This window comes from Rhodococcus sp. 05-340-2, from assembly GCF_002258915.1.
In the GTDB taxonomy this organism is placed as follows: domain Bacteria; phylum Actinomycetota; class Actinomycetes; order Mycobacteriales; family Mycobacteriaceae; genus Rhodococcoides.
In genome coordinates, this window is record NZ_NOYU01000036.1 from 170,309 (window position 1) to 227,979 (window position 57,671).

Consider the following 57,671-nt stretch of genomic DNA (forward strand, 5'->3'; position numbering starts at 1 on the left):
GGACGAAGGGGAGAGCCGGCGGTGCGTTCCTGACCTCGGTGACACCGGGTTCGTCGTCGCCGGAAAGCGCGCAGTCCCTCTGTCAGAGCCGGCGACTGCTGCGAAGCCTCAACACCGTCAAGGGCGTCCCGCAGATGCTGCACGAACAGGGATTTCGAGACGGCACCAAGGTCATCTCGGCGCGCATCGCCGAGCCGAGCCGAGAGGCGGCGCAGGTGCTGGGTGACGGACCGGTGGTATCGCTGCTGCGGCTGCGCTTCGCCGACGGCGACACGCTGTCGCTGGAGCAGATGTACCTCAGCGACAGCATCTGCGGCCGAGTTCTGGAGACCCCGTTGGACTCGGTGTACGAGGCTCTGCGTACCCGGCTCGGCGTATCGGTCTGTATGGCAGACGAATCCATCGAATTGGCGACGATCAGTGCGCCCGCGGGCTCGCTGCTCCGGCAACCCGAGGGAACGCCCATCCTGAAGCTCGAACGCATCGGATACGACCAGTCCGAACGGCCCGTCGAGTATTCGGTGGACCTGTTCCGAGCCGACCGAACGCGATTGAGTGTGCGCACCTCGTCGCTGGTGAGTGCGTCGGTCACCGAGGCGTCGACGTAAAGAGCAGGCCCGGAGACCGTGGTCCCCGGGCCTGGACACGGATGGCTACTCGGTGCAGCAGTGCCCAGTGGATTTCGGCGTCTCGGGTGCCAGATCCAGCATCGGATTGCCGTCGAAGAACCCCGTGGGCTTGAGGTGCAGGCTCACATGGCTGACCGGCATGACCGGCCAATCCTCGGGGCGCACCACATGGTGTGCGGCGATCGTGGGCCAGATGACCAGGTCGGCGTTCTCGAGGGAACGGTCACCGCTCGTGTACTTCACCAGCCCGTCGGGTCCCGGATTCTGGGCCACGTACTCACCGGCCGCATAGCGCTCCCGTTCTGCGTACGGCGTCGCCCACAGGTGCTTGGTGGCGAACCCGCCTCGGCGAGCCTGCTGCGAACCCGGCTGTGCCAGAGGCAAAGCGACCGCACCGGACGGCTCGATCTTGTACCCGATGTGCCCACCGAGCTTGTTCTTCTTGTCCGCGTTGGCAATCAACCAGGAACGAGCCCGGAGTGGATCGGCGACGCGCTGCGCCTCCGACTCGGTGACGAGGTGGCGCTTGGTCTGACGCCACGCGTTCCCGTGCGGGTTCTCGGGGCCTGTGGGCACTGCCTCGGCTTCGAGTTCGTACAAGTTGTTGCGTTCGCCGTCGACCTTCATGTCCAAACGAACACTGAAGAAGTGCTGGTGATGAGGCCCGTAGAGACCGGGTGCCACGAGGGTCCCGAACTCGGGGACCTGGCCCGGCTCGATGGCACCGGTGGAGATGATGCCGGTCAGTTTGATCTCGAACTCGATGGACCCGTCGAGATACAGATGCCAATAGAAGCCGTAGTCGTAGTTGCCCACGGTGGCGAAAAACGAGACCACGAGACGACGGTTGCGTCGGACCTGGCCCACGTTGTCGCGAAAGTCGGTGTGCTTCCAACCGATGCTGTAGTCCTCCTCGTGCATGCAGATCGCATTCGGAAGTTCGATCGGCTGACCGTCCTGATCGTTGACGTACGCGCCGAAGTAGTGAATCTCCCCGAGGCAATCACAGCCCAGCTGAAGCGAATTGGCGAGAACACCCAAACCGTACTCGCCCTCGTCGAACACGTTCTTGTTCCACTGACTGTCACCGGGATCGCCGTACGGCACGTACATTTCCGACAGCGACGCCCGATGGATGATCGGCCGCAGAGTTCCGCGATCGACGTAACCGACGTCGTGCAGCACCAACCCCTCACGGGGTGTGAAGCCGACGCGCAAGCGCCAGTTGGCCCACTCGACGTAGTGGCCGTCCACCGTGAACGACGGACCGTCGGGTTGAGTGATGTCGATCTTCTTCATCGGTGCGCGTTGGTGGGAGAACTCCGGGACATTCCCGGGGCGTTCGTAGAATCCGGGTAGGTAGTTGCCGGGAGTCTGTGGGATGGGAACCACTCCGGTGTCTGCGACGTCGACCACCTCCATCGTGTCCATATCGACTGTGACGACCAGATTCTCGACGGGTCGCGCATATCCGTTCTCCTGCGCTTCGCTGCGTACGAACGTCAGGGGCCGGGCGAGGCGTCGACCACCGGGGTTGTCCCCATCCATGGTGTGGCCGCTGGCCCACTTGTCTACCATCGCCAGCGAGAAGTCGGTGACACCACGCTTGACCATCGCTTCCTGCCACCGTTGATCGGCCTTGATGACGTCCTCGCAGCGAAGGAACTCTTCCAATGTGATGGGTGGCTGGGCGTCGTCGATCTCGGTGTAACTGATCAGGGCGTCGTGGGTGAGCGAGACAACGGCCTCGAACGTGGCATGGGCGTCACGGTCACGCAGGACGATGAAGGCACGCCGGTCCGTATCCGATTGCTGCAGTTCAGTTTTCGTCGGTTCCTGTAGCTCGACGTAGACGAAGCGGGCAGCGGGGGTCAGGTTCTGCTCGCGACTCACGATGGCCGAGGCCCTCGAAATCTCCTGCGGGGTCAGCGGTTCGAGGGGGTGAACTACAACGGGCGCAAAGGTGTCGGTCATCGAGGCTCCTGCAGTCGGTGATGGAGAAGTTCCGGCGGAATGGCGCGCGTGCGAACGAAAACCACGACGGCGGCGAGCGTGAGTTCGACCGCCGCGAGAATCGAGGCCGCCGAGGCACCGCTGACAGCGTCGGTCACGACAGGCTGATGGTGTCCTGCCGGACCGGAGGCATGCGCAAGCAGCATGACGGCACTCGATGCCGCCATCACTACCCACGCGCGATTGTTCGTCGACCGCCACAGATCGGCGGCGCACACAACGCACACCACCGCCATAGCGGTCACCAACATGCCCGACGCGCCGCCGACGCCCATTCTCAGATGCAGAACGGCCGATATCACCGCGAGTGCCGATGCACAACGGTTGATCAACACAGTTCGCCACTTCCTGCCGTCGCTGTCCGTTACGACGCTAGGGGTAGACCATTACTGGTATTCGCAGGTCGCGTGAGGAACGTGTAACTCACCGAACGGATCAGACCAGCTCGATGACCTCCAAAGCACCGTCGGCATGCGAACTCCGCAGTCGCTTCTTGTCGTATTTGCCGACACTGGTTTTCGGGACCTCGTCGATGAAGGTCCACCGCTCCGGCAGTTGCCAATGCGCCACGCGGGTGTCGAGGAATTCTTTCAGTTCCTCGGCCGTCACCGACGCACCCTCGCGAACGACGACAGCCACCAAGGGGCGCTCGTCCCACTTCGGATCGGGCACACCGATCACCGCGGCCTCCCGCACGGCCGGATGTCCCATCACCTGATTCTCGAGTTCCACCGAGGAGATCCATTCGCCACCGGACTTGATGATGTCCTTGGAGCGATCGGTCAGTCGCAGGTAGCCGCCCTCGGAGATCGTTCCCACGTCACCGGTGCGCAGCCAGCCGTCGTCGAACTTGTCGTCGGCATCGGCGCGGTAGTAGCTGCCGGTGATCCACGGGCCACGCACTTCGAGTTCACCGACGGTCGCACCGTCCCACGGCAACACTGTCCCGGCGTCGTCGACGAGTCGCGCCCGGACTCCGGCGACGAATCGTCCTTGCGTGCAACGCAAATCGAACTCGTCCTCCGGGGACAGGCCGGCATCGGGCTTGCCGGACGTGCCGAGAGGCGAGGTCTCGGTCATGCCCCACGCCTGCGAGATGTGCACCCCGTACTTCTCGTGGAACGCCCGCATCAAACTCGGTGGACACGCGGCTCCGCCGACCACAACGTCACGCAGACTCGACAGATCGGCCGGGTGCTCGTCCAGGTGAGCGAGCAGGGCCTGCCAGATGGTCGGAACGGCCGCCGCGGCCGTCGGACGCCGTGTCGACATCATCTCCGCCAACGGAGCCGGCTGCAGAAACCTGTCGGGCATGATCAGCGACGCACCGACCATCAGCGCTGCATAGGGCAATCCCCACGACATCGCGTGGAACATCGGCACGATGGCCAAGACCTTGTCGGACTGCGCAATTGCCATCGCATCTGTCATGCAGGCCTGCATCGAATGCAGGTAGATGGAGCGATGTGAATACACGACCCCCTTGGGGTCGCCGGTGGTGCCAGAGGTGTAACACATTGCGGCAGCTGATCGTTCGTCGAGCTCGGGCCAGTCGAACTCCTCTGGCTTGCCTGCGAGCAGGTCCTCGTAACCCAGCACCTCGATACCGTTGGGTGCAGTGACCTGCGCCGGGTCGACGCCGACGACGACGAGATGCCGCACGGTCTCGAATGTCGGCAGCAGGGGTGTCAGCAGGGGGAGCAGACTCGCGTCGGCGATGATCACCTGGTCCTCGGCGTGATTGACGATGTAGGTGAGCTGCTCGGGGAAGAGTCGAATGTTCAGCGTGTGCAGCACCGCGCCCATCGCAGGAATCGCCATGTAGGCCTCCATGTGCGGGGCGTTGTTCCACATGAACGTTCCGACGCGCTGATCGTCGTCGATGCCGATCGACCGCAGACCGTGTGCCAGTTGCGCTGCCCGCCTGCCCAATTCCCCGAAGGTCACTGTGGTCGGACCGGTGTCCGACCAGGTGGTGATCTCGGCTGAGGAGTGAATGGACGTCCCGAATCGAACCAGCTGGCCGATGGACAGTGGGGTGTCCTGCATGGTGCTCTTCATCGATCTCGCTCCTGAAGTCTCGGCATGCACGTCGTTGTGCTGCGCGTCACACCATGCACGATACGGACTTACTCGGACGCGTGGTCTCGGGTACCTCGGATTCGGCCGTCGACCTCGCGAACCATGTCCTGATAGATCTGCGACGCGGGATCGACGACCGCGAAGTGGCCCCCTGGTCCTTCGACCGAGACGACCGAATCCGAGCCCGCCGACGCGGCGGTGTAGTACGCCCGACTGATCTCGAGCAGGTTGGGATCGTCCGATACCGCGCACACCACCAGCTGCGGAACGCCGAGCGGAAGCCTCGAGATCGGCGACGATGCCTCGTACGTCTCCTGCGCACCGGCGAATCGCGCACCGATCGCATTCGACACCGCACCCTCGCCGAGCCAGCGCTCATCGCCGACCCGCAGATCGAGCACGCCGGCCAGGCCGACCGCGAGGGCAGGAACGACCGGTGTTCCAACGGAATCGGCCGCGGCTCGCAGTGCGAGTTGACCGCCCGCCGAATGGCCGAACAGAACTACCCGGGACAGATCCAGATCGCCGGGTGCCGTCTCCAACGCTGCGATCGCGGACGCGACATCGCCGGTCATCACATCCCACCCGTGTTCGTCGGGGCGACGATATTCGACGTTCCACGTGGCGTAGCCCCGCGCGGTCAGATCGACGGCCATCGCGTCCATCAGGTCGAATTCCCACCGCGACCGCCAATATCCACCGTGGATCAGCACGGCAACGGGAAACGGACCGTCGCCCTCGGGTAACCGCTGCTCGACGCGTTGCTCGGGGTGATCCCCGTACGACAGGATCGTTCCGGGGTAAAAGCGGTGGAAGTACACGCTGTCGATCGCGAATCGCAGACCGTCGAGTCCGCGGCCGCGAATGTGAGTACGGATGCCCGGTGATCTGTCCGGTGTGCACTGGCCCAGATCGACCCGAACGACACCTCCGTACGACGCCGTGTCGATCGGGATCCCGTCACCGGGAACGACGATCGCCTCGTCGGAACCGGTTGCGGTGTCGACGATTCCGCCCGTCAATCCTCGGGCCGACAGCGCCCTGGCGACCAATTCCTGCGCCGTCGCGAGGTCGGCGAACACGCCGGGAGCGGCAACGATGTCGAGGTGCGTCGAGGGGTGCGTCATGGGTTCACGCTACCCAGAACGGCGTCGACCGAGCCCGAGACGGGGTGTCCGGGCTCGGTCGAAGGACGATGTCAGTTGTCGACGGCCTCGTTCAGTTCGCGCAGACGGGGGAGTGCACGGTTGGTGAGCAGGTCCTCGCGGGTCTCGGCGGAGACGGCCATGCTGTCCTTCCACAGTGAGCGGCCTGCCATCGCGCCGCGCGCGCCGTTGGCGACCGCGATGCGTACCTGCTCGATGAACGTCTCGTGGTCGACGCCCGCCGACAGCACTGCCCACGGAACACCCTGTGCCGCTTCGGTAACGGCGGCACATGCCTCGGCGGAACCGGGGTAGGGGAGCTTGAGCACCTTGGCGCCGCATTCGACCGAGATGCGGGTGGAGTCGGCGATGATCTTGCCGAAGCCGGCCTTGTAGTCCTCGTCCGACTCGCCCTCGAGCTTGTAGGTCAGGATTTCGACGATGAGCAGCAGTCCCTCGGCGGAGCATGCCTTCACGAGGTCGCGGATCTCCTCGGCGACACGGGAATCGACGCCCTGCTGTTCGGGGCGCATGTAGAACAGCATCTTGGCGACATCGCCGCCCAGATCGCGGACGACGCGCGGGGTGACGCCGTCGACGAAGCGGGTGTAGCGCAAGCCGTCGGTCTCCTCGAAGCCCGAGGCATCCATGCCGACCACCAACGCGGTGTTGCGCGAGAGCACGCCCTCGTCGACGATCTTCGGCAGTGCGACCTCCGGGTCCAGCAGGATTGCCGGCGCGTGATTGCCGAGGTAGCGAACCAGATCGGCCTTGGCGTCGGCGAGCTGCTCGACAGTGATCGAGCCGGGTCCGTCGGTGGCATCCGTCATGACTGCCTTCATGCCGTTGCGCTGATCTCCGGCGACGATGAGCATGTTGCCGTCGGCGGTGGAGATGGCAGCCATTCCGCGACGTTCGAGGGTGGTGAGTTCGTTCATTGTTTTCTCCTGGTGGTGGTGATTGGGACCGTGAGCAAGTGAGACAACGTTGTCTCACTGCAGAAATGTGGGCTCAGATTTCTATGAGCGTCAGTAGGCGCGCAGCGAACAGTGCTGCGCCGTAGGCGGTGTCCTGGGCGCGAGTCGAGACCGAGACTTCGGGGAGCACCTGCGACCGGGCATCCCGAACGCTGGCCATGCCCGCCCAGCCGCCCGTGAGCAGCGTGGTCCGAGCGGGGGCAACCTCGGCGTCGAGGGCAGCGATGAGGCGGGCGATCTCGTCGTTTCCGTGCAACAGGATCGAACGGAACAGCTCCGCCGCGTTCACCCCGTCCGTACGGACGGTGATGGACAGCATGCCGTCGTCGTTGCGGGCCCCGGCGATCTCTATCCCGCCGTCGGTGGACGGTCCGCCTGCAGGCAATGCGCACACTCGCTGATCGAGCAGGTCACGCCCGGCGCGGTCGGTGATGTCGCACAACTGCAACGCCCGTCGCATCAACAGTCCGGTCTTGACCCCGGCAACGAGTACGTGTTGGCCCGGAACCACATGCCGCACCGAATTGATCAGATGATCGGCCAGACGGCTTCGAGCCGCGGGAGTCAGGGGAGCATCGAGCACTCGCAGAAGAACCTCGGCGGTGCCCATCGACACGTGATACCGGTCGTTGGGGATTGCCCCACCCGATACGGCGGAGACGAGGTGGTCGTGACCGGCCACGGTCAACCGTGCCCCCACGATGGCGTCGGGAAGGGCGGGTCCGGTTGCGGCCCCCAGATCGGTACCGGCGTCGACGAGAGGCGGGAGGAACTCGGCCCCGACGCCCAAGTGCGTCAACATCTCCGTCCACGGCTCGCCGGTGTCCTGATCGAGCAGTCCCGTCCTGGAACTCAACGAGTAGTCGGCCACCGCACGACCGCCGAGGGACAGTACAACGAACTCGGGCAGATTGAACCATCGCAGTCCGGCCAGGTTCAGTCCGTTGTCGCGGAGGTGCGCGATTTTGACGACCGAGACCTGCACGCCGACGGGGAGCCCGGTCGTGCCGGCGAACCGGTCACGGAGATCCTGGGGCAGTGAGTCGACCTGCTGCTGCCCTCGAGGATCGAACCACGCGAATGCCGGGGCTCGGACAACGTTGTCTTCATCGAGAAGAAAGCCCGTCTCACCCATTCCGGACACGGCGATCGCATCGATGCGCGACGCGGGATCGCCGGTCACCTCCGGCAGTCGACGCGCGACGGCGTCGAGCAGATTCGCGATGGTCGCGAGCAGGTCCTCGGCCTCGAGGTCGGTGGTTCCGCCCGGGCCGTGATGCCACGGCGTCGGACTCTGCTCGATGAGCAGTTCGGTTCCGGCCTCGTCGATCACGAGCACCTTGATGCCGGTGCTACCGAGGTCGAGTCCCGCAACGAGTCTGGGATTCACGGGGATGTTCTCATTTCTGTGCAGGTAACGGGAGTGCATGTGAGAGTCGTTCGACCAGGGTGGTCGGCGCAATCTGTTGCTCGACTTCGAGATAGGGATCGTCGAAGCGCTGCACCAGGCGATCGAACGCGAGGGTGCCGATCCGGTATGGATCCTGGTCGATGCAGGTCACCGAGGGGCTGACAGCATCGGCGAGCGAGAAGTTGCCGAACGAGACCATGGCAACGTCGGTGCGATCGATCTCGTGCAGCACCGATACCACGGCCGTCGCATGCCGCGCGTTGGCGACGAAGAAGGCAGTCGGCGGATTGCGCAGAGCCAGAAGCTTCTTCACCACCGGCCGTACCGAGTCCGCGGCATGGGACACCGGGGGAGCGAGAGCGGCCTCGGGCTTCTGGCCGAGGTTCGCGAGAACATCGAAGTACGCCTCACGGCGCAACTGTGCGGTCTGCAGTCGATCGTCGAACCCGAGCAACGCAATTCGGGTGTGGCCGCCCTCGACCAGTTTCTCGACGGCCTGTTTGGCAGCACCGTAATCGTCGACGATGACCGAATCGAATCCCGCGATCGAGCGGTCGATGGTCACCGTGGGAAGTGTTCGGCGACGCGGCACGAGGAAATCGCTGTGGTCGCCGACCGGCGCCAGGATGATGCCGCGGACGTGTTGACCGGCCAGCAACGCCAGCTGATCACGTTCGCGCTGGGCGTCGAACCCGGTGCTGCCGACGATGACAGCCAGTCCGTGTTCGAGAGCGCGATCCTCGACGGCACTGACCAAGGATGCGAAGAACACGTCGTCGATGGAATCGACGATGATCCCGATGGTGTTGCCGGATCCCGATTTCAGCGAGCGTGCAGCGGAATTGGGGACGTAGTTGAGCGTCTGCACCGCGGCCTCGACGCGTTCGCGCAGCTCGGGCAAGACCGTGTCCACGCCGTTGACGACACGGGAGACGGTCTTGAAGCTGACGCCTGCCAATGCGGCTACGTCTTTGATGCTTGCGCGCTCGGTCACGTGAACTCTCGATCGGAGGAATTGTGTTCGCTGTAGCAAAGGTGCGAGACAACGTTGTCTTGTATGATTCACGTCATGCCTCATGTCTGTCAAGACGTTTCAGGGATCGATCGGGATCAACTGCCGGTTCTCGTCGTCGCGGGTGCTGCAGGAAGTGGAAAGACCACCCTCGGACGCGAGCTGGCGCGCCGCTTCGGCACGGCATTGCTCGACCTCGACACACTCACCAATCCACTACTCGACGAACTGGATTCGCTGTTGGACGGCCCACACTGGAACAGTGCGGGGCCGCATGCAGAACGCATTCGTGCCGGCCGGTATGCAGTACTGCTCGCTGCGGCGAGGGACCTCGTGGAGATCGGTCAGCGCCCCGTTCTGGTCGCGCCTTTCACCCGCGAATTGACCGCGGGCACGGAATGGGAACGACTGGTCTCGCAGGTGGCTCCCGCAGCAACGATGGTCGTCCACGTCGACGGCTCGCCGGAGTTGCTGGCGCGTCGACGGGCGGCCCGCGGGGCAGAGCGCGACGCCCATCGGCCGACGGATTCCCTGGTGGAGAAGCCGCGTGTTCCGCATCTGCGGATCGATGCCGAATTGTCGACACCACTGCAGGTCGATCTGGTTGCGCATGCGCTCCAGGATCAGTCGCAGCGGTGATCGCTTCCAGGCGTGCAGGATTGCCGTTCGATCAGCTCGACCCCGAGGATGTTGCGGCGCTTGTAGCGCTTGCTCGGATTCTCGATCCGCCCCAGTAGTCGCTCGATGGCCAAACGGCCGAGCCGAGCGGGATTCTGATCGATCACCGTCACCGGGGGCATCACTGCATCGGCCAGCGGGAAGTCGCCGAATCCGACGAACGCCAGATGCAGCAATTCCATCTGCTGCAGAACCGGCACACATGCCATGGCCACGCGGGCATTGGACAGAAACAGCGCAGTCGGTGGATCGTCGAGCGCGGTCAGCGCGGTCAGGGCGCTGCGGGCATCGTCGCGGCCCATGACGCCGAGCGCAACGAGAGAAGCGTCGAACTCGATTCCTCGGGCTTGCAACGACTCTCGATACCCCTCGAGTCGATTCCGGCTGGTGGGAATATTGGCACTGTCGCCGATGACCGCGATCCGAGTGTGTCCCAGTCGAAGCAGATGATCGGTGGCCAACACCGCCCCGCCGTGATCGTCGTCGACGAAACTGTCGGCCTTGAGGCCGTCGGGTCCGCGATCGACGAAGACCGTCGGCGTCTTGTCGATCCAGCGCTCCAGATAGCCGTGATCGGAACCCGTCGGCGCAATGATCAAGCCGCTCAACTGTCTACGCAGCAACGACTCGACCAGAGCCTGTTCCTGGTCACCGTCGTGCCCCAGACTCGTGACCAGCACGGCCATGTCGTCTTCGCGGGCACGTTCCTCGATGGCGCGGGCGATGGAGGAGAAGAACGGATCGTCGATATCGGGTACGGCCACACCGATTGCCGCCGCTTGACCGTTGCGAAACGACGTCGCCATCGTGTTCGGAACGTAGTTCAGTGACTCGAGGGCATCGGAGACGCGAGCGCGCGTGTCGGGGTCGACGTGCGGATCGTTGTTGTACACCCGTGAGACGGTCTTGGCGCTGACTCCGGCCAGTGCCGCGACATCCTGCATGGTGGTCATGATCTACCCCCGTCTGCTCGTCGTCCGCTCGTCATCGACTCGTGTAGCCGCCGTCCACCGGCAGTGACACCCCGGTCACCATGGAAGCATCATCGCTCAACAGGAAGGCAATCGGCGCGGCAATCTCGTCCTCGGTGGCCCAGCGACCCAGTGGCATCTGTGCCAGGAACGGCTCCTCGATCTCCGGACGGCCCCAGTAGAACGCGGACATCTCCGTCATCACGACGGTCGGATTGACTCCATTGACCCGGATTCCGTGGCGACCGAGTTCGAGGGCCGAAACCCGAGTGATGTTGTCCAGGGCTGCTTTCGAGGAGCCGTACGAGATGTGACCCGTCAGGGCGACGAGACTGGCCTGGCTCGACACGTTCACGATTGCCCCCGCACCGGCGGCGATCATCGCGGGGACGGTGTATTTGATGACGAGGAGAGCGCCGCGCGCGTTGATGGCGATGACCTTGTCGAAGATGGAGATGTCGGTGTCCTGTGGCGTGGCGATCTCGCCGCCGAAGCCGGCGCAGTTCACCACTCCGTAGAGCTCGAGCCCCTCGACGGCCTCGCGCACGCTGTCCTCGGAGGTCAGGTCGAACGCCAGAGGTTGCGCGCCGGTCTCGTCGGCGAGCTTGTCCAGTGCGTCCACCGACTGACCGGCTGCGACGACGTCGGCACCGTCGGCCACCAGCCTTCTCACCGTGGCCGAGCCGATACCGCCGCTGGCACCGGTCACCAAGATCTTCCGGCCGTCGAACTTCGCCATGTGCGTCAACCTTCACTGTTTCCGAATCGGTCATGTCATCGATGTCATACGCCGCAGGTGCGTGCTGGATGTCATCGGTGTCATGGACGGTACCTCAGCGCCGTTCCATCGGGTCGAAAATCGTCTAGATCGCAAATATTGCCAGTTCAGAGACGGTACCGCTCGGTCCGATAGCGGGGTGACGGTGCGGCTCCATCCGTGTGCAGGAGTTGTGTCATGTCACCGGTGACATGAATTTTCACGAAACACGTGACAATGCGGGTTGCGTGGGTCACACTCGTTTACACAACGAGCCCCGCAGGGAGCTCGACCTGCCTCGCAGACCACGATCACCGACCGTGCTGCACGGGCACCGGTGGGGTATCCATCCCGCATCCGACGGTTTTCGATTCGACCAAGGAGTATCCATGGCCAGCGTTGCACCTGTTGCGACACCGATCCTCGAGGCGAGGGGATTGTCGAGGAGCTTCGGAAACGTGCGCGCCCTCGACGACGCCGATTTCGACATCTACCCCGGCGAGGTCGTCGCCCTCATCGGCGACAACGGCGCAGGCAAGTCGACGTTGGTCAAGGCGCTCTCGGGCAGTCTCGCGGTCGACACCGGCGAGATCCTGTTCGACGGCACCGCGGTCGATCTCGACAGTCCCACCGTGGCAGCCGAACTGGGTATCGAGACGGTGTTCCAGGATCTCGCTCTCGCGCCGCACCTGAACGCGCAGCAGAACATGTTTCTCGGACGCGAACTGCCGGCCAAAGGATTGCTCGGCCATCTCGGTTTCCTCGACGTCTCCACGATGCGCAAGCAGTCGCAGGACGCGTTGAACGAACTCGGAGCAACCGTGCGCAGCCTCACCGTTCCCGTCGGAGCCATGTCGGGTGGCCAGCAGCAGGCCATTGCGATCGCTCGCGCGGTCGCCTGGGCCAAAGGCGTTGTGTTCCTGGACGAACCGACCGCGGCGCTCGGCGTGGTGCAGACCCGAAACGTTCTCGACACCATTCGCCGCGTGGCGGACAGGGGAGTGGCAGTGGTGTTCATCAGTCACTCGATGCCGCACGTGATCGAGGTCGCCGACCGCGTTCAGGTACTGCGGATGGGCAAACGCGTCGCCACTCTCGACGCCAAGAACACGACCATGGAAGAACTCGTCGGCGCGATGACCGGCGCAACCACCGGAGCCACACGATGACCAACCAGACCATCAGCCCCTCCCTCGAGCCGATGCCGCCCGGCGACACACCGTCTCGGCACTCCTTCGATCTCGTCGAAGCGCTCGGTAAGTTGGCCCGGGTTCAGGTGTTCCAGATCGTGCTCGTGTTGGCTGCGATCTGCCTCGTGTTCTCGATCATGGCTCCCGGCAGCTTCCCCGAGTGGGGCAACATCCGCCAGATCATCCAGAACGTATCCATCCTGGCCGTTCTCGGGATCGGCATGACGTTCGTCATCGTCACCAGTGGCATCGATCTCTCGGTCGGCTCCGTTCTCGTTTTCTCCGGAGTCGTCTCGGCCAAGACCATGGCCGCGATCGGCGGCGACGGATGGGGAGTTGCCGCTGTCGGAATCGTGGTGGCACTGGGGTGTGGACTCTGCTGGGGATTGCTCAACGGTTTCCTGATCGGTAAGGCCAACGTGCCTCCGCTGATCGTGACTCTCGGGACCCTGGGCGGAGCTCTCGGGCTCTCGCAGGTCATCACCGGGGGCGTCGACATCCGCGACGTACCACCGGTTCTGGTCGATACCATCGGTTACGGAAACTTCCCGGCCACCACCATTCCCCTGATTTCGAGCATCGCGTTGGTGCTCGTGGTTATCTTCGGAATCGTGCTGCATCGCACCAAGTTCGGCCTCTACACCTTTGCCGTCGGCTCCAAGGAGCAGTCTGCTCGACGCGTCGGCATCAAGGTGGACATGCACCTGGTCAAGGTCTACGCACTCTCCGGCACCCTCGCCGGACTGGCGGGCATCCTGTCTCTGTCGCAGTACGGCACCACCGCCATCGCCGGACAGTCGCAGACCAACCTCAATGTCATTGCGGCAGTGGTCATCGGTGGAACGAGCCTCTTCGGCGGCATCGGAACCATGTTCGGCACCGTCGTCGGACTGTTCATCCCTGCCGTGCTGCAGAACGGCTTCGTCATCGTCGGAGTCCAGCCGTTCTGGCAGCAGGTCGCCGTCGGTGCTGTCCTCATCGCAGCGGTCTACTTCGATCAGCGTCGACGCGACGCAGCGAGCCGAGGTCAATCGCCCAGCTCCCTCAAGAAACTCTGGTCCCGAAGTCCCTAACCTCGGCCGGTCTCGAAACTCCCTCTATCGCACACCCCTTACAAGAAAGTCGACCATGATCACATCACGCACCGCCGTCGTTGCACTGAGTGTCGCTTCGGTCTCCGCCATGTTCCTGGCGGGTTGTTCGTCCGACTCCGGAAGCGGTGGCGGCAGCGGCAACATCGCCTTCATCCAGGGCGTCAGTGGCGACGAGTTCTACATCAGCATGCAGTGCGGAATCGAAGCTGCGGCGAAGGATGCAGGCGTCACCGTCGACACCCAGGGCCCGGTCAAGTTCGATCCCACTCTGCAGAAGCCGATTGTGGATTCGGTTGTCGCATCGCGGCCGTCGGCGATCCTCATCGCGCCCACCGACGTGGCCGCCATGCAGGCACCCCTCGAGGCGGCTTCCAGAGCAGGTATCAAGGTCGTCCTCGTCGACACCACCCTGGAAGATCCGTCCATCGCGGTCTCCTCGATCTCGTCCGACAACAAGGGCGGCGGGGCAGAAGCGTTCAACGCGATCGAGCGGCTCAACCCGGCCGGCGGCAAGGTGCTCGTCATCTCCACCGATCCCGGGATCTCCACTGCCGACGCCCGAGTGGAGGGCTTCGAGGAAGCCGTCGATGCCAACCCTGCCTTCGACTACCTCGGCGTGCAGTACAGCCACAACGACCCGGCCGAAGCTGCTCGTCTGGTCTCGGCCGCCCTCGCCAAAGACCCCGACATCACCGGCATCTTCGCGGCGAACACGTTCGCAGCCGAGGGCACCGCAACCGGAGTTCGGCAGGCGGGCAAGCAGGATCAGGTCAAGATCATCGGCTTCGACGCAGGCCCCGCACAGGTGAAGCAGCTTCGTGAGGGAACAGTGCAGGCTCTGATCGCGCAGCAGCCCGACACCATCGGCACCGACGGCGTCGCGCAGGCCATGGCCGCCATCAACGACCAGCCGGTCACCGCCGAGATCTCGACCGGCTTCCATGTCATCACCGCCGACAACATCGACGGCGAGGGCGCGCAGTACGTCTACAAGTCGTCCTGCTGATTCCTGACGTGTAACCCCTTCAGCTGCGGTGGTGCTCCTGGTGGCAGAACATGCCCGGGAGCGCCACCGCTCACCACGTTCGTCCGACCCCGAGGACCTGTCATGACCGAGCTTCGCCGCGCGACGTTGGAACACCTGCCCGCGACCGTCGCGAAGCCGGAGTACGACTTGGACGAACTGCACTGCGGTGTGGTGCATTTCGGAGTCGGCGCTTTTCATCGCGCACATCAGGCGGTGTACTTCGATCGGCTGCTCGCGGCCGGACATCTCGACTGGGCACTGTGCGGAGTGGGAGTGTTGTCGGGAGACAGGAAGATCGGCGACGTCCTCGACTCCCAGGATCATCTGTACACCCTGGTCACGGTGGATCCCGACGGTCGACGCGACGCTCGGGTGATCGGATCGGTCGCGGATTTCGTCTTCGCACCGGACGATCCGCAGGGCGTGATCGATGTGCTCAGCTCACCCGCCACGATGATCGTGTCACTGACGATCACCGAGGCGGGCTACGGCATCGACGACGTCACCGGTGCATTCGAGCCCACCGATCCCGCGGTACTCGACGACCTCCGGGACCTCTCGATACCGTCGAGTGTCTTCGGCTTTCTGACCGTTGCGCTCGCCACCCGCCGGTACCACGGAATTCCGCCGTTCACCGTGATGTCGTGCGACAACATCGTCCACAACGGGTCGGTGACCCGAACGGCATTGACCTCCTTCGCCCGTCGGCACGACGCCGACCTGGCGGACTGGATCGACGCAACGGTGGCATTTCCCAACTCGATGGTCGACCGCATCACCCCTGCTACGACGGCCGCCGTCATCGAGGACGTGCGCAGCGACTTCGGAATCGACGATGGCTGGCCGGTGCGGTCGGAATCGTTCTCGCAGTGGGTGGTCGAAGACACCTTCTCGTTCGGGCGACCTCCCTTCGGCGAGGTCGGAGTGCAACTCGTCGCCGACGTCGCGCCGTACGAACACATGAAACTGCGGCTGCTCAACGGATCTCACCAAGCACTGAGCTATCTCGGTATCCTCGCCGGATACAGCCACGTGCACGAGGTGATGGCCAGCCCCGACCTGTACGAGTTCGTCGCGTCGTACATGCGGGCCGAGGCTGCCCCGACGCTCGCCCCGGTCGACGGAATCGACATCGACACCTATATCGAGCAACTGCTGCACCGTTTTTCGAGCCTCGCCGTGCGAGACACGCTCGAACGTCAGATCGTCGACGCGTCCGCGCGCATTCCGAAGTTCGTGCTGCCGGTGATCCGCGACCGGCTCGCACAGGACCGATCGGTCGACCACGGAGCGCTGGTGCTCGCCGCGTGGTGCGGAGTGCACGAGCGCGGGGACATTCCGATGGTCGACGCGAATGCCGAACACCTGCAGCGATTGTCGTGGGAGGACCACGATAATCCCGGCGCATTCCTGGCGAATCCTGCTGTCTTCGGCGATCTGTCGACAAGTCCGCGGCTGCGCGGGGCGTACCAACGGGCCAAGCGCTCGCTTCAGGACAGCGGTGCCCGCGGAGCAGTTCGGCGCGTGCTGGAACAGTCGGTCGGAGTGGGTCAGCCCTTGTAGTACACCACCTGGTGGCTCGTGGCCAGCAACGTCCCGGCTTCGGTCCACAGTTCGGCCGTCTGATCGAAGTAACCCTGATGGAAGCGGCGGGCTCGTGCTGTGCCGAGGATGTACCCGTCGGAGTGTTGCTCGAGATCGTCGGGCGTCGCGAAGTAGTGGGTCGTCAGCGAGATGGTGCCGGCCGGCACGTAGCGACCGAGGCGCTGAAAGATTCTGGGGTAGAACACATCGCTGAGCGAGGTCAGCGCAGCGAAGTCCACCGGGCGCGGGGGCGTGTCGCGGATCCACAGCGTCTCGGTCGAGTCCGGTGATTCCTGGTCGTTCAGAGCGCCTGCAACGAACCGCATCTCGTAGTTCTGCGCCCAGGCGATCGCGTCGGGAAAGCTGCCTCGGGGCGTCTCGGCGGGGGAGGGGACGGCCGGTGCCACGGCCTCGGTGTTGTCCCACGTCTCACGCCTGGTTCCGAACACCGCTGTGGCCGTGGTGGCGACGGCACCGCCCTGGACGAGTTCGAGGTACCAGTGCTGATTGCTGCGGTTGGTGCGCACGGCGCGCGCCGAGATCTCGAAGTCGCCCTCGGCCACCGGGCCGGCGAAGTTGACCGTCAGCGAGACCGGCGATCCGAGGCATTCCGGATGCCGTTCGATGGCTCGGATGAACGTCGCAGCAGTGATGCCGCCGAACGGGCCGACCATGTTGTTGTACGGCGCTGATGTCCTGCCTCGATACGTGCCGTCGCCGACGGTCTCGAGCGCGACTGCTGTGTCGAACGGATGCATTGTTCTCCCGTAGGTCTCGATCGGCGTTCGTGCCGATTCAAACTATCCGGCCCACTCGGGTGGTACACAGGGTGGCTCCCTCAAGGAATGATTCGCTGTCGACGCAAGTCGGCGACTATCTCGGCGAACATTGCCTCGGTGTCGACGAAAAGGTGAAAACCCAGTCGACGCGCCTTGGAACCGTCCGCTATGACGTCGTAGTCCCACGCGAACACGAAATCGCCGAAGGCCCAGGACGATACGTCGGAATACGGGATTTTCCGCAGCCCGTTCTCGGCGACGATCGAATCCCACAGCGGTTCCTTGTCTGCCATGACGTCGGCCAAGGACATCGGTAGGGGACTTGCGGTGTCGAGGTCGAAAAGACCCGCGATGCGCGGCCACATGTCGCTCCAGCGAAACAGATCGCCGTTGGTGATGTTGAACGCCTGGTTGGCGCAGCTCGGCGTGGTGGCCGCCCAGACTGTCGCCTCGGCGAGCAACGATGCATCCGTCATCTCGAGCAGTGCGTCGAAGGCACCGGGCTTGCCCGGAAACCGCATGGGGACGCCCAGTTTCTTGCACATGGTGGCGTACACGGCGATGACGGTGGCCAGATTCATCGGGTTCCCCAGTGCGACACCGCACACCACCGACGGCCGGATCGCCGACCACGTCCACCGCTTACCGAGTTGCCGCGTCTCGAGAAACTGCTGTTGATCGACGTTGAACTCGGGCGGCATGTGGGGCGGATCGGATTCTCGCGCTGGGGTTTTGAAGGGGCCCAGGTGCGCGCCGTACACCTTGTAGCCCTGCATCAGGCTCACGTGCTCGAGGTCCGGTGAGCTCTCCTCGATGGCCGTGACCACGTTGACGAGCATCGCGAGATTGGGGGCGACGAGTTCGGCCCAGCTCGGTCTCTCCTGGTAAGCGGCGTAGAAGATGTGTGTGACGTCCGTCAGGTGCGAGAGCTGGCGTCGAGTCTCGTCGGCGTCGAGCAGATCCACCGCGATGTGCCGGACGCGTCCGGCGTCGGTACCACCGCGGCGTGACAGCCCGACGATGTCCCACTCACCGGATCGTTGCAGGTGGGCGATCAAGTTGCTGCCGATCGCTCCGTTGGCTCCCACTACTACTGCGACGCGTGTCATGACCTACTCCTATCTGGATATCGCGATATTGCGATGCCATCAGTAGACCACATATCGTGATATCGCGATATCGGAGTAGGCTTGGAGGGTGGCTGACGAACTGGACCCCGGAGAGCTCGCGGCAGTGTTCGGTGCGCTGGGTAACCCCGCGAGATTGGCGATCATGCGGTGGCTCAAGGACCCGAGCGACTTTCCGCCGCAGCTCGAACCGGCCGAGGATGTGGGAGTGTGTCTCAAGCACATTCAGTCGAGGGCGGGTGTCTCCCAATCCACGGCCTCGCAGTACATGGCGGTACTTCAACGTGCCCACCTGGTGACGAGTACAAAAATCGGGCCCTGGGTTCACTACAAACGCAACGACGAATTCCTCGACCGATTGGCAGAGACGATCAGGACCGAATTGTGAAGTTGTCGATGGCCTGATCGATCGAGCTGCTGTCCTGGTGCACCGCTCGTGCTCGGTCCCGCAGGGCGCGCCGGTCGGTTGCACGTGCGATTGCGCTCAGGTCGATGCGCTGCAACAGCTTCTTCGTCACCGGTCGTTTGCTGTCCCAGAATGCCAGTGCAGCAATGAGATCGGTGGCCTCCTGGCCGGTCAACAGTGCCTGGGCGACGGCGCATGCCGCTGGGTCCTCGAACGGCAGGAGATAGGTGGCGTCGTCGAACACCGCAGGTCTGCCGTCGTAGGGGCCGACCATCCTGAACTGCGGAACCTTGTGGAATCCGGAGATCGCGATCTTGTAAGGCGCAAACGTGTACGGCCCGACTCCGAAGATGCAGAACCGGGCGCGACTTCGGTAGATCGACGACTTTCGGCCATCGAGAGCGCCCGCGTTGTCGGTCAGGTACTTCCACAGCTTCGGCGCGCTGTCCGCCAACTGCGCGGTGTCGTCGCCGGTATGCGACTGCGGAACGATCATCCAGCGCGACACCACCTTCAGCCTGTCACGGTAGACGTCGGTGCATTTGAACAGCGGGAACAAGTAGTCGACTTCGATGTCGACGCTGGTTCCCAGTTTGGTTCGTGGGCCGTCGTTCTCGGCCAGTTCCATGACAGCAGACGCGTCGTGCTTGATGCCCTGACGCCACATCAGTGGACTGATGCCATCGAACTGTTTGCTTCGCTCGTATGCGTCGACGTCCGCGACCAGTTGTCCGTCGACCACTCCGATTCTGGTGCTGGGACGCAGTGAATCCATACTCGGATACATCTGCGCGGTGTGGTCGGTTGGACCGGTTCCGAGTTCGACCACGAACCAACAGGCATCAACTCCGGCGTCGAACCACTTCTTGGCGTCGATGGGTCGCAGAGTCGGACCGGTGATCGGGAGGCCGTGCCGAGCGCAGTGCAACAGGATGTTTCGTGCTACCTGGGTCTTGCAGATCATCGCAACGGTGACCGGGTGATCTGCGAACTCGGCCAGCAACTTGATCCAGATGAACTCCGCGATATCGAAATTGGAGCTTCCGGTGATCGCATCGATTCCGCGGGCGTTGTCGGTGTTCGCACGAGCCGGTCGGTTGCTGGAGCCCAGAACCGAGAGCTGAGCGTTGGTCACCCACGGTGGGTTGCCGATCACGAGAGTCGGGCCCGGCTCGGATGTCCATGCGATGTCGCGTGCCAGGTCGAAATCGAAGATCGAGGCAGTGATCACTCTGCCGAATACCGATGCGGCCACGGCGTACTCGGGTTGCACCTCGATCCCGACACGCTCTGCGTCGGGGTGACTCTTGGCCAGTACCGACAGGAAGTTCCCGACACCGCAGGTGGGTTCGAGGACGCGAGTCCACTGTCGTCGAGGCAGGGTGTTCACCAACGCACGTGCCAACTCGATCGGGGTCTGGAAGTCCCCGAACTCGTTGTTGGGCATCGATGCCTCCGGCAGTGGTGCGGACAAGTGCCTTCCGTGGCGCGGGAGCGGAGCGACCCGGAGCCACGGCCCCACACCACTGCCGGAGGCACTAATGTGGACTTCGATGAAGCTTTCGCGTGCGGCCCTACTGCTGTCAACTCTGGTGTTCATCGGTGCTCTGATCTGGGTCGCCGTCACTGCGAGGGATCAAGTGCCCGCGCACTTCGACGCGTCCGGTCAGGTCGATCGCATGGACTCGAAACAGTCCTTCCTGCTCACGATGGGCGGCATCGGATTCGCGATGATCGGATTGTTCGCGAGCATCGGTCGGTGGTTCCCCAAAGTTCCGGCGTCCATGGTGAATCTGCCGAGTCGGACGATGCACGAGTACTGGACTGCCCCCGAGAATCGACCTGAGCTGAACCGGAAGATGGCCGAGGACTTCGGGTGGATCGGCGCGGCAACGGCATTGCTCTTCGCCTGCATCACCGGCGTTGCGGGCGCAACGACAGGCGACTCGGTCAGCATCTGGGTTCTCGCCGTCCCGACGGCTCTGTACCTGCTGGCCATTCTGGGATACGTGGTGTTCGTCGTCAAAGGTGGTCGGTACCGCATTCCGAAGGACTGACTCAGGGGAGTGGTTGCAGCATCGCCAGTTTCGAGCCCGACTGCACCAGATAGCCGCCATCGGCGGCATTTCCGCTCGTGACACGCAGTCGGCCCATGCTCAGTGCGCAGTGAGTCCGTCGAGGAGTAGTTCACCGACGAAAGTCGCGTTGTCCTGCGGGCTGTTCTGTCGACGGGTGAAACAGCGCATCAGCAGCGTGTTGGTGATCCCTGCCGCGAGATCGACTGGACTGGAGCTCTTTCGGAAGATGCCGGTGTCCTGCCCTCGTGCGATGACCGGTGCGATGATCGACGGCAGGTTGAGCTTCTCCTTGATGGAGATCAGTCCCTCCGGCTCGCCGTAGGTGTCGTGTGCGACAGCGACGAGGAGGGCGTCCATGAATTCGAGCTCGTCCGCGGCGAGTTGCGCGCACCGCAACATGTGATTCTGCAGAATCGTGAGCTCGTCGAGGCCGAGCAGGTGGTCGTCGGCCACCGACTCACGAAGGCGATCGACCCGGCTCTGCAGTGCTGCAACGATGACGGACGGCTTGGTAGGAAACAGTGTCTTGCACGCGGTTCTCGGCACTCCGGCGATGTCGGCGACGTCGTCCATCCGCGTCATGAAGTAGCCACGCTTTCCGAACTCGTCGCGCGCAGCGGTGACGATCGCAGCACGCGGATCGCGAGGAAGTGGCCGTTCTTCCACCGCTGCGCCGATTTCTCCCACGACATCATCGAGGTGCTGATGATGACCCGACGTGTCGACGACGGCCCCGATGAAGGCGAGGACCGCGTCGGACATCACATCGGCCGATACGGAAGCGGCGTCCACCTGACTGCGGATGCGAAAGCCGTCGACGACGGCATTGACCGTCACAGCGAACGATCGAGCCGTGAAGGGACGGCGAAAGGCTCCACCGTCGGGATCGAACAGTGCCTCGAATGCGTCCAGTACGGCGTCGTCTCGAACGCGGTAGCTCCCGGCGAGTGCTGCGGAAGCAGCTCCGCGGAAAACATGATCGAGAAGAGTGGCGGTGGTGCTCTTCCGGTCGACGATTGCCGGAAAGTAGTGCGCGACGAGCGCTGACACCGCCGTTCGAATCGATGCGCCACTGTTCGTCATCTGGTTGCGAACGGTGCCGTGAACGTCGGTGGGTAGAGGAGTTCGGGACAGATGCTCGACGACCGTGGCGAGGAAGTCGGACTTGGTGTCGAACTTGCGGAAGAACGTCGCTGTTGACGAGTCGGCCTCGTGGACGACGTCCTCGATACGTAATCCGCGTTCGAGAATCCTCTGTGGATGCGCGATCAACAATGCGACACCCGCTTCGACGAAGAGGGCAGCGGTCGCGTCGAGCTCGGTCATAGGAGCGGACTTTACCGAGGTGGGGCCGACCGTGAGGGTGCAGGTGACAGCATTCACTCTCGGGTGAGAGCAACCTCGGTCATTCCTCGGAGTGACGCAGCGGAGTGAGTGCGGTGTCATTGGCCGTGTTCGCGCCACCGGGACAGCGGCGGTGCCCGAAATCAAGGATCTCCATGACAGTGCTCGATATCCGCGTCGGAGACGCACCCGACCCACGACTCAGCGCTCGTGAAATCGAGGTACTCACCGCCTGGCTCATCTCTGATTCCAAAGCGGAGGCATCGCGCTCGCTCTATCTCTCGATGGGAACCGTCAACACACACCTGACTCGCATCCGAGCGAAGTACACGGCAGTGGGACGAACGGCACCGACCAAAGCGACGTTGCTGGTGCGTGCACTGCAGGACGGGTTCATCGACATCGACGATCTGTGAGCAGCTACCGCACCTCGACGCGACTGGACCGCACCTTCCTGACCACGAACCAGCTGATCAGCGCGACGACGATGCCGATGACGACATATTGGAACACCGAGGCGTAGTTCTCCACGTAGTGCCAGTTCTCTCCGAGGAAGTAGCCGGCGAGCACGAAGATGGAGTTCCAGATCAGGCTGCCGAGGGTGGTGTACAGGGTGAATTGCAGAACCGGCATCCGGGATACACCGGCCGGGATCGAGATGCCCGATCGGACCATCGGAATCATGCGGCCGAAGAACACGGCAGACCGGCCGTGGCGAGTGAACCAGTCCTCGGCCTTCGTCAGATCCTCCGTCCCGACGAACGGCATCTTCTCGACGATGGCATACATCCGATCGCGGCCGAGCTTGACGCCGAGCCAGTACAGGACGAGTGCCCCGATCACCGAACCTGCCGTCGTCCAGAACAACGCACTCAGCAATGTCATGCCGCCTTGGGAGGCGGTGAACCCGGCGAGAGGCAGAATGATCTCGCTGGGAAGGGGCGGGAAGAAGTTCTCCGCTGCGACGGCGATTCCCGCACCTGGGCCGCCGATGGCTTCCATCAGACTCACTGCCCATCCGGCGATCCCTCCGAGGTCGCTGTCGGCTGCGGCAAGGGAGGAGAGGTCGCTCATGACAACGACTGTACGAAACCGATGGGCCGAAAATCTGCTCACCAGGCGAAATGCCCGGAAATTGAGACATATGGAACACTCGGGAGTGTGAACCGAGTCTCCCGGATAGTCCCTGCTGTTGCCGCCACCACACTGCTGCTCAGTGCCTGCGGGTCCTCGGACTCGGCCGATCCAGCACCCACCACCACGAGCAATTCGTCCGCGCCGGCCTCGACATCAGCGAGTTCGAGCTCTGCAACGGTCTACGACCTACCCGGAACCGGAGTGTTCCCCGAGGGCATCACCGCCGCGGACGACACCTTCTATGTGACGTCGACATCCGACGGCGCGGTGTTCCGCGGAACCGTCGGATCCCCGGACGTCTCGGTGTTCCTGCCCGGCGGCGCGGACGGACGCACCGGTGCCGCCGGAATCGACGTGACCGACGACGACGATCGTCCCGACTACCTGGTGATCGCAGGTGGGGCCACCGGCAAGGTGTGGGTGTACGACGCCGATTCCGGTGATCTGGTTGCCACGTTCACCAACGGGCTCGGTGCCGACGCGACCTTCCTCAACGACGTCGCGATTGCCGACAACGGCGATGCCTACGTCACGGACTCGCGTAGCCCGGCGTTGTTCCGCATTCCCGTCGAGCAGATGACGGCCGGAACGCAGGACGCTCCGTTGGAGACATTCGTGAGCTTCGACGGCACACCGTTCGCGTACGGAGAGGGATTCAACGCCAACGGCATCGTCGAGAACGACGACGAATCTGCGTTGATCGTCGTGCAGTCCAGTACCGGCAACCTGTATCGCATCGACAAGACTTCCAAGGAGGTCACACAGGTCGACCTCGGCGGAGCAACGCTCACGAACGGCGACGGGATGGAGATGGACGACGACACGTTGTACGTCGTCCGTAATCGTGACGGGTTGATCTCCAAGGTCGACCTGAATGACGACGGCCGCAGCGGATCGGTGACGGGTGAGATCACCGACGCATCGTTCGCCTACCCCACAACCGTTGCAGCAGTAGACGATCGATTGCTCGTGGTGAACAGTCAGTTCGACAAGCGCGGGGGAGAGCCCGTCGAGCCGTTCACTGTCAGCTCTGTTCCGGAGTAGAGCGGCTGCGCCGCGTGTGCGCGGAAGTTCGTAGCAGAGGTCGAAGTTCCAGGCAGGACGATCAGTCGGCGACGATGGCGTCGATCTGGCCGATTGCCGACGCCATGCCCTCGTCCATGCCCATCGCCACGAGTTCTTCGAGCTGGCTCAGGCTGTCGAAACGCGAACGGATGGTCATTCGCGTTGCGCCGCCGACGTCTTCGAGAGTCACGGTGGCGTGGGTGACGGGCATCGTCGACGACGGATTGCCCGAGTCGTCGGCGAACCCGTCGTCGAAGGACAGCGTGGTCGGTGCGGAAATCTCGGTGAAAAGCCACCATCCGGCGGCTTTTTCGCCGTCCGGCCCCGACATGTAGTACGACGCTCTGCCGCCGGCAACGAAGTCGTGGGACACGAACGTCGCAGGCCATGTGGGCGGACCCCACCACTGTTCGAGTTGGCGCGGGTTCTCCCAGATCTGCCACACCCGTTCGACTTTCGCGTCGAACTCCGCGAACACGGTCATGGTCAGGTTCTCTGCGTCCTTGTGTGAGCTGATGAACGGCATGATTCAGCCTTTCGGGTCCTCGGACAGTAGGTCGTCGATCCGGTCGACGCGTTGTCGCCAGATCTCCTCGTAGGTATCGAGCAGGGCGCGAGCGTGTGCGATGGTCTCCAGCCGAACTCGCACGATCTGCTCCCTGCCACGCTTGTGTTTGGTGATCACGTCGGCGCGTTCGAGAACGGCGACGTGCTTCTGCACAGCGGCGAAACTCATGGCGTAGTGAGCCGCCAACTCCGATACCGACTGTTCACCGACAGTGACCTTGGCGACGATGTCGCGCCGCGTCTTGTCGGCGAAGGCCTGGAACAGGCGATCGACCTCGGCGTCACTCATCTCATCTACAACCATGTGGTTGTACGTTATTGGTCGCTCGGTCTTCCGTCAAGGGACAAATCGGTCTTTCAGGCAATATGGAGTGCGGAAGGCGAACGACGTCGTCCGAGAGGAGTGCCAGGGTGCAGATTCGATCGGCCATGATCGGCGCACTGTCGATCGTTGTGGGCGCACTCGTGGTGCTGGTTCTCGATCTGCACACCGCATGGCAGACGCCCTCCCATCTGCGACGAACGATCAGCGAGTACGGACTCGGCGCGCAGCAGTGGGTGTTCACCATCGGCGTGCTTCTGCTCGCATTCGGTTCGGCGCTCACGCTTGCGTCTGCGATTCGGCATCGCCTGACCCGGCCTGCTTCTGTCGCCTCGATCTGCCTGATGCTCTGGACCGTCGGACTGGTCGCCGTCGTTGCTGTGCCGAAGCAGGATTGGTCGAACGACGCGTCGCTGAGCCTCGGAGGAACAATTCACCGGCTCGGGGCAGCGGTGGCGTTCGTCAGCATCCCGATAGCCGTCTTTGCGTTCTCTCGCCCGTGGATTCGCGACGGCGTGTGGGCGGTTCGCGCACGAATCACGCTGGGCCTGAGCATGCTGTCGGTCGTGACGCTGATGCCCATCGTGTACGCGTTGGCTGTGGGAGTAACCGGCTCGCGTCCTTGGTATCGCGTCGTCACACTCGGGTACGTGGAGCGGGTGCTCGTCGTCGCCGAAGTGGTCGCGCTGATTTCACTCGCTCTGTGGGTGTGGGCAGCAGAACGTAGGAGTGTCGCCTCGCTCGAGTCTCAGGAGATCAAGGCCTCGCAGCCCGTATAGGGAACCGATTGCACTCGCGTCGCGTCCAACCTTTCAGTGACGTCTGTGTCGAGAGGTCGAACGAATGCGGGTAGTAGGTGGGCTGCGGTTTGCTGTGGTCGGTGCTTCGGCTCTGGTGCTGACGGGTTGCGCGGGCTCGACGCAGGGAACACCCGCCGCCAGTGAAGACACCTCGGCATCGACGACGGTGGCAGCCGGCCCGGAGCCATTCGATCCCTGTACCATCCCCAAATCTGCAGTGACTGCAAGTGGGTTGGACGTCAGCACCGAGCGACCGGACTTCGCGGGAATCACGACGTATCCCGGCTGGAAGGGCTGCACCTGGGATGGGGCCGCGCTGAACAGCTGGTACTACGTTGCAGTCTTGTCGTCGTTGGAGTCCATCGACGAACTGCTGCTCAGCCCCTCGTTCGTTCGCGGCGTCGACTTGAAGCTGTCCGGGCGCAGCGCGACTCAACTGAGCCATGCCGACGAAATGCAGTTCCTCGGTTGCGCAGTCGCTCTGGATACAGGCAATGGTCTGATCGTGCTCGACCTCCAAAAGAAGGGTTCACGCGACCTGGAGGGTGAACCGTGCGCCGAGGTCAATCGACATGCAGTTGACTTAGAACCGTTCTTTCCGGCATAGATGGGACGCTGAAAACGATGGAGCAGTACGGGCTGAACAATAATCTCGTGCACTGGCGTGGACTTCTAGATCAGGCGGTGGCAGGCGAACTCGACGTCGAATCAGGAGTCGCCGCGAGCTGTGACGCTGTTTGCGCCGAGTATTTGACGAAGCTCGACCGAATGCTGGAAATGACGACTTCCCTCGCGTGGCCGCAGTCCTGGGGCGATTTGGACTCAGCTCAACAGCTTCAAGCGAAGTTTCATCGTCTTGCGGTTGGCGACGAGGGCTCCGCCCGCTTCGCGATCACAAGGCAGATCGAGATCATCAAGACGATGCGGGAGTTCTTTCAACACTATTTCGCGAGTGTCGAGGCGACGGATACCGCGACCGCGGCCACTGTAGAGGCGCTGTCCCCGCCGAAATAGACGACAGATCCCGACGACCCAGTTGCTCGGTCGTCGGGATCGATCGTTCGAAACACGCTGCTAGCGGGCCAGTTCCACTTCCGCTTCCTCGTCGACGAAGGGGTCGCCGTTCCGCGGAGCGTTGTAGCGCTCGAGGTCGAGGATTCCTTCGCGCTTGGCGACGATGGTCGGCACCAAAGCCTGACCGGTGACGTTGACCGCGGTGCGGCCCATGTCCACGATCGGCTCCACTGCGAGCAGCAGACCGACGCCGGCCAACGGCAATCCGAGGGTGGACAGCGTGAGGGTGAGCATCACCGTCGCACCTGTTGTTCCTGCCGTTGCGGCAGAACCGATCACGGACACCACGATGATCAGCAGGTAGTCGGTGATGGTGAGATCGATGCCGTAGAACTGAGCCACGAAGAGTGCCGCGATCGCGGGATAGATTGCCGCGCAACCATCCATCTTGGTCGTCGCCCCGAGTGGTACCGCGAACGACGCGTACTCGCGAGGGACTCCGAGGTTGCGTTCGGTGACGCGCTCGGTGAGGGGCAGGGTTCCGATCGACGAACGCGAGACGAAGCCCAGCTGGGTGGCAGGCCACACTCCCGAATAGAAGTTGCGCACCGAAAGTCCATGGGCGCGAACGATCACCGGATACACCACGAAGAACACCACGGCCAGACCGACATAGATCGACACCGTGAACACGCCGAGCGAGCCGATCGCGTCCCAGCCGTAGGTCGCCACCGCGTTGCCGATGAGTGCGGCGGTGCCGATCGGTGCCAGGCGAATGATCCACCACAACACCTTCTGCACGATGGCCAACAGCGACGCGTTGAACGCGAGGAACGGTTCGGCCTTCTTGCCGACCTTGAGCGCAGCGATGCCGATGGCAGCGGCAATGACCAGCAACTGCAAGATGTTGAAGCTCAGTGATGTGGTTGCGGTACCGCTTTCGGCGACGGTGGTTTTCGCGCCGAGTGCCAAGAAGTTGTTCGGTACCAGTCCGGTGAGGAACGACCACCACGACCCGACGCTCGACGGATCTCCTGCCGAGTCGGCTCCGGCGCTGGTACGGGAGCCGGGCTGAGCGACCAACCCGATCACGATGCCGATGATGACGGCGATGAATGCCGTGACGGCGAACCACCACAGCGTCTGAATCGCCAGACGGGCGGCATTCGTGACTTCACGGAGGTTGGCGATAGAGCTGACGATGGCCGTGAAGACCAGCGGGATCACCGCGACGGTGAGAAGTTTGACGTAGCTCGAACCGATGGTCGACAGGGTGCCGACCAACCAGTTGTCGTTGCCGTCGGCGGCGTCGGGCATGGATCGCGCGATGAGTCCGAATACGACTCCGAGGACGAGTCCGGCAACGATTTGTGGACCGAAAGCGGTTGCCCAGGTAGGGACACGGCGCGTTCGGGTAGCGCTGGGCGCAGACATGGATATGCCTTTCGAAAAGGAGAGGTGTCGCCAGGGATGGACGACAGAAATGCTCGTCGGCCGATGGGCCGAATTTCAGGGGGTTGAGGTCTGGAGAACCATCAACAGGTAGCGCTGGCTTGCAGACGCAAGTCGACATACCGTCGAGAGGTCAGCAGCGGATTCACTGACCGAACGCTACTCCGCCGTGGAACTGCGCAGCCGAGCAGGGCGGCTATGAGGGTTCACTGTGGAATCGGTATGGGTCCGCTGCGGTGTCGATCCGACTCCACCTTCGTGGGTTAGTTTGAGGTTCTTGTCGTCGACGAAACGAGATCATGAGTACCGAATCGAAGCCCCGAGCAATGGCCGGACGACTCGTTCGTGCCGTCTGTGCGGTGGTCGCCGCCCTGGTTGCCGTCGTTCTGGGATCGGCCGGTTGGGTGGCCTATGCGACGGCGGGGAAGGTCTACGACGTCGACGATGCACCGGACGCGCCCGTGGCCATTGTCCTGGGTGCACAGGTGCGCGACGGCAAGCCGATGCGGTTTCTCTCCGGACGTCTCGACACTGCGATCGCGTTGATGGCGGCGGGAAAGATCAAGGCGATTCTGGTGTCCGGTGACGCAGACGGCAACTCCGGCAACGAGATTCAAGCGATGACCGATTACCTGATCGAGCACGGAATCGATCCTGCCGTGATCATCGGAGACGATCACGGCATCGATACCTACGACACCTGCGCGCGGGCGAAGGAGACCTTCGGGGTCGAACGAGGACTGATCATCAGCCAACCCCTCCATGTGTCGCGAGCAGTTGCGTTGTGTGAGGACATGGACCTCGACGTCGACGGAGTCACGGCGGAGTGCGTCGACTGCAATACCCTTGCGGTAGTGCGCAACTACGCGCGAGAGTTGCTGGCGCGACCCAAGGCGGTACTGGATCTGTGGTCGGGTCGCGATCCCGTGGTGGTGTCGCCGCCCGTCGATTCTCTCGCGAACATCACGAACCGATGAGTGTGCCCGATGGTGACGTCCTGATCCCGACCGTGGTGCGAGAGTTGGCGGGACCCGAAGACGTCGAGCCGGTGTGGTCGAATGAATTGGGCGGGTTGACGTTTCGTCTCGGAGAGGCGCGCGGTACGTCAAATGGACGCCGGCCGAAACCTCGATAGATCTGGAGGAGGAGGCACGACGTCTGAAGTGGGCGATTCGGTACAGCCCGGTGCCGCAGGTCCTCGCGGTCGGTTCGGACGATTCGGGTTCGTGGTTGGTGACCGCTGCTCTGCCCTGGGAGAACGCGGTGGCGGATCGCTGGATGGCCGATCCGGCTGTCGCAGTTCGAGCGGCGGCAACCGGCCTTCGGGCATTCCACGATTCCGTCCCCGCCGGGCAGTGCCCGTTCGATTGGTCGGTGGTCTCACGGGTCGGCGATCGCGAGTTGCCAGTCGAATCGCCGTCGATCGACAGGCTCGTCGTGTGCCATGGCGACGCCTGCATGCCGAACACCCTGATCGCCGATGAGGGATCCTGGGCAGCTCACGTCGATATGGGCACGATGGGCGTCGCCGATCGGTGGGCAGACCTGGCACCAGCGATCTGGAGCACCGAATACAACTACGGCCGCGACTATTGCGAGGCATTCTTGGACGCGTACGGCATCGACCTCGACCGTGAGCGTCTGGACTACTACCTGTGGTTGTGGGAGTCGACCTGATCTGTGGCTCGGAGTCGCCGCCCCAGCCCGGCTACAGTGAGCTGGCCCGGTTCGACGACTCTGCGGACCCGTGTTTTCAGGAGAAGTGAACACTTGAGCTGGATCCGCTTGAACGACGTTGCCAAGGGCTACGACCAGAAGGTGATGTTGCGCGAGGTGTTCTTTCGTCTCGCCGACGGTGATCGCATCGGTCTGATCGGACGCAACGGCACGGGCAAGACCACCCTGCTTCAGCTTCTTCTCGGACGTGAGACTCCCGATACGGGAACGGTCGATGTCACCGAGGGCGCACGAATCGGGTACTTCTCGCAGTTCTCGGAACTCGACGGCGATCGCAGCATCCAAGCGGAGCTCGAATCTCTCTTCGTCGCTGTCCACGCGGTCGAGGTCGAATTGGCCGAGGTCGAAGCCGCACTCGGGGGCGACCTGGACGAGAAGCAGATGTACAAGCTCGTCGATCGCCAAGCCGAGCTACTCGACGCCATGGAGAACAGTGGCGGCTGGACCTATCACCAACAGATCGACACTGTGCTGTCGATGCTCGGGTTCAACGCCGAACGACGTGAGCTCCCCGTCGATCGACTGTCCGGTGGTTGGCGCAACCGCGCAGCGTTGGCCAAAATCCTCATCGAGGCCCCGGACGTCCTGCTCCTCGACGAGCCGACGAACTTCCTCGATGTTGCCGGAATCGCGTGGCTCGAACGTTGGCTACGAGATTTCCGCGGTGCGCTTCTCGTTGTCTCGCACGACCGCGCATTCCTCGAGCAGGTCGTCACCAGCATCGTCGAAATCGAGAACCATCACCTGCAGACGTACGACGGTAGCTACTCGGAATACGTTCAGCAGAAGCAGTTTCGACTCAAGAATCTCGAACGTGAGTTCAGCAACGAACAACAGCTGCTGGCCTACGAGCAAGAAGCGATCAGCGATCGCAAGGAAGCAGTGAAGAATCCCAGCGGGGTGCTCAAGCGTCGGCTCGCGAACATCAAGAAGAGCAAGAGTCCGCGTCCGGTCGACACGGTGGTCACCGCGATCTACGGCGGACTGCACGTGCACGACAACCTGGCCGAGATCACCGGAATCTCCAAAAGCTATGGCGAGCAACGACTCTTCGAGAACATCTCGTTCACCGTGCATCGCGGGGACCGCATCGCCATCACCGGACCGAACGGATGCGGCAAGACAACCCTCGTCGACATCCTGGTCGGTGCCGAGCAACCGGACAGCGGCAAGATCAAGTGGAAGACCAAGGCACCGTCGTTCATCTACTACAACCAGGTGCTGGCCGATCTCGATCTCGATGACACCGTGTCGCATTCGGTCAACGCGATGCCGGGCAGCCTCGCACTGACGGCGACCAAGAAGGAAGTCCATCGGTTCCTGACACTGCTGCAGTTCTCCGAGATGGATCTCAAATCGAAGATCGGCGTTCTGTCAGGAGGACAGAAGGCACGAGTTGCTCTGGCGCAGTGTCTGCTGTTCGGCGCAGGCGTGATCGTGCTCGACGAGCCCACCAACCACCTCGACCTGCAGAGCACCCAGGTTCTCGAGCGTGCCCTGATGGCGTTTCCCGGTGCGGTGATTCTGGTGAGCCACGACAGGTTCTTCGTGGAGAAGGTGGCCTTTCGGCAGCTGTCGTTCGACGGCAAGGGCGGGGTCACCGAAATCGCCGGCGTCCAGATGGCCTGACGCCGTGGGCTACCCGTTGATCTTCGACGTGGATGTGCCCCACTCGGCGTCGCGCAGCTCCTTCTTCCTGATCTTGCCGGTGGATGTCTTCGGCAACTCGACGATGAATTCGACGGCACGCGGGGCCTTGTAGGAGGCGATGGCAGATTTCACGTGCGCTACGAGGTCTGCCTCCGACGCTTCCGCGCCCGGCACCAGCACCACGAATGCCTTCGGTCGCTCGCCCCACTTGTCGTCCGGCACCCCGATCACCGCCACATCGGCGACTGCTGGATGGCTGGCAAGTGCCTGTTCGACCTCGATCGTCGAGATGTTCTCGCCGCCGGAAATGACGACATCCTTGGCGCGATCCAGTAGTTGGACATAGCCGTCGGGATGCATGACCCCGAGGTCTCCGGAATGGAACCAGCCGCCCGCGAAGGCCTGTGTCGTACCGGCGGCGTCGTCGTAGTACCCCTTCATGACGTTGTTGCCGCGCATGACGATCTCACCCATTTCGACGCCGTCGGGTTCGACGTCGATCAGTGCTCCACCCGGGCCGGACTTCTCGCGTACCACGCGCAAGCGATCGGCCGTGAGCATGCCGACTCCCTGCCGAGCCAAGCGTCGAGCCTGCTCGTCGCCGTCCAGTTCGAGCCACTCCTGCTTCGCCTCGCACACCGAGTACGGGCCGTAGGTCTCGGTGAGTCCGTAGACGTGCACGAGCGTTGCCCCCAACGCGCGAATCTTGCCGATGATCGTCGGGCTCGGGGGAGCTCCGGCCGTGACGATGGTCAGGGGGCGATCCAGTGAATGTGCTTGCGCTGCAGTGGCAAGAGTGGTCAGCACGGTCGGTGCGCCGGCGAGGTGGTCGACGCCGTCGTCGATCGCCGACCAGATCGCGTCTCCGCGGACACCGCGAAGGCAGACGTGCGTGCCTGACGCGGCCGTGACCGCCCAGGTGGTGCACCATCCGTTGCAGTGGAACATCGGCAGCGTCCACAGATAGCGAGTGTCGATGCCGAACCCCTGGTGGTGCAGTTCTCCCAGCGAATTGAGGTACGCGCCGCGGTGGGTGTACATCACCCCCTTTGGGCGACCGGTGGTACCCGAGGTGTAGTTGATCGTGATGGTCGAGGTCTCGTCGTCGACCTCCCACTCCAGTGAATTCTCGGAGCCTCGCTCGAGGAAGGCGTCGTATCGAGTGGTGTGCGGCAGCGTTGCGTACGAGCCGTCGGCGGCGGGTGTCTCCACGATCTCACGGACCGAATCGGCGATCGGATCCGTTCCGAGTCCGGTCAGCAGGTCCGAATCACCCACCAGCAGAACCGAACCGGAGTGATCGCAGATGTAGCGAACCTCGGCGGGCGACAGTCTGGTGTTGATCGCGACCAGAACGGCACCGGCCAGTGGAACCGCGTAGTGCGCGAACAACAGCTCTGCAGAGTTGGACGCGATGTAGGCCACTCGATCTCCGTGGCCGACACCCGACGCGCGCAGTGCGTGCGCGAGCCGGGTGACGTCGGCAGCGAACTGCTCGTAGGTGAATGTCCTGGTCCCGTCCACCACGGCGGTCTTGTGGGGGTGGACCTCCGCTGCGCGTTCGAGGAAGCGAAGGGGCGTCAAGGGAGTATCGAGACCGGTCATGGCAGTCAATGTAGCGCGCACTCACGAGGCCGGATCGGATTTGTCGAGACGTTCGCGCCCACCGGTAAGGTCCGCGCGTTCGGCGGCGGCTCGGCCCGCATACGATCCCGCCGCATTGTCGCTGCCGAACCTTATCGTTCTCGTCGCCGGATGCCGTGCCGCGAACGCCCGGTCCACGGCATCGGTTCGTTGCGCCAAGATGGGCACCAGTGCAGGACCGTGTTGCTGAGTTGCCGCCGCAGTAGCTCGCGTGCGTGCGTCCTGCAGTCGTTCGCCGATGCGGTGGGCGTATGCGATCAAGAATGCGTTGCGGAAGCTGCGTGTCCGCGAAGCCGGCGAATCGGCCACCTCGTCGAGTGCGCGAGCCGATTGCACGAGAAGCGAGGTGTAGATGAGCTCACACAGGTCGAGATCGACGGGCATGCCGATGACGGTGGCCAGCAAGTACTTCTTCTTCCACAGTGTTCTGGCACCATTTGCGCGACATACGCAGTGCAGCAGAAGCAGTTTGGCTTTGGAGTACGGATTGCTCACCATGATGCGTCGAGTGACGACATCGTCGATCAGGCTGCGAGGGTTTCCCGCATCGAGAAGCGCGCTGTCGATCGCGTAGCGGGTCATCAGATCCTGGGCCTTGGCCGATAATGCCTCGGCCTCAGCGGGGAATTGAGTCGACTCGGCTTTGGCCAGCAGCCCTCGTATTCTGCCGAGCATCTTCGAGTCCGTGGTTTGTCCGGGGCCGGTCGCTGCCGACTGTGAGGTCCATCGAGCCGGAGGGGGCAGGAGCTTCTCTAGGGGCAACAGCCACGTCGAACAACCGAGTACGAGCAGCAGGGTGTACCAGGACTGCGCCGACGATCGTCGGTTGTACGAACGCCACCGCTCGAGGCGATCGGCGGTCGTGCCCCCTGCGTACTCGACGTGCAGCTCGGACAACTGATCTCGCCAGGAATCCGGAGCGAGGCGCTCCGCCGAACTTCGCGCCGCGTGTGAGCCGATGGCCTCGCCCATGATCGCCGCGCCGTCGCCTCCGGCACACTGAAGTGTGACATGAACCAGTTCGGCCGGCTGCCAACCATTCTCGAAAGCAGTGTCGAGAGCCTCGTCGAGTGTTCGCGCTGCGCGATTGTGAACCGGCCGACTCTGTTGCTCGTCGACAGCGGCCAAGCGTTCCGCAACCAGCCGGACCCTGTCTTTCCCGACTGATCCGAGTTGGGCGAAACCGATTCCGCTGTCGAGCAATTCGCTCGGGTCGGCATCCTGCCGCACGTGTGTCGCGTGCGAGTACTTGAAAATACTGTCCAAATCGATACGACTCATCGTCGTCCCCCTCCACGTCCCCCGGTGTGGTCACCGAACTGTTCGGTGAATCGCAGAGTAGGGGAGGGGTCCGACAGATATTCGAACGTGTCAGCGAGGAGCGAGCATCTGCAGCAGTTCTTCGACCGACGGCAGACCGGGAATCACGGGAAGATTCGGAACAGCAATGGCGGTGGGCGGTGCCGTCAGCTCGATGCCGCCGAGCCCCGCCATGACGTCGTCGGTGTTGGATCGGGTCGGTCCGTATGTATTGGATGCAATGACGAAGTCATCGCCGATCGACGCGGACGCGACCACACTCGATCGGTCGTCGGCCCATCCCCACTTGGTCCCGGTCACGCCGGGCAACTGCTCGGTGCCCCAGTCCTGAACCATTCCATCGCGTGCCACAGGAGCCGCGGTGTTCATCCAGGCGAGGACGGGGCTGGCGGGATCGGTGCGCGTCTTCGCCGCCAGGAATCGCACGGTGTCGGCTGTGCTCGTGGACGAGTTGCCCCAGAAACCGCCCCGCGAGGTCGAGGTGAGCCCATATTCTGCGGCGGTCGCCGAGATGGCCTGTGGGTATTTGTTGTCGAGCGTGGATGCGGCACCGTCGTCGCTGACCTGGACCATCCTGGCGGCCAGGTCGAGGTCTCTGGGCGAACCGTCGCCGAAGCGTACGACGTAATCGGCCATGTAGAGCTTGACCGTCGACAATCCCGGGCGCGCGGAGTTGTCGTCGGCGCTGCCCACGTAGGTCCCCGTCGGGATGTGTTCGTACGACAACGAGGTTCGGGCCGGAACATCGGAGAGGTCGCCGGGTGTCGGCAGAGCCTGAGCAGGTGCCGCGCACACCAACGCCACAGCGATACCGACAATTGGGACAGCAGTCCTGGTGAAGATGCGTCGCAGGGCCGGCATCTCGTGCTCCTCGAGGTGTTGGCCCGCCGCGAATCGGTGGCCGATGACTGTAGCTACCCCGATAGTAGACGCTTCAACCTTGACACCCTCCGGACGAGTGCAGTGTTATTGCACTCAGGGCGACCGAAAGGCGTAGTGATCCCAACCGGGGGTGAGCCATCGGTCAGGAGCGGCGGAGCGCGGAAAGCATTTCCCTGGAGCGTCGCAGCGTGCCTCGGTTCGCCCCGGTCGGCCAGGTGCTGGGCAGCTCGATCGGATCCGTCAGGCGGCCGGCGTTGAAGTCGTCGACCAGATGGCCGACGGTTTCCTGGGCGCAGGACTTGTTCGTGCCGATGAATCCCGAGGGGCCGCGCTTGATCCAACCGGTGACGTAGCTGCCGATCGACGTCTGCCCACCGGATTCCTGCAACACGCGGCCGCCGGTGTTGGGAATGATGCCGGCCAGGTCGTCGAACGGAACTCCGGGGAGCGCGACACCGCGGTAGCCGATGGACGTGAGGACGAGTCCGGCCTCGAGGCTGTCGACGTCACCGGTCGGGGTGCTGCGGACCACGTCGTCGCCGTCCGCGGACAGGCCCATTCGGTCGAACTCGATACCCGTCACGCGATCGGTGCCGAGGATCCTGGTGGGGGAGAGAAGGTAGCGCAGAGTGATTCTCTTGCGGCCGTCGCTGTGGTCGGGTGATTCGTCGACGTGGCGAAGCAATTGCAGTTTCTGAGCCACGGCGTGGGGTAGGTCGTCGGTCGCTGCGAGTCGGACGGTGACCGGATCGAGCGCGAGTTCGCTGCGGTCGATGGCCAGGTCGATATCGGGGACGGTCAGCAATCCGGCGAACTCGGGCACGGTGAACGCGGACTGTGCCACACCGCGTCGGCCGACGATGACCACTTCGCGAACTGCGCTGTGGCGCAGGGCGTCCAACGCATACGGCGCGATGTCTGTCTGGGCGAGCGCATCCGGATTCATCGTCAGAATACGGGCGACGTCGAGGGCGACGTTGCCGTTACCGACGATGACGGCGCGTTCGTGCGAGAGGTCGAACGTGCGGTGCGCGTGATCGGGGTGGCCGTTGTACCAGGCGACGAAGTCGGTTGCCGAACTGCGCCCAGGCAATTCGGCTCCCGGAATGCGGAGCTCGCGATCCGATGATGCACCGACTGCGTAGATCACGGCGTGGTGGGTGTCCAACAACTCGTCGTGGGTGACGTCCTTGCCGACCTCCACGCCGAGGTGGTAAGTGAATCCCTCTTGCGCGGAGATCGTTTCGAACAGTCGGGATACCTGACGGGTCTTCTGATGATCGGGTGCGACGCCGAGTCGAGCGAGACCATGTGGTTGCGGAAGCCGGTCGTAGACATCGACGTTCACGCCCGGCTGAGTGAGCAGTTCATCCGCCGCATACATGGCCGACGGGCCGGATCCGACGATAGCGACTCGGAGCGGCTGGCGATCCCTCGACACCGAGGCTGCCGGGGTGACCGGGGCCAAGATGGGCCGGGGTGGGCGCTCCTGCTTGTAGAAATCCGCATTGATCGTCAGGAACGGCAGTTGCGCCTCGGTCAGTTTCGCCTGCGGCACAATGGCATCGACGGGGCAGGCCGACACGCACGCGCCGCAGTCGACACACGATTGCGGGTCGATGTGCAACATCTCCGCCGTCAGGAAGTCCGGCTCGTCGGGAGTGGGATGAATGCAGTTGACGGGACACGCGAAGACGCACGATGCGTCGCTGCAACATGACTGGGTGACGACGTGGGGCATGAGGGGTTCCTGACGGCAGTGGCAAGAATGGCTGAGCGGCGAGAGAGCTATGCGGCGAACTGGCTGGAGCTGCGGTCGGGCTCGCTACGGAAACGTGAGGCCTTGCCGTCGATTCCGCACAGCTTCCACATCAGGCGAGCGGCGCGATTCATCATCCCGGTGTCGGTGGCCAGCATGCGCACATCTCCGAAGTAATCCTGCAACGCGTGCTGGGATTCCTCGGTGCCCCAGAACAGGTCCTTCTTCACCTGCTTCGGGATGTCGAACTTCGTCCAGAACTTCTTCGGCGGAATGACGATGACGTCGCACAGGATGCGCATCGTGACCGGGAAGGCCAGCGAGAGCAGGAAGCGCCCGGCCTTGGACATCTTGGGAACGCGACGACGCAGCAACTGATGCGCGAAGGAGATGTGCCGCGCTTCCTCGGCTACGTGAATCGCCATGACGCTCTGCATGATCGGGTGGATTTCTTCACCGGACCGCAGGACGGACTTCTGAATGTGATCGATCGGCTCCTCGCCTGCGAGAACGCCGACGAAGAACAACTCGGGTAGGAGCGTGGCAAACAGGGGGATGAACGGCGAGAGCATCTTCATGGGCCGGCTCATGCCTGGGGCGTCGGAATCGACGCGGTTGACCATCTCCTGGAACATCAGGGTGTGGTTGCACTCTTCGATGGATTCGTGGGTGCAGTAGCGTGCCTCGGCGGAGCCGTTGGGCAGCGAGAAGACGTACTGCATCATGCCGCGGATCAGGATGTTCTCGAACTGAAGGCCGACCTTGGCGACATTGGCCTGACGCCACATGCCGATCTCGATCTGCTTGTCGAGCGGAAGTGCTCGGTACCAGGCGTGGCCACCGATCGGGTCCGTCTTGGCAGGGAGTACCCAGCGGGGATCGTTCGCGGGCACCGCGAACTTCTCGGACTCCCAGTCGATGTCGACGTACGGATCGAAGTGCTTGTGCACAGAACCCTCGGACAGCAGGGTGAGTGTCTCGATGTACTGCTGTTCGTCCGTGGCGTCGGTGTCGACCGAAACGGACGTCGTGCCTGTCGTCAGTGTCATGGCTTCTCCAAACGAGGTGCGAACATAGAGTTAATGTAACCCCAGTTAACACGAAAGGGAAGCGCGTGGGAAAAATCCTGTTCGGCTGACGTCTACTGTTCGTCCGAACGCTCGTCGGATACCTCTGCCACCTCGTCGGTCTCGAACAGCTGCAACTGGATCGCCGACGGATCGACCACCGGCGTGACCTGGTCGGGTGTGCTGCGCAGTACCTCTCGCAGAGCAGCCACGGCGCGGCCCCACTTGCCGGCCTCTCGATCTGCCTCGTCGACGTCGCAGTGCTCGTCGCCGAGATCTGCAGCGACCGCCATACCGCGCCACGACGCCTCCTGCTCCGCGCTGATGCGCAGGTAGGAGACGACGACATCGCGATCGGAGGAGCAACATCCGAGGACGGTGTCGAGGTCCAGGGATTCCTCGGACCGATCGACGAGCTCGACCAATTCGAGCAGTCCGGCCGGAAAGTCGTCCGTGTCGATCGGCGGCGGCGTCGGTTCCCCGAGTGCGCCGCCGAAATCCTCGGCGAATTTCTCGTCGACCTGCTCCCAAACGTGACTGAGCATTCGCACTGCCCACAGCAGGTGATCCGCGACGAAGGGTGACCCGCTCACCCGCACCTGCGCGACGATGCAGTCCTGAACCAGGTGCAGCATCACGTCGGGAAGCTGCAGATTGAGATCGACCAGCAACTCGGCTGCGCGGGTTCGCCCCGACACGGCGTGCACCAGCGTCGAATTGATCTCGACGACAGGTTCGGTGGGTTTGACCGACACGTACGCGGTGCCGTTCACGAACCGTAGGGGGATGTCACCGTCCGGATCGTGGTCCGGCGGAAAACCGAACCATGGTTCGAGGGCGCGATCGACGAGTTGCTGTAGGTGTTCCTTGCCCTTCGGTTGCACACACAATGGGACGACGGTCGTATCGGCCTCGGGCGCGGAGGCGTCGAAACTCGGGACGTCGTACCGACCGGTGGCGCGTGAGCCAAGGAAGGACGGGTGGGGCAGGCCCCAGATGTCGCGGAACACCGCCACGGTCTTCTTCGCCAGATCATCGGACCACGAGCGATTGCGGTCCACGTGCGGTGCCGTGGGTTCGGAATCGACTGTCGCGCGAAATCCCAACTGGCTCAGCGCTTCTCGCTGCTCATCGGTGATCTCGCGGCTACTGTGCAGGTGCTCGTTCGCCGGAATTTCGCAGCGGACCATGTCGAGATCCCAGGCGTAGAACTGCACGCAGGCGGCGGTGTCCGGCACGCCGTCGGTGGTGTCGTATCGCGACTCGATCACCAGCGCATCACCGTCGCGCATCGCGCAGACGTAGTCGCCGAGCTTGCGCTGAAACTGCATCCAGGCAGCGTCGACGTCGAAGTCGAACTCGAGTGAATCGCTCATGTCGGCTCCTTACCCAGATCGCGTTGACGTAACGCACAGTCGGTGACGCTAGCGGCGACCACCGACACGGTCTCGGCGCTCGCGGGGGCTGTCACGACGACGCCGGATCCCCGACCGAGCCGTAGAGCGGGTCGTCCTGCGACTCCTCGTCGATCACACCGAACGGCTGCGCCTCGGCCACACCGTCCAGCACCGCCGGGCGCAACGCGTGCGGAACGGCGAGTACCTCCTCGATCCTGACGAGGATGCCCTGCTCGATGAGGGATCGAACGCGGTGGTCGATCAGCTGCGCCGTACGCAGATCCTCACCTTCGAGCTCGGCGTAGTCCTCACCCTCGTTGTTGATCGGCAGCTCGTCGGTCATCGCGGCCAAGAGCGTCTGCACGGCGAAGGTGTTGGCCAGCGACCGTGACACATCGGGGTCGTCGGCATCTCCCGACAGCTGCACGCGCACGTGCTCGGCCACCAGCTCGTGCACGGTCTCGGCGCCACGGCCGGCCAGCGAATGCGCATTGTCTCCCGGCCTGGCGGTGTCTCCGTCGATGCGAATCAATTCGGTGGCGATGGCTGTCGACCAGTAGTCGGCCGCGGCACCCGCATCGAGCCGGGCGGGATCGAGCGGGGCCGAGCCGACGGCGCGCTGCAGATCCGCGTTGTCGCCCACCGCCAATCCATCGGCGACGCGCGCGACGATGTCGTCGAGGGCAGGCAGCAGCGGCAGCGCCGAGATCGCGGCGAGTTCCTGGGCCAGGGAAACATCGGGCAGGTCGATGTCGTCGGCGTCGAGCATGTCGGGCTCGTCGCCCTCGAGGAAGTCCGAGAGATCCTCCATGCAGTGCGCGTAGTCCTCGGGGCTGCCGTCCCAGAGGTCGGTTTCATCGAGGAATGTCAGGTACTGCAGCGAGGTGAGAACGAGATTGACCGCGGTGTCCTCCGCAGTGTCGGATTCCTCCTGCAGGATGCGTTCGGCCGCATCGACCAGCAGATGTGCATCGGCGGGAAGCCAGGCGCTGGGGGAGAAGCCCTGACGAGCACCGGCAAGTTGGGTCAGTGTCGACGACACGAGCCGGGAGATCGCTTCCGATTGTTCCGACATCTCGCTCTCGTCGAGCCATTCGACGAAACCGTCGATCAGATCGGCGATGCGTTCGGTGACGGCACCGGTCGGGGCCGGTCGGGATTGCTGGTGACGCCGTTGCCGGGCCTTGGTCTTTTCTGCACGTTTCTGTCCGCGGTTGGCAGGCCGCTTCGATCCCATGACGCCCAGCTTATCTGTTGGCATGTCCGGTTTCGTCGATCCGTGCCCTCAGCGAAGAAGGAACGAGCCCGCAGACGCAGGAAGGGCTGGATTCGATGCACGGCGATACAGCTCTGCGGGGCGGCCGCCGCCTGCAGTCGAGGTGGTGCCTGTCCCCTGTAGTGACCCCAGTACGTGGCGTCGGAACGTGTCTTTCGGTAGAGGGCGGTCGAACACGATCTCGTACAGCTCGCGAAGTTCGAGGAGGGTGAATTCCGCGTCCGTCAACAGTGCTGGATCGACCTCGTGCGCGTAACGATCACGGAGGTCGCGAACTGCTTCGGACACCATGTCGCCGTGGTCGAAGGCCATCGGTGACACCGGCCTGGAGTCCTCGATCGGCATCGAAACGGTTGTGGGAGAAAGCGATCGAGCCGCTATCGCAGCGCTGTGCGCCATGGACAGTACCCATCCGCGGTCGTCGCGGTCGGGGCCGTCGAACATCCTCAACTGATGGAAAGTGAGATCGGTCAGGTCTGCCTTCGTCCTCAACGCGCGGTCTGCCGCGTCGGCGAGAGTCTCCGACGGTCGAAGGAACGTGCCCGGTAGCGCAGGGCCGCGCTCCGACGGAACGACGACTACCTGCAGTCGACGCTCGCGGGCGGTCAGTACTGCGACATCGACTGCTACGGAGGGGCGTGGATAGTCGGTCAGAGTGTTGCCGTCTCGGTCTCGCCACGTCATGTCTTGCATCTTAGCGCGAATCTGATCTATGGTTAGCGCAACATCGATCTAAGGGGGAGTCGTGGAACTGACAGTCATCGAGCAGGATCGGGCGCGGGGCGTTCTGCTCGGAACTGCCGTGGGCGACGCGTTGGGCGCAGGATACGAATTCGGATATCCCTCGAACGAAACGGCCATCGCCATGATCGGCGGCGGTGCATTCGACTGGGCCCCGGGGGGAATGGACCGACGACACCTCGATGGCGCTCTGCGTCGCGCGTGCACTCGAGCAGGGCGGTGACGTGGACGAGGTCGCCGAGCAGTTTCGCGACTGGTTCGACCAGGACCCTCCGGATGTGGGAAATCAGACCCGGCTCGTGCTCTCGCAGCGGTCGCGCAGTCATGTCGGCACCACTGCGCGACCGCTGCGAGAGCAGTGGTGCCGACATGACTGCGGTGGCGGCGTCGTTGGCAGGGAGAACCGGCGGCAACGGATCATTGATGCGAACGGCACCGATTGCCTTGGCCTACCTCGACGACCCGGCTGGATGCCGAGATGCAGCGGAGCGGATCAGTGCCCTCACCCACGCCGACCCCCGCGCCGGTCAAGCGTGCCGAATGTGGAGTCACGCAATTCGATTCGCGGTTCGTCACGGTACGTACGGCGGGGTGTGCGAATTTCTGAACGAGGCCGAGGCCGACGTCCGCGAGTTCTGGCAGCCCCTGCTTCGTCAGGCGCAGGAGGGGCAGCCGTCCGATTTCCCGAACAACGGCTGGGTGGTCCACGCTCTGCAGACGGCGTGGTGGGCAATCCATCGATCTGCCGACGCGGAGCGGCCACTGCCTGCCGCTCTCGAACTGTGTGTCCGCGCCGGCGGTGATACCGACACCACGGCGGCCATAGCCGGAGGACTCCTCGGAGCGCGTTGGGGCGCATCGGCGGTGCCGAGCGAATGGCGCGACATCGTCCACGGCTACCCAGGGTTGCGCGCCGACGATCTCGACCGAATCACCTCGAACATCATTGCAAAGAAAGGGCTTTCATGACGATCATCGACGTCGTGCAGGGCGATATCACGGACGTGGCCGCAGATGCGATCGTCAATGCCGCCAATACGCGATTGCTCGGCGGCGGGAGAGTGGACGGTGCCATCCACCGAGCCGGCGGGCCGGAGATCCTCGCAGAATGCAAGGCTCTCCGGGCCACCACCCTGCCCCACGGCCTCGACATCGGCGCAGCCGTCGCCACGACCGCGGGCCGACTTCGAGCAGGCCATGTCATCCACACCGTCGGCCCGCGCTACTCCCCGCACGAGGACAGATCTGAGCTGCTGCGACTCTGTTATGCCCGAAGTCTGGCGCTGGCAGCGTCGATGAACCTGAAGTCCATCGCGTTTCCCCTGATTTCCGGTGGCTCCTACGGATGGCCGATGCACGATGCAGTCACCCAGCAGGTCGTGGCAGTCGAAGCTGCCCGGCCGTCGGTCGACCTCGTCATGCTGGTCGCCTACTCCCGCGAAGTCGCGAGCCTGACGCGGCGGTTGGTGGGGTGACTGGTCAGTTCTCGCAGCCGACGCCATCCTTGTCCCGGTCCAGCTTGGTGCTGTAACCCGGATCCCCGGCGTAGATCGGGGCTGCACCCGCCGCACGGACCGCATCGCAATTGGCGTACGAGACAGCGGACGGCACTGCGGCCAACGGCGCGGGGGCGGTGTAGACGGGCTCGGGTGTGTACACCGGCTCCGGCGTGTAGACGGGCTCCGGGATGTACGCGGGCTCGGGCAGCGGGACGTATTCCGTCGTCGTCGGTATCTCGACGATGGCCGCCACTGTTTCGGTCGTCGGGGCTGCGGTGGTGGTGGTCGGGGCCGGTGTGGTTGTCGACGGCGGCGCGGTGGTCGTCGTGACGGTCGGCAACGCAGGCACGGCCGCGACCGGTGCGATGGCGGTCGTGGTCTCGGGCTCGGTCGTGGTGGTCAGCCCCATCACGAACAGTGCGGGGAGGATGGCGATGGCAGGTACGGCCCAGACCTTGCGGCCCCGCGCGGGTGACGAGCGCAGGTACACGACTCCGCTGCCGACCAGCAACGCTCCGACGAGTAGCGCTCCGAACTCGAACGAGAACACTGCCCCGATCAGAAAGAATGCACCGAAAACAATTGCGCCCCAAGCGAATACCTTTCCGAACAGGGGTCGGCGAGGCGTCAGTGGCTCGAGTGCCGGTCGCTGGAAGGGTGGCGGGTAGGCGCTGGTCATGTCGAGGGTCCGTTCGGGTCACGAGAGGCGTCGATGTCGCGGCCGAGATGTCACCCGCGAGACCGGAAGCAACCGTCTCGTTCTATTCGAACCGGTCGGTCGCATTTCCGTTCACCATGTCGCATCGACGGGGTTCGTCGTTACATCCCGTACGAGAACGGCAACCGCTCGATCAGTAGTGCTCGCGAAAGCCGCCGATCGCAGTGATGGAGTTGCCGTCCGGATCGGAGGCCGTGGACAGTCTGACCCCTTTGTTCGCATCGACGATATTGCCGAAGTCGATTCCGCGGGAACGAGCGGCATCGACGAACACCTCGATGTCTTCGACGGCAACGTTGAACAACGACGAGCCTGCCCGCTCGGGATCCACGGTCACTTGCAGCCACGCAGCGGACGCCAGCCGCCACTCCACCAGACTCGCCATCGGATTGTTGTCGGCCCGGCGGTCGAACAGCTTCTCGTACCACTCTCGTGCCGAGTCGATATCGCGCACCGCCACCACGGCAAGCACATGTTCGATCATCGCGTTCTCCTTCGTATCGTTCGGTTGCGCAGATATGGACCGGATCCGACGGCCCGACTCATCGCGCAGAATCTGTCGGTGGCTCGAGTAGGGTCGTCACGAGCCCGAAATCGGGCACCGATACGAGCAGGCAGGGGACCGCAACGGTGTTGACGCTCCACCGCGCCGAACGCGCCGGAACACTCGCGGCTGCACTCGCCGACATCCTGTCCGTACCGCTGGCCGATCCGTTCGTGCCCGAGATCGTGTCGGTCCCGGCGAAGGGCGTCGAGCGGTGGCTCACGCAGCGACTGTCGAGCACACTGGGCGGTTCGAATGGCGACGGTATCGCAGCCAACATCGACTTCCCGAGCCCGACGCGGTTGGTCTCGCGCGCCATTGCTGCGGTCGACGACATCGACCCCGACGATGATCCCTGGGCTCCGGGCCGGGTTCTCTGGACCGCGCTGGAGGTGATCGACGAGTGTCGCACCGAGACCTGGGCGGCAGTGCTGTTCAAGCACCTCGGTGCAGGTTCCGAGGATCATCGGGCGGGACGCCGCTGGTCGACGGCATCGCATGTGGCAGAACTGTTCCGCGCCTACGGATCTCAGCGTCCCCAGATGCTGCGCGACTGGCTCGACGGGCGCTTCACCGACGGCCACGGCGGCGATCTCGACGAGGACCTGCTGTGGCAACCGCGAGTGTGGGCCGCGATACGGGAGCGGATCGGCAGCCCGAGCGCAGCCGAACGCCTGCCGCAGACCTGCGCCCGACTCCGGGACGCACCGGAGTCGGTGGACCTGCCGAGCCGGTTGTCGGTGTTCGGTCCGACCCGGCTGACAACCGATCAGCTCGAGATATTGAGTGCGCTGTCGCAGGCTCGCGACGTGCACATCTGGGTTCCGCATCCCAGTCCGTCGATGTGGTGCACCCTCGCCGAAATTCCGGCGGTGACGCGCCGACGAGACGACACGACAGCTCTGGCCGTCGAGCATCCCCTGCTGGCAGGCCTGTCGCGAGACGTACGAGAACTGCAGGCCACCATCGCGTCGGTGGCGACGCGCACCGTGCATCACGAGGGCCCGCAAACAGCGAACACCCTGCTCGGCCGAATCCAGGCGGACATCACCGCCGATTCGCCTCCTTCTGCCGAATTCGACGACGGCACAACCTTCGTGGACGGATCGGTGCAGATTCACGCGTGCCACGGACCGGCTCGGCAGGTGGAGGTTCTGCGCGAGTCGTTGCTGCATCTGTTCACCGGCGACCCGACGCTCGAACCACGGGACGTGCTGGTGATGTGCCCGGATGTCGAGACCTACGCGCCGCTGATCCGCGCGAACTTCGGGCAGGCGGCGCTGGTGCATCCCGGACACCGGTTGCGGGTGCGCCTGGCCGATCGGGGCCTGCGTCGCACCAACCCCGTCCTCGACGTCATCGCCACGGTGCTGGACTTCTCGGAGGGCCGGGTGACGGCGAGCGAGCTGTTGGACTTCGCCGCGAGTGGTCCGGTACGGGAGAAGTTCTCGTTCACCGACGACGATCTCGAGCGCCTGCGCGAATGGGTGACGAGCTCCGGTGCTCGCTGGGGATTGACAGTTCGGCAACGAGAAGCCTATGGCTTGAACGGTTTTCGACAGAACACCTTCAAATCGGCGCTCGATCGCATCCTGTTGGGAGTGGCCGCGGACGAGACTCGGAACGAGTACCTCGACCTCGCGCTGCCTCTCGACGATGTCGACAGCAACGACATCACCCTCGCCGGCCGCTTCGCCGAGTTGGTGGATCGGCTCGCCTCGGTGCTCCGCGCACTGGCCGGTCCGGCATCGGTGACCGAGTGGACGCGGCAGCTGGGGCGCGCCCTCGATCTGCTCGCCGACGTGCCAACGGCCGACGAATGGCAACTGGCACAGGCACATCGCGAGATCGCCGACGCCACCGAACACGGCGGCACCGCCGAGCTACGACTCGCGGATGTGCGTGCCATGCTGGCCGGCAGACTGGCCGGCCGACCCACCCGAGCGAACTTCCGTACCGGCGAGCTGACCGTGTGCACCATGGTGCCGATGCGCTCGGTGCCGCACCGAGTGGTGGTGCTGCTCGGACTCGACGACGAGGTGTTCCCCCGAGTGGGCAGTATCGACGGAGACGACATCCTCGCCCGCGATCCGGCCGTCGGTGAACGAGATATTCGCAGTGAGGATCGGCAACTGCTCCTCGACGCGGTGATGTCGGCGGAGGAAAAACTGCTCTTGTTCTACACCGGAGCAGACCCCGTCGACGGTTCGGCCAAGCCGCCCGCGATCCCACTGCGCGAGTTGATGGACGTGCTCGAGGTGACCGCGGGCGGAAGCGTCGAACATCGGCATCCGTTGCAGCCGTTCGATCCGCACAACTTCGAGGCCGAACACCCGTTCAGCTTCGACACGGTTGCCCTGGCCGGAGCGGTGTCCCAGCAACGGACGCCCGATCCGGTGGCACCGTTTCTGCCCGACGCGCTTCCTCCGGCGGAGCGCGGGGACGTCGAACTCGCCGAACTCATCGCCTTCGTCGAGAATCCGGTGCAGGCCTTTCTGCGCCAACGGCTCGGCTTCCGCGTTCCCGAACTCGAGGACGACCTGGCGGACAGCCTGGACATCGAGCTGGATCCGTTGTCCCGATGGAACATCGGTGATCGGATGCTTGCCGCGGTGCTCGCTGGTGGGGACATCGGAGAATTCGCCGACGCCGAGTGGCGGCGCGGCACCCTCCCGCCGTTCCATCAGGGCCGCCGGGAGATGTCCGACATCCGGCAGATCGTCGGAATCATCGCCGACGCGGCCGCTCCCTTCCACGAGGGTCCGGCCGAGACGATCGACGTCGCGGTCGATCTCGGCGACGGACGACGTCTGACCGGCACCGTCACCGGAATTCACGGCCGCACGCTGGCGCGCTCCTCGTACTCCCGCCTGGCCGCCAAGCATCGACTGGCCGCGTGGGTGCGGTTGCTGGCGGTAGCGGCATCGGAAGCAGGGGAGTGGAGCGCCGTCACCATCGGCCGCGCGAGTGGGATGCGCCCGCCTCGTCGCTCCCGGCTCAGCGGCCCGCTGGACCCCGTCGCCGTCCTGAGGGAGCTGGTGGACTTGCGGGACCGTGGAATGACGTCGCCGTTGCCGATCTCGACCGGTACCGCGTCGGCGTACGCGGAGAAGCGGTTCGGCGGCGGATCCATCGAGGACGGCTACGACTCGGCAACGTGGGCCTGGCGGGGCGACTTCGGCGACGGGACCGATCGATCGTTGCGGTACGTCCATGGTTCGACCCTGTCGTTCCAGACATTGCTCGCCGCGGCCCCGCTCGCCGACGAGACGGAGCCGACGAACGAGAAGAGCCGCTTCGGGATTCTCGCTCGAACACTGTGGGACCCGTTGCTGACCGCCGAGAACATGGGGAACGCATGACTGCCGCCCGCGGATTCGACCTGCTCGGTCCGATGCCGACCGGAACGACCGTCCTCGAAGCCAGCGCCGGGACCGGCAAGACGTACGCGATCGTGGGGTTGGCCGCGCGATACATCGCCGAAGGGATCGCCGAGATCTCGGACCTGCTGCTGGTGACGTTCAGTCGGGCCGCGACCCAGGAACTGCGTGATCGCACCCGAAGCAGGTTCGCGTCGATCGCCCGGGACCTGGCAGACCCGGACGCCGCTCGGGTATCTCCGGATCCACTCGTGGCGTTTCTGGCCGCAGTCGACGACGCCGAGGTGGACCGGCGGCGTCGACGGTTGCGTCGGGCACTGTCGGACTTCGACGCCGGAACCATCGTCACCACGCACAGTTTCTGTCAGCGCATGCTCGACGGGCTCGGCATCGCAGGCGAGCGCGAACCGGAATCGGCGTTCGTCGAATCGGTCTCGGACCTACTCGAACAGGTCGTGGACGACCTGTATCTGCAGATGTTCAGCGGTGACGACGAGGCACCGGCATTCAGCAGGCGGGACGCTCAGCAGTTGGCGTTGGCGGCCGTGGGTGACCAACAGTCGATTCTGTATCCCGACACCGAGGACCAGGACGACGACAACCGCGAGCCCGCACTTCGTGTGCGGTTCGCCCGGGAAGCGCGCCGTGAGATCGAACGTCGCAAACGCCTGCTCGGGCTGCGTGACTACAACGATCTTCTGGGACTTCTGCATTCGGTGTTGTCCGACCCCGTCCACGGCGAGGCCGCCTGCGCGCGAGTGCGAGACCGATTCCGCGTCGTGTTGATCGATGAGTTCCAGGACACCGACCCCATGCAGTGGGACATTCTGCGGCGGGCGTTTCACGGCTTCACGACGCTCATCCTCGTCGGCGATCCGAAGCAGGCCATCTACGCGTTCCGCGGAGCCGAGGTGCTGAGTTACCTCGACGCGGTGCAGACCGCGGACCATCTCTACGAGCTCACTGCCAACTGGCGTAGTGATTCGGGGTTGCTCGACGCCCTGCATCATCTGTACGGCGGTGCGGCCCTCGGTCACGAGGACATCGTGGTGCACCGAGTCGAACCTCGAAACCCTCTCTCACGCATGGTCGGACATCCGCCTTTGCGGTTGCGCTATCTGCCGCGAACCGGCGCCGGTCCACTGCGGCAGGGTTTTCCGGCAGTCGACCGACTCCGATCCCGGGTTGCAGCTGACGTTGCGGCGGACATCGTCGAGCTGTTGTCCGGACATGCCGTGATCGAGCGACCGGATGGCCCTCGGGTGATCGAACCGCGAGACATTGCCGTGTTGACCCGAACGACCAAGCAGGTGGCCTTGATTCGGGACGCACTCGACGCGGTCGGGGTCCCGTCCGTCGTGTCGAGCAGCACCAGCGTGTTCGGCACCGAGAGTGCCCGACACTGGCTGTGGTTGCTGCAGGCCATCGAGCAACCTCATCGCACCGATCGCGTACGTCTCGCCGCGTTGACTCCGCTGCTCGGGTGGACCGCAGCGCAGCTCGACTCCGGGGCCGAGGACGCGCTGTCCCAGGTCAGCAGTCGGCTGCGCGAGTATTCGGTGCTGTTCGACGAGGCCGGGTTCGCGGCAGTCTTCGAGCGGGTGTCGGCCCAGTCCGGACTCGATGCCCGGTTGCTCGCGGTCGAAGCCGGTGAGCGCACGATGACCGATCTGCGGCACATCGCCCAATTGCTCAATCGCGCAGCGGTATCCGAGTCCTACGGAATCACCGCCCTCACTCGCTGGCTGACCGACCGCATCAAGGAACCGGCAGCGGGCGGGTCGACCGACCGCAGTCGACGACTCGACAGTGATTCCGCAGCAGTGCAGATCATGACGACACACGGCAGCAAAGGGCTCGAATTCCCGGTCGTCTATCTGCCCTACGCCTGGGACACGTTGTACTTCAGCAAGCCGTCGACGCTGTTGCTGCACGAGAACGGCAAGCGGATCCGAGACGTCGGCGGACCGTCCGGAACGGGCTACGCGGCCAGGAAGATTCTCAACGACCAGGAGGAAGCAGGCGAGGAACTGCGACTGCTCTACGTCGGTCTCACCCGCGCCGAGAGCCGGATCGTGCTGTGGTGGGCACCGGGCCGCAACACCGCGACGTCCTCGCTGCACCGCATGCTGTTCGGACGAATCCCCGGAATTGCTCTGCCGGAGCCGTCCTACAAGGTTCTCGACGACGCGACGACTGCGAACCGGCTCCAATCCTGGGTCGGGTCGGCAGCCGACCTCATCTCGGTCGAACCGGTGGGACCCGGTGAGCCGTCCACCGCACACTGGATTCGTCCCGAGCAACCGCACCTCGACGTCGCGGCCGCACGATTCGATCGAACCCTCGACCTCCTGTGGCGTCGAACGTCGTACTCCGCGTTGACAGCTCACGCTCACGACGCCGCGCCCGGCCGGCCCGAGGTTGGAGTGACCAGCGAGGCCGAGCATCCCGAGAAGACGGACGAGCCCGCCGACACGTCGGTGGGCGCCGAATACCCAGGACGCGAGTACATCGACGAACAGCTGGACGGAATCGGGTCACCGATGAACGGCATGCCTGCCGGCGCGGCGTTCGGAACGCTCGTCCACGAGGCACTCGAACACGTCGACACGTCCGCACCCGATCTGCTCGAGGAACTCGAGCGCCGCTGCGCTGCCGCGGTCGCGTCGCGGATGGCGGAGGTCGATCCGGTGGCATTGGCACAAGCGCTTCTGCCGGTGATGCAGACACCATTGGGATTCGGGACGCTGGCCGACGTAGCGCCCTCCGACCACCTGGCCGAACTCGACTTCGAGCTGCCCTTGGCCGGCGGAGACGATCCGGTGGCGGACACGGTCACGTTGAAGTCCGTGGCGCGGCTGTTGCGACACCACCTCGATCCCGCGGACGTGCTCGCGTCCTATGCAGATCTGCTCGACGATCTGGAGGCGACACCACTGCGCGGGTTCCTCACCGGAAGTATCGACTCGGTTCTTCGCGTATCCGGACCGCGGTACGTCGTGGTGGACTACAAGACGAATCGAATCGCCAGAGGCGATCTGACCACCGGCAACTTCACGCGCGAGAAGATGGCCCAGGAAATGATCCGCTCGCATTATCCGCTGCAGGCAATCCTGTATGCCGTTGCGCTGCATCGATATCTGCGATGGCGTCAATCGAACTACGACCCGCAGCTACACCTCGGCGGCATCCGGTACCTGTTCGTGCGGGGCATGGTCGGACCGCAGACCCCCGCCGGGTGCGGGGTGTTCGACTGGAATCCGCCCGCAGCTCTGGTGGTCGAGCTGTCGGACCTGCTCGCGGGGAGGGTGACCCGATGACCGGAGTCTCGATTGCGCTGCGCGGCAGTGGAATCCTGCGCACCTTCAACGACGTGGGTGTGCTGTCGGCATCCGACGTGCACGTGGCCTTGCGCCTCGGTGCCCTTGCCTGGGAGTCGTCGGAGCATGTACTGCTCGCCACTGCTCTGACGGTGCGCTCGGTGCGATCGGGCTCGGTGTGCCTGGATCTGCGACGCCTGCGAGACGTCACCGTCGACGAGGATTCGGACGTCGATCCGAGCGCACTTCCGTGGCCGGAGCTCGACGACGTGCTCCGAGAACTGAGGGTGAGTCCATTGGTGCTCGGCAGTCCGAATGGACCGTTGAGACCGCTGAAATTGGTCGACACCGATCAGGGTGAGCTGCTGTACCTGGACCGATACCATTTGCAGGAGAGCACCGTTCGAGATCTCCTCGACGTGCGTTCGCAATCCCACCCGGCCGCCGATGCAGACGAGATCCGCGACGCGCTGGCCGCGCTGTTCGTGGACGAATCTGGCGCACCGACGGCCGCTCCCGATCGACAGCGAATAGCGGCAGCGCTGGCGGCGACGCAGTGGACCACGGTCATCGCAGGCGGACCGGGAACCGGAAAGACCCATACGGTAGCGAGAATTCTGGCGCTTCTCGTCCGCGAACACGGAAGCGATCTGCGGATCGGGCTCGCCGCACCCACCGGCAAGGCCGCAGCCCGGTTGCAGGAGTCCGTGTCCGAACAAGCCGGGCTCCTCGGACTTCCAGCAGACCTGAAAGCGATGACGCTGCACCGACTTCTGGGATGGAAGCCCGGTAGCAAGACGAGGTTTCGGCACGACGCCGAGAACCGACTGCCGTACGACGTCATCGTCGTCGACGAAACCTCGATGGTGTCTCTGACGATGATGTGTCGGCTACTGGAAGCCGTGCGTCCGGAGTCTCGGTTGATTCTCGTGGGAGACCCGGATCAGCTGACGTCGGTCGACGCAGGCGCAGTGCTGGCAGATCTGGTGGCCAGGCCGGTCACCGGCATCGAGAACCCGGTTCTGGCGCAGCTCGTCGACGTGGACTTCGCCGCAGCCGAGGATCCCGCGGAAGCCGCTCTGAGCGCATTCGAGCGAGACCGACTGCGCGGCGGCGTCGTTCGGCTCAGTCGTGGCCGACGGTTCGGCGGAGCCATCGCTCGCCTGGCCGTGGCCGTGCGAGACGGCCGGGGCGACGACGTGATGGCGCTGCTCGAGTCCGGCGCGGAGGAGATTTCGTTCCAGAGCCCCGACGACGTCGACGCCCTGCGTTCCGACGTGATCGACACCGCCGCCGAGGTCACCGCCGCCGCCGTACGAGGAGATGCCACCGCAGCACTGCTCGGGCTCGAGAAACATCGCCTCCTGTGCGCTCACCGCGAGGGTCGATGGGGGGTCTCGCGGTGGGACCGGCAGGCGATGGAGTGGGTGGGAGAAGGCAGCGGAACGTTTCTCGACCCCTCGCTCTGGTACCCCGGACAGCCGTTGTTGGTGACGGCCAACGACCACGAGGCGAGGATCTACAACGGGGACACCGGCGTTGTGGTGTTGGGAGACAACGGAACTCCGATGGCGGCGTTTCCGCGAGGTCGTGGCCACGTCTTGATTCACCCGAATGTGCTCTCCTCGGTACACACCGTGTACGCAATGACGATCCACCGCAGTCAAGGCAGTCAGTACGACACCGTGTCGGTTCTGCTGCCCGCTGAGGCATCGACGCTGTTGACCCGAGAACTGCTGTACACCGCCATTACTCGTGCACGATCGCACGTACGGGTGATCGGTACCGAAGAGGCCATCCGCGCGGGCGTCGAACGTCAGGTGCTGCGGGCGAGCGGCCTGCGCCGAAAGATCCTGTAGTTCGTCGGATCCTCTTCGTCACCGGCACGCATGCCGGTCTGCCCTCGTCACGGCGTCCATGCTGTGCGCGACCAGCAGCCAGGTGCGGGCAAGGTTCTTCCATACCGCGACCGAGTGCTCCGCACTCGCGTCGTCGGGGCGGGCCCGAACAGCGGCCGATCGATGCAGCGAGACTGCTCGCGCTTTCAACGCGTCGAGATCGCCGTCGGCGCACACCGATCGAACGGTGTGCGCATCGACGCGCCGACCGATCAACTGGCACAGCGTCTGCAGTGCCGTCAGCTCGGCAGGAACGTCGTCGGACGACTCCGACGGACTCTCGGTCGCGGCGCCGGTCGTGCGACCGACGATCCCGCGTTGCAGGTCGACCGGCCCCGATGATGCACCGTCGGCCGCCACGCTCCACACGCTCAGGAACGACGGATGCGGGACGTTCCAGATCTCTCGGAACACGCGAGTGATCATCTCCGCGACGAGCGCCGCATCTGCTCGGGTGTCGGTTCGTGTGAGATCGATGATCGACCCGTCTGCGACCGGCTTGCCTCGATCCAGCCATCCGCAGTCGAGTAGCTGCACATCCATGGCCGTCGTGTCCGGGGCATCCGGGTACAGCAGTGACGGCAGCGCTGCCACCGACACCAGCACGCCGCGGTCCGTCGCCGCCACATCGATGTACGGGCGCAACCCACGCTCGCCCGGGCTCGCCTGAGCGGCGGAAACCGTGATGTAGTCGCCCCTCGGCAAGGTCCGAAGACGAGCATGCAGATTCTCGGTGAACGTGGCCCACGCGAGCGCGGTGGTGGAGTCGAAATGGCCGTTCTGCAATGCGGTCACGATGCAAACCCTCTTCTCGGACGAGAACTGATGCCTGTATCCGAGACCGTAGCGAGAGGGTCCGACAAGAACCCGAGTCAGTACACGTCGCGCAGATAGCGCTTGGATTGCTTGAGGTCGTTGACGTAGTCCTCGGCGGCGTCGGGGGAGCGGCCACCATGTTCGGCGACGATCTCGTGCAGTGCCTCGTCGACGCCCTTGGCCATGCGCGTCGCATCGCCGCACACGTACAGGTGCGCGCCCGCTTCGAGCCACCCGTACAGCTGCTTTCCGGCCTCACACATGCGGTGCTGCACGTAGATCTTCTCGTGCTGGTCACGGGAGAACGCCAGATCGAGTCGCGTCAACAGACCGCTGCGCTCGAACTCGGTGAGTTCGTCCTCGTAGAGGAAGTCGCTCGTTCGATGCTGATCGCCGAAGAACAGCCAGTTCTCGCCTGCGGCTCCGCGTGCGTGCCGCTCGTGCAGAAATGCTCGGAAGGGTGCCACTCCGGTTCCCGGCCCGATCATGATGATCGGGGTGTCGTCCGGGGGGAGGCGGAACGACTTGTTGGCGGACAGGAACACTCCGGCCTGCTGTCCGTCCTCGACGCGATCGGCCAGATACGTCGAGCAGACGCCACCGCGATCACGCTCGGCCGACCGGTATCGGACCGTCGAGACGGTCAGATGAACGGTGCCCTCGTGCGCGATCGGTGACGACGAAATCGAGTAGACCCGGTGTTGCAGAGGACGCAGCAACCCGAGGAATTCGGCCGGATCGAAGGCTCCCGACCGATCGAGATCGAGAACGTCCACGACGTCGCGACCCCAGGTCCAGGCGTCGAACGACGCGCGGTCGCCGTTCTGCAGAACGTGATCGAGCTCGGCGTCACCGGCGCGTTCGGCCACGGCCTCGATCAGATCCATGGGCGGGATGCCGATCTCGTAGTCCGTGGTCAAGGCATCGGCCAAGGTGATCTCGCCCGACTTCGTGTGGACCGCGGTGTCGGCAGGCACACCCAGACGCTCGATCACGGCCGAGACCAGCGCCGCGTCGTTGACGGGCTTCACGCCGAATCCGTCACCGGCCTCGTAGGCGATACCGCTCTCGCCGAGCGCGATCGAGAAGTGTCGAACTTCTTTGGCCGACGTGGGACCGGAGAGGCGTCGGTTGCTCAGAATCTGCGCGCGGTAGGGATTCTTCCGATTCCACGGTGAGCGCTTCGATGCGGTCTTGGTGGCGCCGAGATCGCCGGTTCGAGCGTCGATGTCCTGTACCTGCCTTGCAGTAGTCGTCTCTGTGAGTCGAGTGGGAGGTCGACTCGTTCGAACACTAATCGGGACCACTCACTCGCGGTGCAGGACCTCGATTCCGTCGACGGAGAAGACGACGTCGTATCCGCTCGCCAGCGCCCGGCTGATCGCCTGACGATCGCCGGTCTCGTCCGTCGGCCACCCCGCGGGCCGTTCGCGGTTCACGACGATCCAATCCGGCACGGTCGAATCGGTCGTGCGCTGCGGAAAGACCGACACGTCGTGGTCGGCGACGAGTTGGGCCACGAGATTGTTCGACGCCGCAACGCGATCACCGGCGGGAATCCACTCGGAGATCTCTCGGGCGGTCTCGGCCTGCGGATCGATCGTCCACTCCTGCGCATGCACCACCCGTGACATGGGCAGGAACGGCAATGCGACGACCGCGAACGCTGCCACGAACGCGACGATCAGCTTTCGGCCGCGTTCGGTGAGCTGACCGTGCCGGTGGCTACGCGCCAATGCGTCGAGCAGAGCGATGAACACGATGACCATGAGGATCGCGTTGTAGTGGTAGATCGGCTTCCAGAAGTTGGTGTTGTCACTGAGAAAGCGCCACGCGACCGTCGGGACGGCGATCAGGAGCAGCGGAGAGCGCAGAGCGAAGAAGCCGGTGACAGCGAGCAGCAGAAAGGCGGTGGCCGCCCGTGAATCGCCGGCAACCAGCCCGTGTGCGGTGTCGGCTATGCCTTCTCCCAGGGGAGGCAGCTTCGAGCCCTGGTCGTACGAGTTGTCCGAGCTGAGGGCCGGGACGATCACCTTGACCGCGAGAACCACCCAGGTCAGTCCCCATACAGCAGTCAGCGCCCCGAGGATGCGCGTTCGGCCGCTCGTCCACAGCGCAACCAATGCCCCGATGACGATCACCGTCAGGCCCATGTCCTCCTTGACGAACACGAGGGGTAGAGCCCAGGCAAGGGCCGGCAGCCAGCGCCGATCGACCAGCGCGACCATCGACATGGCCAGCAGAGGCATCGCGAACGCCACCTCGTGGAAGTCGAAGTTCAACGCGGCCTGCACGCCCCAGGAGAGTCCGAACGCCGCGGCCGTCACGATGCCGACGATCGTGCCGAATCTCTGTACCGCCAGTCGGCTGATCGGCATCACGGCAAGCGCGAACAACACGGCTTGCGCGATCAGCAGCGTCTCGGCGTGCGGGAACAGCCGGTAGACAGGTCCCAGCAACGCGGTGATGGGCGAGAAGTGGTCACCCAGCGTGTTGTAGCCGGTGCCGAGCAGGTCCGATGTCGGTGCCTGGAACTGCGAGTACGACGCGATCTGCTGAACGAATATGCCCAGGTCGAATCCGGATGTACGGAGCTGGCGATGGCCGAGGACGGACATCACCGCGTACAGCGTCGCCAGCACGGCGAACGAGACGGCAGGCACCAGAGTCGCGGCGGAGCGGAATCTTGCGCGCCGGTCCGTGGTCGCGGTTCTGTCGGTGGCTGTTCTGTCGGTCGCGGTGTCGACACTGTCGGCATCGGTGACGACCGTGGATTTCTCGGTAGTGGTCACGAGAAGGCATGTCTACCGGACCGACGTGAGACGTTGCTGAGAACTCCAGGTCAGCGCTTGCGCTTCTTCGCGGGCTTGCGTCGTGGCGGCTGCGAGGTGAGGTGGTAGTAGAGCGCGTCCTCGGAATCTTCCACCACCACGTCGATGAAGTCGCCCACCTCGAGGTAGTCGTTGACGGCGATCCGGTCGGTCGAGCCGATGACTGCCTTGACCGATCGTGCGGGAACGAGGCCTCTACGGCCGTCGGGTCCGACGGCGAGTGCGTAGCGCGGACCGGTGCGGGTGACCCTGGCGCTGATGAAATCCGGATCCTTCGGAATCGGGGCGGCCGCAAGCACGCCCCCGTCCTTCGATGCGGCCGTCAACGAGTCGAGCTGCGCGGCCAGATCGTCGGCCATCGCATCCACCTGATCGAGCAGGTGGGCCATGTGCGCGGCGTAGTCGGTGTGCTTCTTGGTCGGCTTGAGTGCCTCACCGGGCTTGTACATGTCCTCGTGGGTCAGCTCGCCCCAGGCGTCCTGCAGGCGCGTCTTGACCTGAACCTCCACCTTCACGTCGAGATCGCCCTGA

At 64.1% G+C, this 57,671-nt stretch carries 51 protein-coding genes and 3 pseudogenes (2 of these 54 running past the window's edge); 23 read left to right on the top strand and 31 right to left on the bottom strand.

Features of this window, described 5'->3' with window-relative positions; all coding sequences use genetic code 11:
- Positions 1-608 carry the 3' portion of a GntR family transcriptional regulator gene (locus CH271_RS22240; RefSeq protein ID WP_179274722.1) on the top strand. The gene continues 163 nt to the left of window position 1, outside the view, so 608 of the gene's 771 nt are visible here — the last part of the coding sequence; its start codon lies beyond the left edge, outside the window; the stop codon is at positions 606-608.
- Positions 609-653: 45 nt separating this feature from the next.
- On the opposite strand, the gene CH271_RS22245 is transcribed toward CH271_RS22240, so the two are convergent.
- The 7 genes from CH271_RS22245 to CH271_RS22275 form a co-directional block, all read right to left on the bottom strand.
- A complete protein-coding gene (locus CH271_RS22245) occupies positions 654-2,603 on the bottom strand; it encodes a primary-amine oxidase (protein WP_094634858.1) in 1,950 nt (649 codons plus the stop codon).
- Positions 2,600-2,977 carry a hypothetical protein gene (locus CH271_RS22250; RefSeq protein WP_094613416.1) on the bottom strand — a complete coding sequence of 126 codons (378 nt, stop codon included), beginning with the start codon at positions 2,975-2,977 and terminating at the stop codon, positions 2,600-2,602. Before CH271_RS22250 ends, CH271_RS22245 begins: the two co-directional genes overlap by 4 nt.
- Positions 2,978-3,077: 100 nt before the next feature.
- Positions 3,078-4,703: a long-chain fatty acid--CoA ligase gene (locus CH271_RS22255; RefSeq protein WP_094634859.1), complete on the bottom strand. Its 1,626-nt coding sequence runs from the start codon at positions 4,701-4,703 to the stop codon at positions 3,078-3,080.
- Positions 4,704-4,771: 68 nt separating this feature from the next.
- Positions 4,772-5,851 carry an alpha/beta hydrolase gene (locus CH271_RS22260; RefSeq protein ID WP_094634860.1) on the bottom strand — a complete coding sequence of 360 codons (1,080 nt, stop codon included), beginning with the start codon at positions 5,849-5,851 and terminating at the stop codon, positions 4,772-4,774.
- Positions 5,852-5,922: 71 nt separating this feature from the next.
- Entirely contained in the window at positions 5,923-6,807 is an 885-nt protein-coding gene (locus CH271_RS22265) for a tagatose-bisphosphate aldolase (RefSeq protein WP_094634861.1), read from the bottom strand.
- A 73-nt stretch (positions 6,808-6,880) separates the two neighbouring features.
- Complete coding sequence (locus CH271_RS22270; protein WP_218828516.1) at positions 6,881-8,236, bottom strand: FGGY-family carbohydrate kinase; 1,356 nt, start codon at positions 8,234-8,236, stop codon at positions 6,881-6,883.
- A gap of 10 nt (positions 8,237-8,246) precedes the next feature.
- Positions 8,247-9,251, bottom strand: a complete 1,005-nt coding sequence (locus CH271_RS22275; RefSeq protein ID WP_179274721.1) for a LacI family DNA-binding transcriptional regulator — start codon at positions 9,249-9,251, stop codon at positions 8,247-8,249.
- A gap of 75 nt (positions 9,252-9,326) precedes the next feature.
- Here CH271_RS22275 and CH271_RS22280 point away from each other — a divergent pair, with 75 nt between their 5' ends.
- On the top strand, positions 9,327-9,908 hold the full coding sequence (locus tag CH271_RS22280; RefSeq protein ID WP_179274720.1) for an AAA family ATPase: 582 nt from the start codon (positions 9,327-9,329) through the stop codon (positions 9,906-9,908).
- Here the strand turns inward: CH271_RS22280 and CH271_RS22285 are convergent.
- Positions 9,893-10,900, bottom strand: a complete 1,008-nt coding sequence (locus CH271_RS22285; protein ID WP_094634865.1) for a LacI family DNA-binding transcriptional regulator — start codon at positions 10,898-10,900, stop codon at positions 9,893-9,895. The two genes, CH271_RS22280 and CH271_RS22285, sit on opposite strands and share 16 nt — an antisense overlap.
- A gap of 31 nt (positions 10,901-10,931) precedes the next feature.
- The gene (locus tag CH271_RS22290; RefSeq protein WP_094634866.1) at positions 10,932-11,657 is read right to left on the bottom strand and encodes an SDR family oxidoreductase; all 726 of its coding nucleotides are present in this window, start codon (positions 11,655-11,657) and stop codon (positions 10,932-10,934) included.
- Between the two features lie 407 nt (positions 11,658-12,064).
- On the opposite strand from CH271_RS22290, the gene CH271_RS22295 reads away from it, so the two are divergent.
- The 4 genes from CH271_RS22295 to CH271_RS22310 all read left to right on the top strand — a co-directional run bounded on the left by CH271_RS22295 (position 12,065) and on the right by CH271_RS22310 (position 16,549).
- The gene (locus CH271_RS22295; protein WP_094634867.1) at positions 12,065-12,844 is read left to right on the top strand and encodes an ATP-binding cassette domain-containing protein; all 780 of its coding nucleotides are present in this window, start codon (positions 12,065-12,067) and stop codon (positions 12,842-12,844) included.
- Positions 12,841-13,938: an ABC transporter permease gene (locus CH271_RS22300; protein ID WP_082898561.1), complete on the top strand. Its 1,098-nt coding sequence runs from the start codon at positions 12,841-12,843 to the stop codon at positions 13,936-13,938. Before CH271_RS22295 ends, CH271_RS22300 begins: the two co-directional genes overlap by 4 nt.
- A 55-nt stretch (positions 13,939-13,993) precedes the next feature.
- A complete protein-coding gene (locus CH271_RS22305) occupies positions 13,994-14,965 on the top strand; it encodes an ABC transporter substrate-binding protein (RefSeq protein ID WP_037190964.1) in 972 nt (323 codons plus the stop codon).
- A 102-nt stretch (positions 14,966-15,067) separates the two neighbouring features.
- Complete coding sequence (locus CH271_RS22310) at positions 15,068-16,549, top strand: mannitol dehydrogenase family protein (RefSeq protein ID WP_094634868.1); 1,482 nt, start codon at positions 15,068-15,070, stop codon at positions 16,547-16,549.
- Here CH271_RS22310 and CH271_RS22315 read toward each other — a convergent pair.
- A complete protein-coding gene (locus CH271_RS22315; RefSeq protein ID WP_094634869.1) occupies positions 16,537-17,328 on the bottom strand; it encodes an acyl-CoA thioesterase in 792 nt (263 codons plus the stop codon). The two genes, CH271_RS22310 and CH271_RS22315, sit on opposite strands and share 13 nt — an antisense overlap.
- An 80-nt stretch (positions 17,329-17,408) precedes the next feature.
- On the bottom strand, positions 17,409-18,458 hold the full coding sequence (locus CH271_RS22320; RefSeq protein ID WP_094634870.1) for an SDR family oxidoreductase: 1,050 nt from the start codon (positions 18,456-18,458) through the stop codon (positions 17,409-17,411).
- 163 nt (positions 18,459-18,621) lie between these two features.
- Here CH271_RS22320 and CH271_RS22325 point away from each other — a divergent pair, with 163 nt between their 5' ends.
- Complete coding sequence (locus CH271_RS22325; protein WP_373453588.1) at positions 18,622-18,864, top strand: ArsR/SmtB family transcription factor; 243 nt, start codon at positions 18,622-18,624, stop codon at positions 18,862-18,864.
- Here the strand turns inward: CH271_RS22325 and CH271_RS22330 are convergent.
- Positions 18,848-20,356, bottom strand: a complete 1,509-nt coding sequence (locus CH271_RS22330) for an SAM-dependent methyltransferase (RefSeq protein ID WP_256986501.1) — start codon at positions 20,354-20,356, stop codon at positions 18,848-18,850. The genes CH271_RS22325 and CH271_RS22330 overlap by 17 nt on opposite strands.
- A gap of 79 nt (positions 20,357-20,435) precedes the next feature.
- On the opposite strand from CH271_RS22330, the gene CH271_RS22335 reads away from it, so the two are divergent.
- Positions 20,436-20,939: a DUF1648 domain-containing protein gene (locus CH271_RS22335; RefSeq protein ID WP_256986502.1), complete on the top strand. Its 504-nt coding sequence runs from the start codon at positions 20,436-20,438 to the stop codon at positions 20,937-20,939.
- 99 nt (positions 20,940-21,038) lie between these two features.
- Here the strand turns inward: CH271_RS22335 and CH271_RS22340 are convergent, their stop codons facing one another.
- Positions 21,039-22,286 carry a TetR/AcrR family transcriptional regulator gene (locus tag CH271_RS22340; RefSeq protein WP_094634873.1) on the bottom strand — a complete coding sequence of 416 codons (1,248 nt, stop codon included), beginning with the start codon at positions 22,284-22,286 and terminating at the stop codon, positions 21,039-21,041.
- Between the two features lie 173 nt (positions 22,287-22,459).
- Between CH271_RS22340 and CH271_RS22345 the strand changes: the two genes are divergently transcribed.
- A complete protein-coding gene (locus CH271_RS22345) occupies positions 22,460-22,720 on the top strand; it encodes a LuxR C-terminal-related transcriptional regulator (protein ID WP_032395056.1) in 261 nt (86 codons plus the stop codon).
- Between the two features lie 4 nt (positions 22,721-22,724).
- On the opposite strand, the gene CH271_RS22350 is transcribed toward CH271_RS22345, so the two are convergent.
- Complete coding sequence (locus tag CH271_RS22350) at positions 22,725-23,378, bottom strand: DedA family protein (protein ID WP_037190978.1); 654 nt, start codon at positions 23,376-23,378, stop codon at positions 22,725-22,727.
- 87 nt (positions 23,379-23,465) lie between these two features.
- On the opposite strand from CH271_RS22350, the gene CH271_RS22355 reads away from it, so the two are divergent.
- Entirely contained in the window at positions 23,466-24,485 is a 1,020-nt protein-coding gene (locus CH271_RS22355; protein WP_094634874.1) for an SMP-30/gluconolactonase/LRE family protein, read from the top strand.
- A gap of 61 nt (positions 24,486-24,546) precedes the next feature.
- On the opposite strand, the gene CH271_RS22360 is transcribed toward CH271_RS22355, so the two are convergent.
- Both CH271_RS22360 and CH271_RS22365 read right to left on the bottom strand, forming a co-directional pair.
- Complete coding sequence (locus CH271_RS22360; protein WP_094634875.1) at positions 24,547-25,032, bottom strand: SRPBCC family protein; 486 nt, start codon at positions 25,030-25,032, stop codon at positions 24,547-24,549.
- 3 nt (positions 25,033-25,035) lie between these two features.
- Positions 25,036-25,377, bottom strand: a complete 342-nt coding sequence (locus tag CH271_RS22365; protein WP_094634876.1) for an ArsR/SmtB family transcription factor — start codon at positions 25,375-25,377, stop codon at positions 25,036-25,038.
- A gap of 107 nt (positions 25,378-25,484) precedes the next feature.
- Between CH271_RS22365 and CH271_RS22370 the strand changes: the two genes are divergently transcribed.
- The 3 genes from CH271_RS22370 (at position 25,485) to CH271_RS22380 (ending at position 27,209) form a co-directional block, all read left to right on the top strand.
- Entirely contained in the window at positions 25,485-26,174 is a 690-nt protein-coding gene (locus tag CH271_RS22370) for a DUF998 domain-containing protein (protein ID WP_252342099.1), read from the top strand.
- A gap of 64 nt (positions 26,175-26,238) precedes the next feature.
- The gene (locus CH271_RS22375; RefSeq protein ID WP_094634878.1) at positions 26,239-26,802 is read left to right on the top strand and encodes a DUF3558 domain-containing protein; all 564 of its coding nucleotides are present in this window, start codon (positions 26,239-26,241) and stop codon (positions 26,800-26,802) included.
- A gap of 17 nt (positions 26,803-26,819) precedes the next feature.
- A complete protein-coding gene (locus CH271_RS22380) occupies positions 26,820-27,209 on the top strand; it encodes a hypothetical protein (RefSeq protein WP_094634879.1) in 390 nt (129 codons plus the stop codon).
- A gap of 60 nt (positions 27,210-27,269) precedes the next feature.
- Here the strand turns inward: CH271_RS22380 and CH271_RS22385 are convergent, their stop codons facing one another.
- Positions 27,270-28,643: a dicarboxylate/amino acid:cation symporter gene (locus CH271_RS22385; protein ID WP_094634880.1), complete on the bottom strand. Its 1,374-nt coding sequence runs from the start codon at positions 28,641-28,643 to the stop codon at positions 27,270-27,272.
- A gap of 317 nt (positions 28,644-28,960) precedes the next feature.
- Between CH271_RS22385 and CH271_RS22390 the strand changes: the two genes are divergently transcribed.
- The 3 genes and pseudogenes from CH271_RS22390 to CH271_RS22400 all read left to right on the top strand — a co-directional run bounded on the left by CH271_RS22390 (position 28,961) and on the right by CH271_RS22400 (position 32,027).
- The gene (locus tag CH271_RS22390) at positions 28,961-29,638 is read left to right on the top strand and encodes a SanA/YdcF family protein (RefSeq protein ID WP_094634881.1); all 678 of its coding nucleotides are present in this window, start codon (positions 28,961-28,963) and stop codon (positions 29,636-29,638) included.
- Positions 29,635-30,338 (top strand): annotated as a pseudogene (locus CH271_RS22395) (phosphotransferase). The gene CH271_RS22390 and the pseudogene CH271_RS22395 overlap by 4 nt, the downstream one beginning before the upstream one ends.
- A 93-nt stretch (positions 30,339-30,431) precedes the next feature.
- The gene (locus tag CH271_RS22400; RefSeq protein WP_170945964.1) at positions 30,432-32,027 is read left to right on the top strand and encodes an ABC-F family ATP-binding cassette domain-containing protein; all 1,596 of its coding nucleotides are present in this window, start codon (positions 30,432-30,434) and stop codon (positions 32,025-32,027) included.
- 9 nt (positions 32,028-32,036) lie between these two features.
- Here the strand turns inward: CH271_RS22400 and CH271_RS22405 are convergent, their stop codons facing one another.
- The 8 genes from CH271_RS22405 to CH271_RS22440 form a co-directional block, all read right to left on the bottom strand.
- The gene (locus CH271_RS22405; RefSeq protein WP_094634882.1) at positions 32,037-33,653 is read right to left on the bottom strand and encodes an AMP-binding protein; all 1,617 of its coding nucleotides are present in this window, start codon (positions 33,651-33,653) and stop codon (positions 32,037-32,039) included.
- 21 nt (positions 33,654-33,674) lie between these two features.
- Positions 33,675-34,973 carry a DUF2786 domain-containing protein gene (locus CH271_RS22410; protein ID WP_094634883.1) on the bottom strand — a complete coding sequence of 433 codons (1,299 nt, stop codon included), beginning with the start codon at positions 34,971-34,973 and terminating at the stop codon, positions 33,675-33,677.
- Between the two features lie 90 nt (positions 34,974-35,063).
- Entirely contained in the window at positions 35,064-35,873 is an 810-nt protein-coding gene (locus tag CH271_RS22415; RefSeq protein WP_094634884.1) for a hypothetical protein, read from the bottom strand.
- Between the two features lie 163 nt (positions 35,874-36,036).
- Positions 36,037-37,635: an FAD-dependent oxidoreductase gene (locus CH271_RS22420; RefSeq protein WP_094634885.1), complete on the bottom strand. Its 1,599-nt coding sequence runs from the start codon at positions 37,633-37,635 to the stop codon at positions 36,037-36,039.
- Between the two features lie 47 nt (positions 37,636-37,682).
- Positions 37,683-38,702: an AurF N-oxygenase family protein gene (locus tag CH271_RS22425; protein WP_094634886.1), complete on the bottom strand. Its 1,020-nt coding sequence runs from the start codon at positions 38,700-38,702 to the stop codon at positions 37,683-37,685.
- Positions 38,703-38,794: 92 nt separating this feature from the next.
- Positions 38,795-40,096 carry a T3SS (YopN, CesT) and YbjN peptide-binding chaperone 1 gene (locus CH271_RS22430; protein ID WP_094634887.1) on the bottom strand — a complete coding sequence of 434 codons (1,302 nt, stop codon included), beginning with the start codon at positions 40,094-40,096 and terminating at the stop codon, positions 38,795-38,797.
- A 91-nt stretch (positions 40,097-40,187) separates the two neighbouring features.
- Complete coding sequence (locus CH271_RS22435; RefSeq protein WP_141217055.1) at positions 40,188-41,378, bottom strand: hypothetical protein; 1,191 nt, start codon at positions 41,376-41,378, stop codon at positions 40,188-40,190.
- Between the two features lie 24 nt (positions 41,379-41,402).
- Positions 41,403-42,077 carry an NUDIX hydrolase gene (locus CH271_RS22440; protein WP_256986504.1) on the bottom strand — a complete coding sequence of 225 codons (675 nt, stop codon included), beginning with the start codon at positions 42,075-42,077 and terminating at the stop codon, positions 41,403-41,405.
- Between the two features lie 61 nt (positions 42,078-42,138).
- Here CH271_RS22440 and CH271_RS29645 point away from each other — a divergent pair, with 61 nt between their 5' ends.
- The 4 genes and pseudogenes from CH271_RS29645 (at position 42,139) to CH271_RS22450 (ending at position 43,609) form a co-directional block, all read left to right on the top strand.
- Complete coding sequence (locus tag CH271_RS29645; RefSeq protein ID WP_373453587.1) at positions 42,139-42,357, top strand: ADP-ribosylglycohydrolase family protein; 219 nt, start codon at positions 42,139-42,141, stop codon at positions 42,355-42,357.
- Positions 42,317-42,430: pseudogene (locus CH271_RS29650) on the top strand (ADP-ribosylglycohydrolase family protein); the annotation flags it as partial. The gene CH271_RS29645 and the pseudogene CH271_RS29650, both read left to right, overlap by 41 nt.
- Positions 42,431-42,458: 28 nt before the next feature.
- A complete protein-coding gene (locus tag CH271_RS22445) occupies positions 42,459-43,103 on the top strand; it encodes an ADP-ribosylglycohydrolase family protein (RefSeq protein ID WP_373453586.1) in 645 nt (214 codons plus the stop codon).
- Entirely contained in the window at positions 43,100-43,609 is a 510-nt protein-coding gene (locus CH271_RS22450; RefSeq protein WP_094634890.1) for an O-acetyl-ADP-ribose deacetylase, read from the top strand. Before CH271_RS22445 ends, CH271_RS22450 begins: the two co-directional genes overlap by 4 nt.
- A 4-nt stretch (positions 43,610-43,613) precedes the next feature.
- On the opposite strand, the gene CH271_RS29425 is transcribed toward CH271_RS22450, so the two are convergent.
- Both CH271_RS29425 and CH271_RS22460 read right to left on the bottom strand, forming a co-directional pair.
- Positions 43,614-44,312, bottom strand: a complete 699-nt coding sequence (locus tag CH271_RS29425) for an excalibur calcium-binding domain-containing protein (RefSeq protein WP_094634891.1) — start codon at positions 44,310-44,312, stop codon at positions 43,614-43,616.
- Between the two features lie 172 nt (positions 44,313-44,484).
- On the bottom strand, positions 44,485-44,835 hold the full coding sequence (locus CH271_RS22460; protein WP_037191017.1) for a VOC family protein: 351 nt from the start codon (positions 44,833-44,835) through the stop codon (positions 44,485-44,487).
- A gap of 146 nt (positions 44,836-44,981) precedes the next feature.
- Here CH271_RS22460 and recC point away from each other — a divergent pair, with 146 nt between their 5' ends.
- Genes recC through recD form a run of 3 tightly spaced genes read left to right on the top strand, consistent with a single transcriptional unit; the run spans position 44,982 to position 53,454 of the window.
- On the top strand, positions 44,982-48,257 hold the full coding sequence (gene recC, locus CH271_RS22465) for an exodeoxyribonuclease V subunit gamma (protein ID WP_094634892.1): 3,276 nt from the start codon (positions 44,982-44,984) through the stop codon (positions 48,255-48,257).
- Complete coding sequence (locus CH271_RS22470; protein WP_094634893.1) at positions 48,254-51,595, top strand: UvrD-helicase domain-containing protein; 3,342 nt, start codon at positions 48,254-48,256, stop codon at positions 51,593-51,595. The genes recC and CH271_RS22470 overlap by 4 nt, the downstream gene beginning before the upstream one ends.
- Positions 51,592-53,454 carry an exodeoxyribonuclease V subunit alpha gene (recD, locus tag CH271_RS22475; protein WP_094634894.1) on the top strand — a complete coding sequence of 621 codons (1,863 nt, stop codon included), beginning with the start codon at positions 51,592-51,594 and terminating at the stop codon, positions 53,452-53,454. Before CH271_RS22470 ends, recD begins: the two co-directional genes overlap by 4 nt.
- A gap of 18 nt (positions 53,455-53,472) precedes the next feature.
- Here recD and CH271_RS22480 read toward each other — a convergent pair whose 3' ends face one another.
- The 4 genes and pseudogenes from CH271_RS22480 to CH271_RS22495 form a co-directional block, all read right to left on the bottom strand.
- The gene (locus tag CH271_RS22480; RefSeq protein WP_094634895.1) at positions 53,473-54,288 is read right to left on the bottom strand and encodes a TY-Chap domain-containing protein; all 816 of its coding nucleotides are present in this window, start codon (positions 54,286-54,288) and stop codon (positions 53,473-53,475) included.
- Positions 54,289-54,365: 77 nt separating this feature from the next.
- Positions 54,366-55,568, bottom strand: a pseudogene (locus tag CH271_RS22485) (sulfite reductase subunit alpha); the annotation flags it as partial.
- 48 nt (positions 55,569-55,616) lie between these two features.
- Complete coding sequence (locus CH271_RS22490; protein ID WP_094634896.1) at positions 55,617-57,101, bottom strand: DUF2079 domain-containing protein; 1,485 nt, start codon at positions 57,099-57,101, stop codon at positions 55,617-55,619.
- A 50-nt stretch (positions 57,102-57,151) separates the two neighbouring features.
- Positions 57,152-57,671, bottom strand: partial view of a GTP pyrophosphokinase gene (locus tag CH271_RS22495; protein WP_037191025.1) — the 3' portion only. 461 nt of this gene lie beyond the right edge of the window; 520 of the gene's 981 nt are visible here — the last part of the coding sequence; its start codon lies off the right edge, out of view; the stop codon is at positions 57,152-57,154.

Bases quoted from the DNA above. Each gene is read 5' to 3' on its own strand.
- CH271_RS22255 (WP_094634859.1), bottom strand. From the start codon at position 4,703: ATGAAGAGCACCATGCAGGACACCCCACTGTCCATCGGCCAGCTGGTT.
- CH271_RS22285 (WP_094634865.1), bottom strand. From the start codon at position 10,900: ATGACCACCATGCAGGATGTCGCGGCACTGGCCGGAGTCAGCGCCAAG.
- CH271_RS22315 (WP_094634869.1), bottom strand. From the start codon at position 17,328: ATGCATCCGTTCGACACAGCAGTCGCGCTCGAGACCGTCGGCGACGGC.
- CH271_RS22375 (WP_094634878.1), top strand. From the start codon at position 26,239: ATGCGGGTAGTAGGTGGGCTGCGGTTTGCTGTGGTCGGTGCTTCGGCT.
- CH271_RS22390 (WP_094634881.1), top strand. From the start codon at position 28,961: ATGAGTACCGAATCGAAGCCCCGAGCAATGGCCGGACGACTCGTTCGT.
- CH271_RS22310 (WP_094634868.1), top strand. From the start codon at position 15,068: ATGACCGAGCTTCGCCGCGCGACGTTGGAACACCTGCCCGCGACCGTC.
- CH271_RS22265 (WP_094634861.1), bottom strand. From the start codon at position 6,807: ATGAACGAACTCACCACCCTCGAACGTCGCGGAATGGCTGCCATCTCC.
- CH271_RS22350 (WP_037190978.1), bottom strand. From the start codon at position 23,378: ATGAGCGACCTCTCCTCCCTTGCCGCAGCCGACAGCGACCTCGGAGGG.
- CH271_RS22435 (WP_141217055.1), bottom strand. From the start codon at position 41,378: ATGCCAACAGATAAGCTGGGCGTCATGGGATCGAAGCGGCCTGCCAAC.
- CH271_RS22440 (WP_256986504.1), bottom strand. From the start codon at position 42,077: ATGACGTGGCGAGACCGAGACGGCAACACTCTGACCGACTATCCACGC.
- CH271_RS22280 (WP_179274720.1), top strand. From the start codon at position 9,327: ATGCCTCATGTCTGTCAAGACGTTTCAGGGATCGATCGGGATCAACTG.
- CH271_RS22325 (WP_373453588.1), top strand. From the start codon at position 18,622: ATGCGGTGGCTCAAGGACCCGAGCGACTTTCCGCCGCAGCTCGAACCG.
- CH271_RS22425 (WP_094634886.1), bottom strand. From the start codon at position 38,702: ATGACACTGACGACAGGCACGACGTCCGTTTCGGTCGACACCGACGCC.
- CH271_RS22415 (WP_094634884.1), bottom strand. From the start codon at position 35,873: ATGCCGGCCCTGCGACGCATCTTCACCAGGACTGCTGTCCCAATTGTC.
- CH271_RS22300 (WP_082898561.1), top strand. From the start codon at position 12,841: ATGACCAACCAGACCATCAGCCCCTCCCTCGAGCCGATGCCGCCCGGC.
- CH271_RS22460 (WP_037191017.1), bottom strand. From the start codon at position 44,835: ATGATCGAACATGTGCTTGCCGTGGTGGCGGTGCGCGATATCGACTCG.
- CH271_RS22295 (WP_094634867.1), top strand. From the start codon at position 12,065: ATGGCCAGCGTTGCACCTGTTGCGACACCGATCCTCGAGGCGAGGGGA.
- CH271_RS22385 (WP_094634880.1), bottom strand. From the start codon at position 28,643: ATGTCTGCGCCCAGCGCTACCCGAACGCGCCGTGTCCCTACCTGGGCA.
- CH271_RS22405 (WP_094634882.1), bottom strand. From the start codon at position 33,653: ATGACCGGTCTCGATACTCCCTTGACGCCCCTTCGCTTCCTCGAACGC.
- recD (WP_094634894.1), top strand. From the start codon at position 51,592: ATGACCGGAGTCTCGATTGCGCTGCGCGGCAGTGGAATCCTGCGCACC.
- CH271_RS22445 (WP_373453586.1), top strand. From the start codon at position 42,459: ATGTCGGCACCACTGCGCGACCGCTGCGAGAGCAGTGGTGCCGACATG.
- CH271_RS22305 (WP_037190964.1), top strand. From the start codon at position 13,994: ATGATCACATCACGCACCGCCGTCGTTGCACTGAGTGTCGCTTCGGTC.
- CH271_RS22365 (WP_094634876.1), bottom strand. From the start codon at position 25,377: ATGGTTGTAGATGAGATGAGTGACGCCGAGGTCGATCGCCTGTTCCAG.
- CH271_RS22290 (WP_094634866.1), bottom strand. From the start codon at position 11,657: ATGGCGAAGTTCGACGGCCGGAAGATCTTGGTGACCGGTGCCAGCGGC.
- CH271_RS22420 (WP_094634885.1), bottom strand. From the start codon at position 37,635: ATGCCCCACGTCGTCACCCAGTCATGTTGCAGCGACGCATCGTGCGTC.
- CH271_RS22340 (WP_094634873.1), bottom strand. From the start codon at position 22,286: ATGACCGAGCTCGACGCGACCGCTGCCCTCTTCGTCGAAGCGGGTGTC.
- CH271_RS22345 (WP_032395056.1), top strand. From the start codon at position 22,460: ATGACAGTGCTCGATATCCGCGTCGGAGACGCACCCGACCCACGACTC.
- CH271_RS22260 (WP_094634860.1), bottom strand. From the start codon at position 5,851: ATGACGCACCCCTCGACGCACCTCGACATCGTTGCCGCTCCCGGCGTG.
- CH271_RS22335 (WP_256986502.1), top strand. From the start codon at position 20,436: ATGAAGCTTTCGCGTGCGGCCCTACTGCTGTCAACTCTGGTGTTCATC.
- CH271_RS22450 (WP_094634890.1), top strand. From the start codon at position 43,100: ATGACGATCATCGACGTCGTGCAGGGCGATATCACGGACGTGGCCGCA.
- CH271_RS22380 (WP_094634879.1), top strand. From the start codon at position 26,820: ATGGAGCAGTACGGGCTGAACAATAATCTCGTGCACTGGCGTGGACTT.
- CH271_RS29425 (WP_094634891.1), bottom strand. From the start codon at position 44,312: ATGACCAGCGCCTACCCGCCACCCTTCCAGCGACCGGCACTCGAGCCA.
- CH271_RS22245 (WP_094634858.1), bottom strand. From the start codon at position 2,603: ATGACCGACACCTTTGCGCCCGTTGTAGTTCACCCCCTCGAACCGCTG.
- CH271_RS22320 (WP_094634870.1), bottom strand. From the start codon at position 18,458: ATGACACGCGTCGCAGTAGTAGTGGGAGCCAACGGAGCGATCGGCAGC.
- CH271_RS22470 (WP_094634893.1), top strand. From the start codon at position 48,254: ATGACTGCCGCCCGCGGATTCGACCTGCTCGGTCCGATGCCGACCGGA.
- CH271_RS22360 (WP_094634875.1), bottom strand. From the start codon at position 25,032: ATGCCGTTCATCAGCTCACACAAGGACGCAGAGAACCTGACCATGACC.
- CH271_RS22430 (WP_094634887.1), bottom strand. From the start codon at position 40,096: ATGAGCGATTCACTCGAGTTCGACTTCGACGTCGACGCTGCCTGGATG.
- CH271_RS22410 (WP_094634883.1), bottom strand. From the start codon at position 34,973: ATGAGTCGTATCGATTTGGACAGTATTTTCAAGTACTCGCACGCGACA.